Origin of the sequence: Rhodoglobus vestalii (assembly GCF_006788895.1) — a bacterium.
GTDB lineage: Bacteria > Actinomycetota > Actinomycetes > Actinomycetales > Microbacteriaceae > Rhodoglobus > Rhodoglobus vestalii.
In genome coordinates this window covers 863,100-920,770 of record NZ_VFRA01000001.1, presented here as the reverse complement: position 1 = coordinate 920,770, position 57,671 = coordinate 863,100, and the positions used below count along the sequence as shown (strand labels likewise).

The following is a 57,671-nucleotide window of genomic DNA, read 5'->3' as shown; positions in this document are numbered from 1 at the left end:
GTGCCAACGTGGCCTTCAAGCGCAGGCTTGGAGAACCCGGGGACGTCAGCGGCAGCAAGGGTCGCCGTGGTTTCTCCGATGATATCGGCGGCCTTGCCCCAGCCGCTGCCCAGAGTGAGAGCGATGTCGTGCTTCTCAACTCCCGTGAGGTCTGTGATCGTTGCAGCGGCTAATTGCGCAATCGCGAATGGGTCTGCGGTGGGGTCGTCGAGAGGATTTGTGGTGGGCAACTGTGACATGGCATCCACTCTAAACGGTGGGGAGTGCGACACGCCTCTGTGTTCGACGCGAATCTGAGCGGTGCACAATTTTTCGCGCGCGGTTTGTCGCTGGGGCAGAAGCGCGAGAGAATTGACCTATGGCCTATGAGTTCGAGCGCACGCAACGTATCGCAATACTCGGCGGTGGCCCCGGCGGCTACGAAGCAGCCCTTGCGGGAGCGCAATTGGGGGCCGAGGTGACGTTGGTCGAACGTGCCGGTGTCGGTGGGGCCGCGGTACTCACGGATGTCGTTCCGTCAAAGACTCTGATCGCGACCGCTGAGGCGACGAATGCTATTCGAGGTGCCGCCGATTTGGGCGTGCAGTTTTATTCTCGTGGCGACTCTGGCCGCATCGTTCGGCCCGAAATCACGGTCAACTTGGCTGCCGTCAACGCGCGGCTCATGCGGTTGGCTCAGCAGCAGTCCGACGATATGAAGTCTCAACTCATCAAAGCTGGCGTGCGCGTGATCGAAGGCGAGGGCCGTCTTGATGGCCCCCAGCGACTGGTCGTTTCTACGGGTAAGGGCGTTGCCGGTACTGATTTCGACGAGATCGACGCCGATACGGTGATTGTTTCGGTCGGCGCGCGCCCGCGGTTGCTTGACTCCGCGATGCCTGACGGCAAGCGCATCCTCACCTGGACTCAGCTCTACACACTCGACCAAACTCCGGAGCACCTCATCGTGGTTGGTTCGGGCGTCACCGGCGCCGAATTTGCCTCCGCGTATACGGCTCTTGGCGCCAAAGTCACCCTGATCTCGTCGCGCGACCGAGTGCTGCCGGGAGAAGATGAAGACGCCGCTCGCGTTATTGAAGATGTCTTCAAGCGCAACGGTATGACGGTGCTCTCCAAGTCGCGCGCTCAATCAGTGAAGACCACAAAAGACGGAGTCGTCGCTACCCTGCAAGACGGAACCACAGTTGACGGCAGCCACTGCCTGATGGCGGTTGGTTCACTGCCGAACACCGAAAATCTGGGGCTCGAAGAAGCGGGTGTGCAGCTGACGGAGTCTGGCCACATCCGTGTCAATCGGGTTGCTCGCACCTCAATGCCGTCAATTTACGCGGCCGGTGACTGTTCCGACTTTTTCCCACTGGCGTCGGTGGCATCGATGCAGGGCCGCACCGCGGTCTTCCATGCCATGGGTGATGGTGTCACGCCGATTGAATTGCGCAACGTAGCCTCCAATATTTTCACCCAGCCAGAGATTGCCACCGTGGGGTGGACGCAAAAGCAGATCGAAGATGGGCTGGTCCAGGGAACGATCTATAAGCTGCCGCTGGCGTCAAACCCACGCGCCAAGATGATGGGCATCAAAGACGGCTTCGTGAAGCTTTTTGCCCGCACCGGCTCGGGCACTGTCATCGGCGGTGTTATCGTGGCGCCCAATGCCTCCGAGCTGATTATTTCGGTCGCGCTCGCGGTGGAGCACCGCCTAACAGTCGACCAGATTGCTCGCGCATTCTCCGTCTACCCGTCACTGACGGGCAGCATTACGGATGCGGCGCGCGCCATGCACATCGTTCACTAATTGGCTACTTGCAAGGCACTTTCCGCCTCAGGAACAGGGTCATCTTTCAGTGCCAGCACATATTCGATCAGCTTTGTGGCGGTCTGTTCATCAACTACCAAGTCAGTGATGACCCCGGCGCGCAGTGCCGCCAGCAGGGGTACAACCTTGTTATCGCCGGCGACCCCGCAAATGCGGCGGGGGATCGAGCGCAGTTCAGCCGGTGTTGGTCCCGTTGCACGTGCGTTCATCGAGAGGTCTTCGTAGGTGCCATCTTTGCGCAAGAAGATGGTGCACACGTCACCGACAATCCCTTCGCTATCGAGCGTCTGGATGTCGGCGGCTTCGAGGTAACCAGCCGAGTAAACGTGGCTGGGAACTTCACCCGCGATAGCGCCGATTGAGAACAGGGCGATGTCAGCTCGACGCTGATATTCGAGCACTCGCACAATCGACCGTTCTGACCACATCGCGTTGCGAGTTTCGGCGTAATCGAAGAATGCCGGAACGGGGAATAGGTGCACCTGAGCGTCGAACGCTTCGCCGAATCCGGCGATCAGACTGCCCGCGTATTCGACTCCTGAGGTGCGCACATTGGCCGCCCCGTTGAGCTGCACTATGGCACTTCCTCGTGTCGGTTTCTTACCCAGATGCCGCGCAATTGCCGCCAGGGTGGTTCCCCAGGCGACGCCCATAATCATGTCGGAATCGAACCACCCGGTCACGATTCGAGCGGTGGTTCTGGCGACCTGATCGAGGCGTTCGGGCTCATCAGCAAGATCGGCAACCGGCACAACGTGGGCCTCAACCCCAAAACATGTCGCGATCTTTTTGGCGAGCCCAGGTCCGCGCGTGGGGGTCGGCCGGAGCGAAATCTCTACCAGTCCACTCTCGCGTGCGTCACGGAGCAAACGAGACACACTCGAGCGGGACATGTGCAGGCGACTCGCGATGGTCTCCATCTTGATGTCCTGAAGGTAGTACATCGATGATGCGGCCAGCATTGCCTCTTCACGTTCCATAGGTTCCATCCTTGCACGTTCGTGCAGATGTGCTGCCTGGTTTGCCATTTGGCCCTCACGACGTAATACGCTGCTCTTCAGTGGGTTATCTCAGAAAATTCGCAGGCTCGCCGTCGACAACCGCCACCAGAAAGAAACCTAGCTTTCATGAATGATCAGTCCCTCACACGAGAAACCCGTGACAGCGCCATCCAGCGCCTCGTCGACAGCACGCAGCCGGGTCGTGAGCTTGACGTATTGGTCATTGGAGGCGGAATCACCGGTGCTGGCATTGCTTTGGATGCCGCGGCGCGTGGCCTAGAAACCGCCGTTGTTGAGGCGCAGGACTGGGCGGCGGGCTCATCCAGCCGGGCAAGCAAACTGATCCACGGCGGACTGCGCTACCTGCAGATGTTGGACTTCAAGCTCGTTCACGAGGCACTCACCGAGCGGGACCTTCTGCTGAACAATGTGGCCCCGCACCTCGTTCGCCCGCTTCCGTTTCTTTACCCGCTGCGTCACCGGGTGTGGGAGCGTGCCTTCGTTGGCGCAGGAATTGCGCTCTACGACTTTCTTGCCACCGTCAGCACGGGCAAAGCGAAGGGCAAGCGCAGCGTGCCCTGGCACCGCCACCTTTCGCGAAAGCAGCTCGCGGCTCGCTTTCCGGGGCTGGCCCATGATGCGGCCGTCGGTGCGATCGAGTATTGGGACGCCAACGTCGACGACGCCCGGTATGTCGTTAATGTGATTCGTACCGCGCACACTCACGGCGCGTATGCCGCTAGCCGCACACAGGTAGTCGAGATCACCAAGAACGGCGATGGCGTCGTCAATGGCGCGGTACTCGTCGATCTTGAGACCGGAACCACGTTCCCCGTGCGGGCCACCGCAGTGATCAACTCCACCGGTGTGTGGACGGGCGAAACTCAGGCGCTGGCACACCAGAGTGGTGGACTGAAAGTGCTAGCGTCCAAGGGCATCCACATTGTTGTTCCTCGCGAACGCATCTCGGGTGAAGCTGGCCTGATTCTGCAAACCTCCACGAGCGTCCTGTTCGTGATTCCGTGGTCGCGGTACTGGGTTATTGGCACCACCGACACCCCGTGGAAAGAGAATCTACTCAACCCCGCCGCCACCGCGGATGACATTGACTACGTCATTGCCGAAGCGAACGCCGTGCTTGCCGACCCCATCGATCGCTCCGACGTGATCGGCACCTGGGCTGGACTTCGCCCGCTGCTGCAGCCCGGCACGATGGAGGGCACCAACTCTGCGAAGGTTTCGCGAGAGCACACCGTTGCCTCGCCCATTCCAGGCCTCACGGTGATCGCTGGCGGAAAGTTCACCACCTATCGCGTGATGGCGAAAGACGCGGTCGACTTTGCGCTCGGAAAAGTCGCCGCGAAAGCGAACCCGTCGACCACCGCATCCATCGCCCTGCTGGGTGCTGAAGGCCTCGACGACGCACGCGACAACACGCGAGAATTGAGTGAGCGCTTCGGGTGGAACGACCAGATGATCGACCACCTGCTGCACCGCTACGGTGCCAATATCGCTGAGATCGCCGCTATCGCTGATGCCGAACCGACCATGTCACAACCCCTTGCCCACGCATCCGCATACCTCCGCGTCGAGATTGTCTATGCGATCACCCACGAGGGCGCACTCCACCTCGAAGACCTCATGGTTCGCCGCACGCGGATGAACTACGAATACCTCAACGAAGGGATCGCGGCAGTGCCCGAGGTCGCCGAGATCGCCGCCCCCCTCCTCGGCTGGAGTGAGCAGACCACCGCGCACGAGGTCGCCGTCTACCACCAGATGGTGGATGCTGTAGCAGCCGCATCGCTGAAGCGCGACGACGAGAGCGCGTCTGAAGTTCGCGAGGCCGCGCCGCAGATTGTGCCACTTGCCACACCAACCGAAGACGCAACTGAAGCTGAAGCCGAACAGTCGTAACACTCGCACTCCGAGCACCACAACGCACCCAGACGATCAATGGAGACATGCCGAAAAAGACCCAGTACATTTTGTGAATTGACCAAGGAACGACGAGTTCGCGCTCGATCATCTTTGATCATGAGGCGCGTATTGTCTCGAGCGGTCAGCTCGAACATGAGGAGATTTTCCCGCGAGCCGGATGGGTTGAACATGACCCGATCGAAATTTGGTACAACGTCCGTGAAACGGTGAGCCTTTCCCTGGCTCGCACCAACCTGACCTATCAAGACATCGCCGCAGTAGACATCGCGAACCAGCGCGAAACCACGGTCGTCCGGAACAAACTCACCGCCACACCCGTGACCAACGCAATTGTGTGGCAAGACACCAGCACCCAGCACATCGTGAACGAACTGGCCGGCGTGGAGGGTCTTGAGAAATACAAGGCCATCACAGGGCTGCCGTTGGACCCCTACTTTGCCTGCCCCAAGGTCACCTGGATTCTCCGGTACATCGATGGCGCTCAAGAGGCAGCCGACCGCGGCGACCTGCTGTTCGGAACCATCGACACCTGGCTGCTCTGGAACCTCACCGGCGGTATCGACGGAGGAGTGCGCGCGACCGATGTCACCAACGCTTCCCGCACCATGCTGATGGATCTCGACACCCTGCAGTGGCGCGATGATATCGCCGCAGACATGGGCATCCCGATGTCGATGCTGCCCGAGATTCGTTCCTCAAGCGAATTGTTCGGCCACTGCCGTGACCACGGTTCGCTGCGCGGGGTTCCCATTGCGGGCATCCTTGGCGACCAGCAGGCTGCCACGTTTGGGCAAGTCTGTTTCAGCGAGGGCATGGCCAAGAACACCTACGGCACCGGCAACTTCTTGCTGCTGAACACGGGAACCAAGCGCGTGCACAGCAATAACGGGCTCATCACCACCGTCTGCTACAAAATCGGTGATGCCGCTCCGGTGTATGCGCTCGAAGGTTCCATCGCTGTTACCGGATCGCTCATCCAGTGGCTTCGCGACAACCTGGGCATGTTCTCTGACGCCCCCGATGTTGAGCGCCTCGCCCTCGAAGTCGAAGACAATGGCGGCGATCATCATCATGACGATCTCTTACCTGATCTTTGGCCGCAAGAATGGCCTCAACCTTCGTGCATCCGGAGTATTGCCGGGGTGGAGGAAGTTCTTCCACGGCATCGGGCTCGGTGTTGTCGTGGTCATTTCGGCGTACGGGCTCGTATTCGTTCTCGACTACTTCTTCAAGACCGACTTCCGCTGGTGGGTTATCGCGGTCAAGGCGTTCACGCCTGACAAGATCGGAATCGCGCTGATGCTCCGGCCGCTGTTTGGTATCTACTTCCTCGCGAACTCCGTGGCTATCAACGCGTTCAACCGTTTCTCCATTCGCGGCAAGGAGTGGATCAACACGGCACTGCTCGCGTTCTTCAATGCCCTGGGTCCGCTTGTGCTCGTGGTTGCTCAGTACACGACGTTCTTCGTCACGGGCGACACAATCGATGGCGTCCCCGGCATCTTCAGCATCTGGCTGTTCCCCGTGGTCGTCATCCTGGCGGCGACGGCAGTTCTCACACGCAAGATTTACCGTGAGACGAACAACCCTTATATTGCTGGCTTCATCAACGCAGCCATCGTTACCCTCATCGCGGCGACGAACACGCTCACCGCAGCGTAAGAACAGGAAACCGATCACGTAGAAGCAGCCACAGAAGTGCCCCGGTCACCACGACCGGGGCACTGCTGCATGCGGCGTATCTCCGCCAGAGGGCCTTTCCGCCGTGTGATGGTATTAGTGTCGCCATCGTGGAATAACGGATGCGCGACTTCGGTTTTGGCTAACGACGCGTACTGCGTCACAGCGAAAGGAAGCTCGTGAATCAGCAGGTTCAGTTTGGCCTCGGCACATTTGGCGACGTTACGGTAGGCGAAAGTGGCACGCTGTTGAGTCAAGCCCAGGTCATCCGCAATGTTGTTGCTGAGGGTGTCTTGGCCGACAAGCTCGGCATCGACTACTTCGGGGTGGGAGAGCACCATCGCGATGATTTCGCAATCTCCGCTCCGGAAACGGTGCTGGCAGCTCTCGCGATGGCGACCACCAAGATCCAGCTGGGTTCGGCCGTGACGGTACTCAGCTCAGACGATCCGGTGCGGGTTTACGAACGATTTGCCACTGTTGATGCACTCTCGAACGGCCGTGCAGAGATCATCCTCGGCCGTGGGTCGTTCACCGAATCGTTCCCACTCTTCGGCTACAACCTGGGTGATTACGAGACGCTGTTTTCAGAGAAGCTTGACCTGTTCTCTGAGCTCATCAAGGAAGAGCCGGTGACATGGAAGGGAACGCTGCGGGCGGACCTCAACAATCAGGAAGTCTTTCCGCGCACCGAGTCGGGCAAGCTCAACACCTGGATTGGTGTGGGCGGAAGCCCCGAATCTGTGGTGCGCGCCGCCCGCTATGGGATGCCACTGGTGCTTGCCATTATCGGTGGCCAACCCGAACGTTTCGCGCCCTACACCGAACTCTTCCACCGCGCACTTGCCGAGCTTGGCAAGCCCGACCTGCCGATCGCGGTGCACTCGCCCGGCTACATCACCGAGTCAGATGACGATGTTGTCGAAGAACTGTGGCCGCACTACCGGGTGATGCGTGACCGCATCGGCCGCGAGCGGGGGTGGCCGGCATCCACTGAAGAAGAATTCATCGGTGAAGTGCAGCACGGTTCGATGTACGCCGGATCGCCGGAAACCGTAGCCCAGAAGATGGCCAAGACTTTCTTGGCTCTCGGCATCCAACGATTCGACATGAAGTACAGTGCGGGCACCCTGCCTCACGAAAAGATGATGCGCAGCATTGAGTTGTACGGCACCCAAGTGATTCCGCGCGTGCGCGAACTCCTAGCAGACGCCTCCTAGTCGGCAGCTGGAGCTTGTGATGGCTCCGGGATTTCAGCGGGGGTGAGGGGTGTCGCTGCGGCGCTGCGCCGGGCTCTGCGCTTTGATCGCACAATGAGCACAACGATCCCGGCGATGATTGCGGCGAGGATCAGCCACGGCACAAGCACCCCGAGGGTGATGAGCAGACCGGCGAAGAAGGCGATAAAGCTGTTCCACCCGGCGATCAAGCCTGCGAAGAAATTGTCAGGCTCGACGGTGGGCGCGTCAGCGACGGAGACGAGGCTCAGCGTGAGGGTCGACATGGCGACCTGATCGTCAAAATAACGCTTCTGCGACTTGAGACTTTCGAGTTCACCCTGACGGTCGGAGATTGCGGTCTCCAACTTTATGAGCGTGTCGGTATCTTCGGCTGTGCTGAGCAGAGCAAGCAAGCGTTCGACGGAGGCGTCGAGAGCTGTAATGCGGGCCTCAAGGTCGCGAGATTCCATCGTGACGTCGACGGAGTTGATCGAGACTTCTTGCAGCGTTCCCAGTTCTTTAAACTTGTCTAGAGTGGCGGTGAGCTCGGAGGAGGGGATCCTCAATGTCAGCGTTGCGCTCCCGCGATCGCCCTCATTTGGTGCATATTCGCTGCGTCCGTCTACGCGGCCACCCACCGACTCAGTGATGCGAATCGCGTCGCTGCTCGCCTCATCCGGACTCGTCACTGTCACCGACATGTAGCCGGTGGTGATGACCTCCCGAGCGGTGTCGGCTAGAGCATCGTTTAACGCGATTCCGCCCTCGGCCAGGCTCTCCGCCGAACCAGAATCCCCGTCCGCTGACTCTTGGACAAGGTACTCTTGCGACTCGGCCGGGGCCAGATCGCTGCTTGCTGCCGAGCACCCGGAAAGTGTGAATGCTGACACGGCAAGTGCGGTTGTGATTAGTAGTGTGCGCCTCATGCTCTCACCGTAGGACCGCGAGACCAGTAAAAACTACCCAACGTTTCGCACCATTCGTGCGTCACCCCCACAGCGGTACCGTTCAGGTGTGCCTACCATTGGGCACCGCACGACGCGGATAACCAACTATTAGGAGGAATCATGGGTCTCATCGATAACGCAAAAGATGCCGGCGAAGCAACCGCCAAGAAGGTTGGTGAGTTCGTTGATGACACGAAAGAACGCGTAAGCGACGCCGCGGACCAGGCCGAGGCCGACGGTGAAGTATCGAAGGCTCAGGCCGATCTTGAGCGCGCGGAAGCTGAGCGCGAAGCCACGAAGGCGAAGAATGAATATAAGGAAGACTTGCGCTAATTAGTCTTCCACGACCGGTGTCTTGGCCGCTGTGGCTGGGATACTAGGCGCATGGGCATCTGGCGCAGCATTCGACGGAGAGTGTTTCCGTTGTTGTCGCCGAAGCTCAATATCGCGGCCGACGAAGGCGAAGGGCCAGTAATCATTTTCCTTCATGGCATCGCCTCCTCCGCGGCAACCTTTGCGGGAGTCATTCCGCAACTGACGGATCGATACCGCTGCATTTCTCTTGATCTTCTTGGGTTTGGCGGCTCCCCGAGCCCCCCAGAATCAAACTTCACCATCGAAGACCACGTCGCGGCAATCAATTCGACCATTCATTCGTTGAAGCTGGATGCTCCGTTCATTCTCGTAGGCCATTCCCTAGGCAGCCTGCTTGCGGCGCGATTTGCGGCAATGTACCCGAGCAGAGTGAGCCGACTCGTTATGGTGAGCCCACCGATCTATGTTCCCCCTGAGCAGATCGGTGACCCCCTCGTCCGGGCGCGCGTGGGCGCTTACCTGCGTGCCTACGAGTTTTTGCGCACCAACAAAGAGTTCACGATGGCGACCGTGGATAGGCTGCGGCGACTCTTTCAGCTCGACGACATCCTTGATGTTTCAGAGGGCAACTGGCGTGCATTCGTTTTGAGTCTGCAGAATTGCATCGAATCTCAGACGACGGTGAGCGATATTGCTTCGGTCAGGGTTCCCATCGATGTCGTTTATGGTTCACTCGATCAGTTCATTGCCCCCGGTACGATGCGCATCATCGAACAAATGCGTCACGTAACAATGCACCGGGTTGAGGCGAACGATCATCTTGTTCGCCGACGATTGGCGAAGCGGTTAGTCGAGGTTGTTGCCACGGGCCGAAAAGGCGTTGAGAAAGAAGCCTGAGTCGGAATAACCCGCTCGCCGCGCGCCACCCCATTGTTGTCGCCGTTCCGCGTTCCCGTTCCGTGCTTCCGCCTCGCAAAGCAGGGGCTTGCTCATTCGGAAATTCAGGAAAATGATCGAGGAGGCGGTGTGCTGCGCTGTGGTTCGGGGTGCTGCGACTGACAAAGCGGATGTCTGACGTCGAGCGGATATTAGGGGCAGTTCTCCGCTTGCGGCTGCCCCCAGCCCTGGTTGTTTCGAGCGGGGGCTTCCTGTCGGGAAGGGCACTTTTCCTGAGTTTCCGAAAGGCGGCATCGAAGTGCATCATCGGTTTGGTGTTTCGAGCACCGTGGTAACCGCCCACACCACGCTCGCGCCGATGAGGGCAGCGAAGAGCAGTAACCAGACAACCGAGGGGACGCCGGTGCGCTTAAAAAGTAGGTATGCATCTGAGGTGCTCAGCTGGTCGCGCCGGCGGGTGTGCACACCGATCACCGTGGCGAGGCCGCGGACGCTGCCCACCAGCAGTGCGATCGCGATAACGAGCAGCACATAACTTTGCACCGCATCGCTGGCCCAAACCCAGAGTGCTGCACTGGCTGCGGACGATACAACGACGACCAGGAATCCGAATGCATTGCGAATCACGAGCAGAGTGAGAACGAGAATGATGCCCCCGACGAAGAGTGCCAGCGCTGTATAGCCCTGCACAACGCACCACAGCTGAATGGCTCCGACGATGGCGGGGGCCGGGTAGCCGAGGGATCCACTGATCGCCGACCCGAGAGCACCTCGCCCGCTACTGACTGCCTCGCCCGAATGATTCATGCGAATCTTCATTCCGTGCACGAAGCGGCCGGTCAGGATTGCGCCGACGGCGTGCCCCAACTCGTGCACCAGCGTCGTGAAAAGCCCGAACCACTTCCAGATTGGCCGCGGAATGCTCAACACGGCTGCTGCGGCCACGATGACGATCAGCAGAGTTGGAGAGATCTCGACGGGCGCGGTGCGGGCAAGAGAGCCGAGAAAATCATCCATAGGAGCATCCTCTCACCTGCTCTCCGCAAGACCCTGCTCTCCGCGTCCACCCTGTAGCTGTCTCTGGCCTAGCCGCGAGGGCGTAGCGTTGACCTATGGACTTTCGCACTTTCGGCCGTACGGGCCGCACTGTTTCGGCAATCGGTCTCGGCACCTGGCAGCTTGGCGCTGACTGGGGGGAAGTGAGCGAGGCGGATGCCCGCGGAGTGCTTGATGCCGCTGTCGATGGAGGAGTCACGTTCTTCGACACCGCTGACGTGTACGGTGATGGCCGAAGTGAGTCTCTCATCGGTCGTTATCTCGGCGACCGGCCCGAACTCGACATCACGGTTGCGACCAAGATGGGGCGCCGCGAGGCACAAGACCCCGCCAACTTCACCCGTGAAAATTTTCGTGAGTGGACCGACCGTTCGCGTCGCAATCTCGGTGTTGACACTCTCGACCTCGTGCAACTGCACTGCCCGCCGACTGTCGTGCTCAGCATGGATGCCGTCTTTGATGACCTTGACGCTCTCGTCGCTGCGGGTGCCGTTGCCTCCTACGGAGTAAGTGTCGAGACTGCGGATGAGGCGCTCGCCGCAATAGCGCGACCGAACGTTGCCAGCGTGCAGATCATCCTCAACGCGTTCCGCCTCAAGCCCTTGGACGCTGTGCTTCCGGCAGCGCTCGATGCGGGTGTCGGGATCATTGCGCGTGTGCCTCTCGCTTCAGGTCTGCTCAGTGGCAAGTACACCGTCGACACCACGTTTGCCGAGAACGACCACCGCACATTCAACCGGGGAGGCGATGCATTCGATGTGGGGGAGACCTTCTCGGGCGTTGACTTCGAGATGGGAGTCGCGGCGGCTCAGGAGTTCGCGGCTCTGCTCGCGGGCGAGCCCGACGCGGCCGGATTCGCTACGCCACAAATTGCTCTGGCGTGGGTGGCGCAGCAACCAGGAGTGAGTTCGGTGATTCCGGGGGCGCGCAATATCGCGCAGGCTCAATCGAATGCTGGAGCTGGCGACGTACCGACGCTGAGCGCGGGCTTCACCGAGGGAGTCCGTGACATCTACGATCGCCATTTTCGGGCGGCCGTGCATCCACGCTGGTAGGTATTGTTTCGGCGGTAACGCGGCCGCTAGTCGTAAACGCGACCGCTATTGGCTGAGCGTGCTGATCGGCCCGGTATCGGGGATGGGGCTGGGGTCTTTGCCGCGCAGGTCGGGATGCCAACTGCGCAACACGGTGGGTACGAGAACGCCGAGGGCGGCGATGACGGCGGCGGCCCAGAATCCACCGCTCGGTCCGTTGGCGTCGATCAGGAAGCCGGCGACGGCGGAGCCGAGGGCGGCGCCGATGAGTTGACCGGTGCCGACCCAGCCGTAGGCTTCAGCGGTTTCGCTGAACTTGACGCTGGCAGAAACGATGGCAAAGATCACTGCGAAGGCGGGTGCGATTCCGATTCCGGCAACAAGCAGCATGATTGCGAGCCACCAGAAGTCGAGGTAGACCATGGCGAGCGCCATGCCCACGAAGACGATGAGCATGCGCCGGGCCAGTGCCCAGGGGCCGATCGGTAGGTGGCCGAAGGACAGCCCGCCGACCAGCGAGCCGATCGCCCAGATGCCGAGCACAATTCCGGCTTGTGGCCCGCCGTGACCGAATACGGCAACGACGGATACCTCTACCGCGGATGCCGAACCGACCAGAAGGAATCCGGTGATGGTGGCGAGCACGACGGGGCGGTGGCGGAGCACAGCCCCGAAGGAGCGTTTGCTGCGGGGGATTCGTACTTGGCCGACTTCGGGGCTTGAGATGAACCACGCCCCACCAAGGATGAGAAAGCTGCCAGCAACAACGATGGCGAGCGTGGTTGAGATTTGAACCGCAATAAAGGTGGCGGCTACGGGGCCTGCGACCCAGATGATTTCTTGGGCGGAGGCATCCAGGGAGAACAGTGGTGTCAGTTGTTTGGAGTTGACCATTTTGGGGTAGATGGTGCGCACCGCTGGCTGAACGGGTGGTGTGCTGAGCCCGGAGATGAGGCCGACGATCATGAAGAGGCCGACGCTCAGTGGTGCAAGCGCGATGGTGAAGATGGCGGATGCGGAGATCACCAGGGTGAGAATCAGCACCTTTCGCATACCCCAGACGCCCATCCAGCGGCTCGTCAGCGGGCCCGCAACGGCTTGGCCGACGCTGGTGGCGGCGAGTACGAGCCCGGCGGCGGCGTAGGAATTATGGATCTGTTCGACGTGAAGAAGGATCGCCAGTGACAGCATGCCGCTGGGGAGGCGCGCGGTGAGTTGTGCGCTGATGATTCTGGCAATACCTGGAGTTTTCAGCAGGTCGATGTAGGCGTTCACAGTCTCTCCAGCTTAGTGGCGGAAAGGGTCCCGATTGCCGCGGTTTTTCGAGTGTCAGAGGTTATCCATAGGCTGTGGACAAGTCCGCGAAGTTATCCACACCTGTGGAGGACACGCCCACTACATCTAGGGTTGGTTGCAACGGCCACCCACGATATATAGTGGTAGAGCCGCTTGACCGGGGGTCGCGGGGAGAACACGTTTTAGCTATTTTGAGGGAGTTTTTGTGTCAATCACAGTCGTCAAGCGCAACGGCACGCGGGAGCCGTACGATGCGAACAAGATCAACCTCGCAATTGAAGATGCCAGCGTTGGTCTCGACGAGAACATCACGTGGGTTACCCAGATCGCGTCCGAGCTTGAACTGACGCTGTTTGATGGCATCACGACCCAGCAGCTCGACGAGGCAGTCATTCAGGTTGCCCTCCAAAACGTCAAAGATGACCCCGCGTTCGACACCGTCGCTGCACGACTGCTGCTGAAGACCATCTACAAGCGCGTGCTCGGTGACTACACCGATGCTGCCGATCTCAAGAAGCTGCACAAAGAGCACTTTGGCCCCAATGTCATACGCGGCGTTGAAGAGGGACTGCTTGACCCCCGCCTCGTTGAGATGTTCGACCTTGAAGCTCTTTCCGAGCACCTTGAGCCTGCGCACGACGAACTTCTCAAGTACATCGGTGTTGTTACCCTCAACAACCGCTATGGCATCAAGGGTCGCAACGGCGACGCTCTTGAGGTTCCCCAGTACTTCTGGATGCGCATCGCGATGGGCCTCTCGCTCAACGAAGCGAACCCCAACGAGGCGGCGCTCAAGTTCTACCAAAAGATGTCCAGCCTCGAATACTTGGCTGCCGGATCCACCCTTGTTAATGCGGGAACCATCTACCCGCAGCTTGCCAACTGCTTCGTCATGGAAATGCAAGACGACATGGAGCACATCGCTAAGACCACTCGCGATGTCATGTGGCTTACCAAGGGCACCGGCGGAATTGGCCTCTCGGTCACCAAGCTGCGTGCGCAGGGTTCGCCGATCCGCTCCAACAACACCACCTCCACCGGCCCCATCCCGTTCATGCACACAATCGACTCGATCCTGCGTGCGGTTAGTCGGGGTGGCAAGAAGTTCGGTGCCCTCTGCTTCTACATGGAGAACTGGCACATGGACTTCCCCGAGTTCCTTGAACTTCGCAGCAACTCGGGTGACCCCTACCGCCGCACCCGCACCGCCAACACGGCGGTGTGGATCAGCGATGAGTTCATGAAGCGCGTGCAAAACGATGACTCGTGGTACCTCTTCGACCCGCTTGAGGTCACTGACCTCAACGAGCTCTACGGCAAGGCGTTCTCTGCGCGCTACAACGAATATGTCGCCATGGCCGAAGCCGGCGAAATGCACATGTTCAAGAAAATCGGTGCGCGCGAGCAGTTCAAGTCAATCCTCATCTCGCTGCAGACCTCCAGCCACCCTTGGCTGACCTGGAAAGACACGATCAACAACCGTGCCCTCAACAACAACACGGGAACAATCCACCTCTCCAACCTGTGCACCGAGATCACGCTCCCGCAAGACGAAGACAACGTCTCCGTCTGCAACCTCGCATCGATCAACCTGTCACGCCACCTCCTGCCCGAAGGTGGAGTCGACTTCGCAAAGATCGCCGAGAGCGCCCGACTGGCCGTACGTCAACTCGACAACCTCATCGACATCACCCGCTCCAGCGTGAAAGAAGCAGACTTCTCCAACGAGCAGAACCGTGCGGTTGGCCTCGGAGTAATGGGCTTCACCGACATCATCGAGAAGCTCGGCTACAGCTACGAGAGCGAAGAGGCGTACGACCTCATCGACGAAATTATGGAACATGTCTCCTACGCCGCCATCGACGCCAGCACTGAGCTCGCCAAAGAGCGCGGTGCCTACACCAACTTCGAAGGCAGCGGCTGGTCGAAGGGCCTCGTGCCGCTCGACTCCATTGCGCTCACCGAAGAAGATCGTGGCATGGAAATCAAAGTCAACCGTAAGACGCGGCTCGACTGGGATGCCATGCGCGAGAAGGTCAAGGGGGGAATGCGAAACGCGACGCTCATGGCGATTGCGCCCACCGCATCCATTGGTCTGGTTGCCGGCACCACGCCCGGTCTTGACCCACAGTTCTCGCAGATCTTTAGCCGCTCAACCTCCAACGGTAAATTTCTTGAAGTGAACCGCAACCTCGTTGAGACACTTCAGGAGCATGACCTGTGGGAGAAGAACCGTGAAGTGATCCTGCGCAGCCAGGGCGACATCCAACACATCGACGGCATCCCCGACGACATCAAAGCTGTATTCAAGACAAGTTTCCAGCTGTCGCCGTACTCCTTCCTTGAGGTTGCGGCTCGTGCCCAGAAGTGGATCGATCAGGCCATCAGCCGCAACATGTACCTCGAGACTCGTGACCTGGGCGACATGATGGACATCTACTTCGATGCCTGGTCGCGTGGAGTCAAGACCACCTACTACCTGCACATGAAGCCTCGCCACCAAGCGGAGCAATCCACCGTGAAGGTCAACAAGTCCGAAGAAATTTCTTCAACCAAGTCTGCGGCAGCGGGCGCTGGATCGTCGTCGGCGGGAAGCGCTCCTGCTCGCAAGGGCTTCGGCGGATTCTCCAAGAAAGCAGACTCGTAATGAATCGCGAGAACGCCATCGACGACTACTTCGTTCCGTCTGACCCGATGAACGACCTGCAGTGCGACAGCTGCCAGTAAAAATAGTTACCCCACAATTCATCCCGCACCAATCAAGAGAGAAGTGACCAACAGAATGGGAATTTTAGGAACAGGCCTGCAAGATGGCCTTCTGCTGAAGCCGATCAAGTACCAGTGGGCAATGGACCTCTACGACCAGGCCGTCGCTAACACCTGGTTCCCGAACGAGATTCAGCTGGGCGAAGACATCGCCGATTTCAAGAAGATGACTGATGAGGAACGTCACGCGGTGACCTTCCTCATGAGCTACTTCAACCCCAACGAGTTGCTCGTCAACAAGGCACTCGCCTTTGGTGTGTACCCCTACGTCTCTGCGGCAGAGTGTTCGCTGTATCTCGCCAAGCAGATGTGGGAAGAAGCAAACCACTGCATGAGCTTCGAGTATGTACTCGAAACCTTCCCCATCGATCGTGAAGCGGCCTACAACTCTCACGTTGATGTGCCGTCGATGGCTCGCAAAGAGGAGTTCGAGTTGAAGTACATCCGGCGCATGACGGAGCAGACTCTCGACATCGACACGATTCAGGGAAAGCAAGACTTCATCCGTAACCTTGTTGCCTACAACGTGATTCTTGAGGGCATTTGGTTCTACTCAGGGTTCATGGTCGCTTTGTCGTTCCGCCAGCGCAACCTGCTGCGCAACTTCGGTTCGCTCATGGACTGGGTTGTTCGTGATGAGAGCCTGCACCTCAAATTCGGCATCAACCTGATTCTCACCGTGCTCGAAGAGAACCCTGAGATCCAGACGGAAGAGTTCGCTGACGAAATTCGCCAGATGATTTTGGATGCTGTCGAAATGGAAGAGGCCTACAACCACGACCTGCTCCCCGGCGGCATCCTCGGACTCAACGCCAACTACATCAACCAGTACGTCAAGTACCTGGCTGACCGCCGCCTAGAGGAGCTCGGATTTGAGGCCCACTACAAGGTCACGAACCCAGCCAAGTGGATGGCGACCGCCAACGACACTCTTGAGCTGGTGAACTTCTTCGAATCAACCAACACCTCGTACGAGGCGAACGCGTCAGCAACCACCAAGGTCAAGGTTTAGTGAGCCTGACCGTCGAGTGGGTTGGATGGCTAGATCCACGGGCGGTCCAGCAGCGTGAACTGATGGAGGTCGAGACGACCGCAATGTATGCAGATCGTCAGGCCGAACTCGATGAGGCGGGCCGCAACGCAGTCAGTGCTGCGTTGACGGTCTCGCCCTCCGATGTCAGCCACACGGTGTTGGTGCTCGATGCCGATGTGGTGATCGGGCATGCGGCTCTTCGGCCCTTTGGCGCGTCATTCGAGGTCAAGAAGGTGTTCGTCGATTCGCGTCACCGGGGCAAGGGCGCCGCGCGCCTCCTCATGAACGAGCTTGAGGGTGTTGCCCGCGAGGCTGAGGCACACTCTTTGGTACTTCAAACCGGCCATGTGCAGGTGCCCGCAATGGCGCTCTATGAGAGTCTTGGCTACCGGCGAATTGATGCGTTCGGCCACTACGCTGCGATCCCTTTCGGGGTGTGTTTTGAGAAGACGTTGTAGTTCGTTCAGGTTGCCCGCCTATGCTTCACTGCACGGGGGATACCGTTCATCAATCTAAACCGGAACAATTGCACTGTGAGACTTTTTCGGCGGCGCCCGCGCCTCAATCTGGGCAAATTTAGGGCGCCAGAACCTGTCGAGGCGGCACCCATTGATCGTGTGGTCGACGAGGGTGTGCTCATCGCCCGCAACGCTGTGCGTATGGCAGTCAAGAACCGAATAATTGTGGATGCCGCCCGCGACCACCTCGACTACGACGACGGAGCGCTGGCCGGTATGGTGCACGTCGAGTTCGACCAACTCGCTGAACAGGCGGAACGCCTGCTTCGGGTAACGCACACCGCACGCAACCGCGCGGTGCAAGAGGGGCTCGCTGAGGGACTGCGCCAAGCATCCATGGATGGCGAACTGATCTCACACATTATTGATGAGGCGCGCGAGCTCGCGTGGAGTGAGATTGGCACCGCCATCATCGCCAAACTTCGTGTCGCCTACCTGCCGATGGAAGACCCACTGTATGAGGCGCAAAAAAAGCGCCGACTACGCGAACTGCACACCATCAACTTTGCCGAACTTGAGGCCGCAGCCCAGGGCGAGTACTAGACCGACCCGGTTTCGGCACAAGCGGGCAGCAATATTCTCCGCTCCACATCACATATTCGGCACATTGCTCAGAGTCTGGCAGCCACACGGCGCACCGGGGCGGAAAATTGCGCCCGCCCGGGGGTAGGCTGCCAACGTTGGCGTTTCAACGACGTGCGCCCCTCGGGATTCACGTCATGGAACCAACAAGAGCTTTCAATGGGAAAAGGGAAAGGTTGGACCATGAGAATCAATTTCGCGATACCAGCATTGGTCATCGTCACGGCCTTGGCACTGTCAGGCTGTGTTGACAACAGCACAGTGACAGAGACCGGCGGTGGTGGAACCGTAGATGTGGGGATTGACTCAGCCGCAGTAGCCCTGCTGCCCGACGACGTGAAAGCGTCCGGCATTCTGGTGATTGGCATCGACCCGACGTATGCCCCGAACGAGTACAAAGACGATGCCGGCAACCCGATCGGCTGGGAAGTCGACCTCGGAAACGCCATGGCGGCAAAGCTTGGGCTTGAGACGAAGTATGAGACCTCTAGCTTCGACAAGATCATCCCGAGTGTTACCGGTGGCAGCTACGACATCGGATTGTCGTCGTTCACCGACAACGAAGAGCGCCAGAAGAGTGTCGACTTCGTCAACTACTACGAGGCCGGCATTCAGTGGGCTCAGCAGATCGGCAAAGACGTCGACCCGGCTAATGCCTGTGGCATGATCGTTGCCGTGCAGACCACGACCTACGAAGAGACCGATGAGCTTCCGGCAAAGTCGAAGGAATGTACCGACGCTGGTAAAGAGCCGATCAACATCCTGAAGTTTGACAAGCAAGATGAGGCCACCAATGCTCTCGCGCTCGGTCGCGCCGACGCCATGAGCGCTGACTCGCCGATCACCCAGTACGCGGTGAGCAAGGTCAGCGACAAGATCGAGTTGGCTGGTGAGTCATTCGACACCGCACCGTACGGCATTGCTGTCCAGAAGGATTCACCGCTGGCGGCAGCTCTTCAGGCTGCGTTGCAGTCCATGATGGATGACGGCAGCTACAAGACAATCCTCGAAGAGTGGGGCGTTTTCAGCGGCGCTATCTCGGAGATCACCATCAACGCGGCGACCGCCGGCTAGGGGGGATGGCTTTGTCAGAATCTGGCCGTTCGGCGACACCCACGAGCGTGCCGCCGAACGGCACTCAACAAGCAGAAGCGATCACAGCGATCCGCCTTCGCCACCCGTGGCGCAACGTGATTGCTGTCATTCTTGTTGCAATCCTCGTGCTGTTCGTGGTTGATGCTTCTCAGCGGGAAGCATATAGCTGGGACAACTTCGCCAAGTTCATCTTCGATCAACGCATCTCTCAGGCTGCCGGATACACTCTGCTGCTGACGGTCTACTCGATGATCATTGCGATCCTACTTGGCGTCACCCTTGCGGTCATGCGCCTCTCTGATAACCCTGTAGTCAAAGGAATCGCTTGGCTGTATCTCTGGGTGTTCCGCGGAACGCCCGTGTATGTGCAGCTTGTGTTCTGGGGGTTGTTCGCAACGATCTATTCGACGATCGATATCGGAATCCCCTTTACCGAGCCGTGGCTTTCACTAAATACCGCCAACTTCCTCGATGTCTTCTGGCTCGCGGTCATCGGGCTCGCGCTCAACGAATCCGCCTACATGGCAGAGATTGTGCGCGCCGGCATCCTGTCAGTTGACAAGGGACAGGATGAAGCCGCGACGGCCCTCGGTATGTCATGGCTGCAAACGATGACGCGCGTTGTCATTCCGCAGGCGATGCGCATCATCATCCCGCCAACGGGAAACGAAGTTATTTCGATGCTCAAGACCACTTCGCTGGTGGCCGCGGTACCGTTCAGCTTTGATCTCTATGGCCGATCACGCGATATCTCCGCGGTCATCTTTGACCCGATCCCACTGCTGCTTGTCGCGTCGGCGTGGTATTTGCTCTTCACCTCAATCCTGATGGTGGGGCAGTACTTCTTGGAGAAGCGTTTCTCGCGTGGAGTGGGGCAAGCGCGACCGGAGAAGAACGGTACTGGGACGGGGACCATTCCGTTGACGACCGGAATCATTACAACCCCCGGATCCGCAGCAGCTTCCGACCGCGGGAACGACAGCGACGCGCCAGATAAGGGGCACCGATGACTACGACAGCCACAAGCGAAACGCCCATGGTGTTTGCTGACCGTGTGTCGAAGAGTTTTGGATCGAACGAGGTTCTGAAGGGCATCTCACTCACGGTTCCGCGTGGGGAAGTAATGTGTTTAGTCGGGCCCAGCGGGTCCGGCAAGTCGACCTTCCTGCGCTGCATCAACCATCTGGAGCGTGTGGATGCGGGACGACTCAGCGTCGACGGCGTGCTGGTTGGTTACGAGGAGCGCGGAGACAAGCTCTACGAACTGAAACCGCGCGAGGCTGCACGTCAGCGGCGCGACATTGGAATGGTGTTCCAGCGCTTCAACCTCTTCTCGCATATGACAGCGCTGGAGAACATCATCGAAGCACCCATGCGTGTTAACAAGTTAACGAAGGATGATGCGGTTGCGCGGGGCAGAGAACTGCTCGCACGTGTTGGCCTTGACGAAAAGGAAGACGCCTACCCTGCGCACCTCTCCGGAGGTCAGCAACAGCGGGTAGCAATCGCTCGGGCACTCGCCATGGAGCCGAAGCTCATGCTGTTTGATGAGCCGACATCCGCGCTCGACCCTGAACTGGTTGGTGAAGTACTCGATGTTATGAAGGGCCTAGCAAAATCGGGCATGACCATGATTGTCGTCACTCACGAGATGGGCTTTGCACGAGAAGTCGCTGACCAGCTCGTGTTTATGGATGGCGGCGTTGTCGTTGAGGCTGGCAATCCAGACGAAGTACTGGGTAACCCCCAGCATCAGCGCACGAAAGCCTTCCTCTCGAAGGTGTTGTAGCCAAGTGTTGGTCCGGATGCTCAAGCTAGCGCGGCTGCATCCGGATCGCACCGTCCAGGCGGATAACTTCGCCATTGAGCATGGGGTTTTCGATGATGTGCTGCACTAGGGCAGCATATTCGTCGGGGCGACCCAGGCGAGACGGATGCGGCACTTGGGCTCCGAGGGAATCCTGCGCTTCTTGGGGTAGGCCGGCCATCATCGGCGTCTCGAAGATGCCGGGGGCGATCGTCATCACGCGCACCAATGATGCGGCGAATTCCCGGGCGAGGGGGAGTGTCATCCCGGCGACGCCCGCTTTCGATGCGGCATAGGCGGGTTGCCCGATCTGGCCGTCGAATGCTGCGACGGATGCCGTATTGACGATAACGCCACGCTCACCGTCACTGGGGTCAGTTTCGACCATCGCTGCCGCAGCGAGACGGATCACATTGAAGGTGCCCGTGAGGTTGATCCCGATCACGGTTTCGAAGGTTTCCAGTGCCAGGACACCCGTGCGACCAAGGGTCTTGCCCGGGGTGGCAACGCCGGCGCAGTTCACAACAATGCGCAGCGGTCCGACCGAGCTGGCGAGGGCGACGGCAGCCTGAACGTCAGCCTCCGAGCGAACATCGGTGGGTGCGAACCGGAAGCCATGTTCTTTGGCGATTTCGGCTCCACGAGAGCTGGGGAGGTCGGCGATGGTGACCTTCGCACCCTGTGCGGCGAGGGCGCGAGCGGTGGCCAGGCCGAGTCCGCTGGCACCACCGGTGATCAGTGCTGCGGCATCCTGAATTTTCATGCAAGCCTTTCAATGAGTGTTGCGTTTGCCATGCCGCCGCCCTCGCACATGACCTGGAGTCCGTAGCGGCCGCCGGTGGTCTCGAGCTGATTGACGAGGGTTGTGAGCAGGCGTGTGCCCGACGAGCCGAGGGCGTGGCCGAGTGCAATCGCACCGCCGCGCGGGTTCACAATGGCGGGGTCGACGGGGAATTCTCGTAACCACGCCAGAGCAACCGACGCGAAGGCTTCATTGACCTCAACGCTATCGAGCTGGTTGAGCTGGATGCCGCTGCGCTCCAACACGCGATGCGTCGCCGGAATGATGCCGGTCAGCATCTCAATGGGATCGGAACCGACCACCGCGAATGAGTGGAAGCGAGCGCGCGGTGTGAGGCCGAGGGCGGCGGCGCGTTCTTCGCTCATGATGAGCACGGCGGAGGCGCCGTCGGTGAGCGGCGACGAGTTGCCCGCCGTTACACGCCACGCGATTTCTGGGAACTGTGCCGCGATTTCTTCGTCGAAGAATGCTGGGGGGAGGCCAGAGAGGCCATCGGCGGTGGTGCCGGGGCGAATAGTTTCGTCACGGCGCAGGTCACCGATGGGCAGGATCTCACTGCTGAAGTCGGCAAGGGCGGCGCGGGCGTGGGAGACGGCGGCGAAGGCATCGAGATCGTCGCGTTCGAGACGCCAGCGTGCGGCGATCAGCTCAGCAGAGATTCCCTGATTGACGAGCCCCTCGGGGTAGCGTTCGCGAAGTAGTGGGCTCATCGTGCTTTGGCCGAGTGTTGCCTGCCCGATCGGGTGTGAACTCATCAGTTCAACACCGCCGGCGATCACAACGTCGTTCACTCCCGCCATCACCGACTGGGCAGCAAAGTGGGCTGCCTGTTGGCTTGACCCGCACTGACGGTCAATCGTGGTTGCGGGCACCGACTCGGGGAATCCCGCTGCGAGCACCGCATTCCGCGTAACGTTCACCGCCTGCTGACCCGATTGTGTAACGCAGCCGCCGATCACATCATCGATGATTGCCGGATCAAGGTCGTTCCTGCTGACCAAGCTGCGCAGCACCGTAGCGAGCAGATCTACCGGGTTCTCGCCTGAGAGGGCGCCGCCCAGTTTGCCTCGGCCCGAGGGTGTACGAATCGCGTCAACGATGACTGCCGTTGTCATCCCTCAACCCTAATCGCGCGCGCTGATGCGGGGAAGAGCGGCGGCAACCGCGCCCGGAAACCTAGGCCGGTTCGACCCCAAACGCGCGAGCAAGCTTGTCGATCTTTTGTGCGCGGCCGAGACGCGGCAGGTCGCTGCCGTCGCGGATGACGCGGCCACGAGCCTCGAAGTCCTCTAAGAATTCGCGCGCCCACGCAACATCTGAGCGGGTGGGGCTGATGACCTCGTTGATGATGGGCAACTGTTCGATGTCGAGGCACAGCTTTCCCGTCATGCCGAGCGCTACGGCCATACCGCCCTGTTCGCGCAACACCGGGTGGTTGGTGCCGACCGTTGGGCCATCGATGGGGCCGGGCAGGTTACCAACCCGGCTTGCGATTACCAGGCGCGAGCGAGGATAGGCCATCGCTAAGTCGTCAGCGCTGGTTCCGGTGTCGCGACGATAGTCACCGCTGCCGAAGGCTAGGCGGTACGCGCCGCGGGCACGAGCAATGGATGCCGCCTCTTCGATGCCGAGGGCGGACTCGACGAGGGCGATCACCGGCGTTGCACCCTTAAGGCGGTCGAAAGTTTCGGAGACATGAGCTGCTGCCTCAGCCTTGGCGAGCATGACACCGCGCAGGCCAGGGAGCCCGGCGAGCGCATCCACATCATCCGACCAGAAGTCAGAGGTGCGGTCATTGATGCGCACCCAACCGCTGCCGCCGTGGCTTAGCCATGAGACAACCGCGTCTCGAGCACTCGACTTGAGACGTGGGTCAACGGCGTCTTCGATGTCGAGAATGATTTGGTCGGCACGCGACCGTTCGGCGCGGTCAAACTCTTCGGGACGGGTTGCCGCCACCAGAAGCCAGGAGCGCGCAATTTCTGCAGAAACATCGTGGGTGGTGGGACGATCGGTGGTGCTTTCAGACACGCGATAGCTGCTTTCTGTTATCAGAGAGGCGACCTTCTCGTGCCACTCGCAGCCTCAAGGGTATCGGTTGCTGGCTGGGTGGCGGCGAAAAGTACGGTTTAGGAGGCCAGCACTTTGCCGATGCGCTGCACGCTCACCGACTCCGCTGTTCCCAAATGTTGTGCAAAGAGACTTAAACGCAGTTCTTCGAGCATCCATCGAGCTCGGGCAATCTGCGGTTCGGGATGTGGTTGCAGCGGCAGAGTGCCGCCCGCGTCTCGGTAGCGACGGGTCGCTAGTTCGACCTCGGACATCCAGCCGCGGTCTTTGCCCGGGTTTTCGGTGAGTTTCGTTACGCGGTGTTCGACGCCCTTGAGGTAGACGGGAACGCGGCGCAACTGGGCGAGCCCTATTGCGGAGACGAACCCCGGATATACGAGCGCGTCGAGCTGTTCGCGAGCATCGCCGAGGGGCGCAAGCAGGTGCATACTTGTGGCGGCACGTATCGCTTTGTCTGCCGCGCGAGCGCCAGAAACAATGGATGCCACGAGCGAGACGGTGTCAAAGAGTGATTCAACCAGCCCTGCCGAGATCTCGTTGCGCAGCACTTCGAACTCGCTCTGGGCATAGATCTCGCGGTCGCCCATCACGGAGTCAACGCACGCGCGGAGACAGTCGTCAAAGAGGGCGTTTGTTGAGCGGTACGGACTTTGGGCGAGGACGAGTTTTTCGTTGCCGGTGAGGTGTTCGTTGATGTAGCCGAGCGGCGACGGAATCGCCAACAGCAGCAGGCGACGAACCCCGCTCTGGTGCGCGGTGGCCTGGTCGTGCGGTGTTGACATCAGGCGAAGCGAGACTGAATCGCCGTCGTCGACGAGCGCAGGGTAGGCACGAATGGTGTTGCCGCCGTGTTTGGTATCGCGTGAGCGGTCGAGTTCGCCAAAGTCCCAGCTGGTGATGCCGGAGCGTTCGAGAGTCGCTGTCGGGCGTTCGACAGCGCCCTCGACGGCGCGCGCAACACTCTCGCGGGCGACAGGCTTGAGGCTGGCCTGCAGGCTGCGCAACGACTTGTTTGCGCCGACTTTCTTGCCTCGCTCATCGATGACGGCGAAGGTCACTCGCAGGTGTGCGGGTACACGCTCGAGGTCGAAGTCGGATGCCGAAATGGTCGCGTACGTCAGTCGCGCGATCTCTTTCGCGAGGAATTGGGTCAGCGAGACACCGTCGTCGAGGGCTGCGGTCGACGGATCGGCGGGGGCAGCTTCGAGCAGACGGCGGGCCCAGTCGGCGGCCGGAACAACGTTGCGCCGAATGGGTTTCGGCAGCGACTTGATCAGCGCTGTCACGAGCTCGTCGCGCAGTCCGGGTACCTGCCAGTCGAAGCCCTCGGGGCGCAACCCGGCGAGCAGCGGCAGCGGTACGGCGACGGTCACACCATCATCGTCGGTGCCCGGCTCGAAACGGTAGCTGAGGGCGAGGGTTTGGTCGCCGCGCATCCACGTGGTGGGGAATTTGGTGTGGTCGACTTCGGCGTCATCCGCGTTCTCGAGCAGATCGTTGATGGTGAGGGTCAGTAGGTCGGGGGAGTCGTGGCGGGCTTTCTTCCACCAGCCCTCGAAGTCGCGCACCGATGCGACGTGAGCGGGCACACGACGGTCGTAGAATTCGAAAATCGTTTCGTCGTCGTGCAAAATGTCGCGGCGGCGGCTGCGTTCTTCGAGCTGTTCGAGGTCGCGGCGCAGTGCACGGTTGCTCGCGTCGAATCCCCACACACGTTTGTCGCGCTTGGTGAGATCGTCTTCGCCCTCAACGAGGGCGTGCCGAATGAAAAGTTCGCGGGCCGCAGGTAGATCGACGCGGGAGAATTGGATGCGCCGGCGGGCGGCGAGCGTGACGCCGTAGAGCGTCACCCTCTCGAAGGCGACAGCGGCGCCCTGTTTCTTCTCCCAGTGGGGTTCGGAGTAGCTGCGTTTCACGAGATCACCGGCAAGCTTTTCGGCCCACACGGGATCAATCGACGCATTCATACGCGCAAAGAGTCGGCTCGTTTCGACGAGTTCGGCGCTCATGATCGCGTTGGGTTGTTTCTTTGCAAGAGCTGAGCCGGGAAAGATGACGAACCGGGTTTGACGGGCGCCAATGTAGTCGCGCTTGGCGGCATCCTTCAGCCCAATGTGGCTGAGCAGGCCGGCGAGCAGCGATCGATGGATGCCGTCAGGGTTCGAGTGGGCATCGCCAATAACGAGGCCGAGGGGCTTGGCTAGGCGGCTCAGCTGGCGGTAGACGTCATGCCATTCGCGGACCCGCAAATAGTTGAGATATTCGTTTTTGCACAGACGCCTGAACTGGTTGCCCGAGAGCTCTTTTTGTTTCTCTTCGAGATAGTTCCAGAGGTTGAGGAGGGTGAGGAAGTCGCTCGTCGGGTCGATGAAACGGGCGTGCTGCTGGTCTGCCTGCGGGCGTTTATCGAGGGGGCGTTCGCGGGGGTCTTGGATGCTGAGGCCCGCCACGATGGCCATGACTTCGCGGGTGGTGCCGTGCTGCTTCGATTCGAGCACCATGCGGGCGAGCCGTGGGTCGATGGGCAGTTGGCTGAGTTGCTTACCGATTTGGGTGATGCGGGGGGCCGCCTCTTTCGCATCCTTGACAGGTTTCGCATTCTCGACGGCCCCGAGTTCGGTGAGCAGGTCAAGGCCATCTTTGATGCCGCGCGAGTCTGGTGGCTGCAGGAACGGAAAGTCGGCGATGTTGCCGAGGCCGAGCGAGATCATCTGCAGGATGACCGCGGCAAGGTTGGTGCGCAGAATCTCGGGTTCCATGAACTCGGGGCGCGCAGTGAAGTCTTCTTCGGAGTAGAGGCGGATTGCAATTCCGTCACTCGTTCGCCCTGAACGGCCGGAACGCTGGTTGGCGCTCGCCTGGCTAATCGCTTCAATGGGCAGGCGCTGAATTTTGGCGCGGGTGCTGTACCGGCTGATGCGTGCGGTTCCGGCATCGATGACGTAGCGGATGCCGGGCACGGTCAGGCTGGTTTCGGCAACGTTGGTGGCGAGCACGATACGGCGTCGCGTGCCGGGGGTGCGGCGTGACTCGAAGACGCGGTGCTGTTCGGCGGAACTCAGGCGCCCATAGAGGGGGAGTACTTCGGTGCCGGCGTGCATCCCGCCGGAGTTGATGCGGCCGCGGATGGCTTCTTCGGCATCCCGAATCTCGGTCTCACCGGAGAGAAAGACGAGCACGTCGCCGTCGCTTTCGCGGGCAAGTTCGTCGAGAGCGTCGTTGATCCCTTCGAGGTAGTCGCGGTCGGCACGGTTCGCCGCCGCCTCTTCGGCATCCTCAGCCTCCAGCTCGCCGCTGGCACCATCTTCGGCGACCAGTGGTCGGTAGCGAATCTCGACGGGGTAGGTGCGGCCCGACACCTCGATAATTGGGGCGCCCTCGAAGTGCTTCGAGAAGCTTTCGGGGTCGATAGTGGCACTGGTAATGATGATGCTGAGGTCGGGGCGACGCGCGCGAAGCTGCTTCAGGTAGCCGAGCAGAAAGTCGACGGTGAGGCTGCGTTCGTGGGCCTCATCGATGATGATGGCGTCGTATTTTTTGAGGTCGCGGTCGCGGTGGATTTCATTCAGCAGGATGCCGTCGGTCATCAACTTCACGCGCGTATTTTTGCCCACGCGGTCGGTGAATCGAACCTGATACCCGACGAGATCGCCCAGTTCGCTGCCGAGCTCTTCGGCGATGCGCTCCGCAACGGTGCGGGCGGCGATTCTTCGAGGTTGGGTGTGCCCAATGGATGTTTTGCCCAGTTCCAGCAGAATCTTCGGCAGCTGAGTGGTCTTTCCACTGCCGGTGGCGCCCGCAATGATGACAACCTGGTTGTCGCGGATGGCCTTGGCGATGTCATCTTTGCGCTGGCTGACGGGCAGCTCGGGCGGGTAGGTCACAACCAGCTCGGCACTCCGCGGTGCCGCATTGCTGGCGGTGCTGGCGGAGTGAACCTCGGAGGCGGACATAGCCCTTCAGCTTACGCGCTGTTGTTGCTTGGGAGTCTGCTAGCGCGAGGGAGTCAACCAGCGCCGCAACGTTCGAGTGACCAGCGGCAGCAGCGCGTAAACCATCACCGGGGTGAGGCACACCGTGGTGAGCAGCACGCGCACCACGAGCGGCAGCAGATCCCAGCCGGGCACGAGCATCGTGACAAGGTACGTGAAGAGAAGGTTGAGGGGAAAGAAGCCAAGCCAGATCGTGACGGCTTGCTTCCAGCGCGGTGGTACGTCGTCGACGCCACCGGTATGCTCAACCGTGACCTCGGTGGGTTCGTCGAACCAACCTTCGATGCCGGTGCGGCGTTCACTGCGTTTTTCACGAGCGAACCCGCTGCCGCTCTGGAGCCACCAAGCGCGCTCGGGAGACTGTTCCCAGTGCGACAGTGCTGCGGCGTCGGTGAATCGGTAGAGCATGTGCCACGTTGTGGTGTTCGGACCGGCCCGCACCCAGCCAGAGCCTAGGAAGCCAGGGTAGCCGGTGGCGAGGTTGATGCCGGTCTGCATCCAGGCGGTTGCTTCGGCGATGCGAGCCGGGTCGACGGTGCGTTCAATAGAGACGGTGATGGGGGTGTTATCCATGTGGTCTCAGCGCACTCCGTCTCTGCTGCCTGCGGCAAGATTACCAGCCCAGCAGGACAGCGGTTTCTCCGCAACCCAACGGGATCCCTAGCCCCAAGAAATTGGCGCCGCCATTCCTCAGCCCGAACGTGAGGAATGACGGCGACCTCGTCAGTAACGCTTACGGCTGGGCTTAGCCTTGGGCCTCAGCAGTGGCAAGATTAGACTCTTCGCCCGTCGCGCCACCGGTCGCCAGTGCGGCGATCTCTTCTGTCGTTAGCGGAATCCACGGTGTGCCGTCGGGGTCCGAAGAGAAGGCAGCGGGGCTGTCGCCCTGGTTCCACCACTTTGCTTCATAGGGAACACCGCTGAAGAGCACGCGGTCGCCCTCTTCATAGATGCTCGCGCCATCCCAGCCGGGGTAAGTGCCGGCGGGCAGGGTGGGCATCGTGATGGGAGTTTCTCCCTCAAGCACGGGCCCTACAAGGGTCCACGGGGTTTCCCAGGAGTTCAGGACCGGGTTATCGGGGAGGTCGCCGCGGGTCCACCATTTTGCCTGGTAGACATTGCGATGCCACACGGTCTTCGTTCCGGCAAGGTAGCTGGCGTCTTCTTGCCAGACCGCGTAGGGGCTGGTTGCGGGGTCATCCACGAGGTCTGAAGGGTCAGTTGGTTCCTCGGTCGTAATGGTCTTTGCCGAGCTGGCAACCTTACCGTCGAAGCCCTCAGCGAGAACATCTGCGAAGAACAGATCCCCCTGGGCGACACCGCTGCACGCGTCTGAGACGCGCGTCACGTCGGCATAGTTGGGCCCGCAGGTGATGTCGCGGTTGAGCGACCACATCGACATCCGGCCGATGCCCTCCTCAAGCGCGAACTCGTTGAGGGCTACCGCGTCTTTCACGGTGAAGACTTCGTCTTCGATGTCGTTTTGGCCGATCATGGGTGTTGCACCGAGCTTGGTCCAGATCGTGCCATCCGTCAGTTCAATGCCGGCGAGGTCGTACAGCACACCCAGCTGGCGGTGGGTTTCCTGAAGTGACCGAATGGATGCTGCGCCGCTCGTTTCACCGTCAGCCAGGCTCTGGCCGAAGTTCATCGTCATGATGTTGACGCCGGCGAGGTCGACCCCCGCGTCGAGCATCTGTGTGACGGCGGTGGTGCCTTCCTCGGTGAGACCGAAGGTGGCGGCGGGCAGGGTGAGCCAGACGGCAAGGTCGTCTCCAGCGGAGCGTCGCGCCTGCTGCAAAGTGGCCATCGCCGCAGCGCGACGCTCACCGGCAGCGGTGTCGCTCAGGTTTCGGCCCTCTATGTCGAGGTCGATTGTGGTTGACGCGTAGCGGTCCAGTACTGAGTCGTAGGCGTTCACGAGCTGGCTGCTGTCGGTGCAGGTAGTAGAGAGCTCGTTATTCAATAGTCCGCCAAACGAAACCGCCACATCGCCACCCTGCTGTTGCAGGCGCGCGATGCGTCGGTCGAGGTCGAGTGACACGGCCGCTTCATCCATTGTGTATGCGGTGCCCCAGGTAGGCGTGCAGCCATCATTTTTTGCGGCAACGATGAACGACAACATGACTTCCTTGCCGCTCTCTTTAGTCGCGGCTTCGAACTCATAGCTGGGGGTCGCGGTGACATCCACGTAGGCGGCAAACCACGGGTCAGGGGCGGGGTCAGCCTGGTTGGATGCCCATGCCTGGTAGGCGAAGAGTCCGCCGCCGGTGACGGCCAGAGCAACAACTAGTGCCATGGCTAGTCGACGAAATGAGATTCGGTGCGTTGCGGAACTCATGATCGAACCTCGCTTCCGGTCTCGGTGGTGGGCAGCATTTCGGCAAAGACGATGGAGTCGCGCACTTTCGTGTGCGATCCACTGTCGTCTCCGTAGTAAAGGATTGAGCGCCAGTCAAGTTCGGTGGGTACTGGTGCGGCCGTTTCTTTCTTCTCCTTAGGCTTGCGCTCGATGAAGAGTGAACGGGTGACACCCAACCAAATATCGACGACGGTGTTCCAGAGCCCGATATATGAGATGACCGCGAGGCCGGCCAGAATCATGTTGAACGCGGCGAAGGCTGCGTTTCCCCAATTGCCGGCGTTCAGGTCGCGCCAGAATGTGAATCCAGAGAACGTGATGATCACGAGCGGTGCGAGCACGTATAGCAGCGGGGTAGAGGTGCGGTTTCGCACTTTTGGGGTTCGGGCGAAGGGAATCTTCTTGCTGGTGATGGCCTGTTCAATCGATTTGAACACTCCCGCGAGGTTGACGGGAAGCAAAATCAGGTTGAAGCCATAGATGCGGAAGATATCGGTGAACTTGTAACCGCTGTAGCGGAGGTCGCTTCCCATGGCCCAGAAGTATGGCACGGCAGCCAGAAGCACTACCGGGCTGAGCAACCGACTGTCGTACGGGTACGCCAGCAGGAACACGAGCCCGAAGCTTGCCCACGTGATCGAGGTCATGTAGTTCACCCGAAGGAAGAACTCGGTCCACGGCACTGTCTCACCGCGAGCCTTGCGCTCACGCATCTGGCGCATCAGCTTGGGCATGATCAGTAGACCACCGTTTGCCCAGCGGCGACGCTGCACAACGAGCGAGCCAAAGTCGGGAGGGGTAGCACTGTAACTGAGGCGCTCCGGATAGTTCATGAGTGTCCAGCCGTGTGCGCCCAGGTCGATGCTCGACTCGGTGTCTTCAATCACCGTGCGGTCCTGAACGTAGCGCTTTACCGTGAAACCACCTTCGGTTTCCGTCTCCACGATGTCCTCAAGAGCCGCCTTACGAATGACCGCATTGGCGCCGACCCAGAATGTTGCGCCGTAGTAGGACTTGCCCTGGTGGAGGATGTGCTGCAGGTCGGTAGTCGCACCGGCCAGTCGTTCAATACGTGTGTTGGCCCCACGGAACGACGAATATGGCGTTTGAGTGACCGCAACCCGTGAGTTGTCGGCCTGCTCGAGGAGATAAACGAGACGCAGGCAGTAGTCACGCAAGAGCAGGGAGTCAGCGTCGAGCGTCAGTAGGTACTGCGAATCCGGAATCGATAGGTCTCCAGCTTCTGCCTGCGTGATGGGGCGAAGAACCGTGCCGGTCGGGGTTTCTTCGGGGCGATAGTTGCCGCCCATGAGCCCAATGTAGGCGTTCAGGTTCATGGCCTTGTTCGCTTCGTGTGACACCGAGGCGTACAGCTTGCGTTCGAAGGTGGAGAGGTCGGCGGTGAAGGTCCACGCGAGTCGACGGTACAGTTCATGCATCCGAGCGGTCGGGGGAACCATGCGCTCGGCGTGAGCGGCGCCGAGAGCGTTGGACGTGAGTTGAAGCTCACCAGCAAGCCCCTGAATCACCTGGGTGACAAAGAACTCATCGACGTGGTCAATCCGTTGCTCGGTGGCGGCCTTGTTCTCTAACCACTGTGCTGCCCACTCGTAGTGCTCGTTAAGTTCTTCCAGATCGAGCAGCCCCACGGTGCGACCGAGCTCCAGTCGCCGTTCAAACGTAGCGAGAGCGTCGGTGAAACGCTTGCGAGGAGCCGCAAGTTCAGCCTGGATTGATTCTGCGAGCGAGCGCGATTCGGCCAACTGTGCCGCAGCATCCGGATTCGTCGGAAATGGTGGATCGTCGAGGAGGAGCACGACACGCAACGTGGGGTACTCCTGAAGGCATGCTGACCACAGGGTGGCGCGCACAACGTCTGGCTCTTCGCTGTAGCTGGGCACGAGCACGGTGATCGAGCCTTGGTGCTCAGTAAAGTGTCGATCGAGTTCGGCACGCGGAACGCGGGTGTGCGAACGGAAGCGCTGGAAGGCGCCGTGGCGAGCGATCAGGTACATGAGCGCCGAGAAGGTGAGGAAGGTGACAACGATCACATACGAAATAGCTTCGGTGGTAAAGCGAAAGCTCTCTGTGCCGTTGTTGATGAACTGGCGCACAATCGTGTAAATCACGTAGGTCAGCCAGAAGACGACCGTGGCAACAATCGCCAGGCGCGCGAGGGCGATCTTACGGTCGCTGGGTGCTGCGTGCACCGTGGTGAGTGGCTCGAGGCGGGTTTCTGCGCCCCACTGTCGACGCCGTGATGGCGCGTCTAAATGATTTTTCGGCATGCTCGTTAGATTCCCCGATGCAAGATCGGCATCTTTCGGGTAGAGGCCGGCGGGTATCTTGCATCGTTCAGTCGTCGAGACTGAAATTCTGTTGGCGTAGATAGCATAGCCGTCGACAGCTCTGTCTGCCCCCACAATTCGTCAAGTAAGCTGAACAAACGCCGTGAATATCGTCGTTCACCGAGAAAGGAACGTATGCCGGTCACGATCGCCATTATCGGGGCTGGGCCGTCGGGGCTAGCCGCCGCCCGAGCTATCGATAAGGCGGGCGTACGCTTTGTTGGTACGAGTCAACAACCGAACACTATGACGGGGTGATTCTGGCAAATGGCACGCTAGCCGATGCCAGCATGCCGAAGTTTGATGATGAATTTACCGGCGAGATCATTCATTCGAGCCAGTACAAGAAGGCCACAATGTTTGCGGGCAAGCGAGTGTTGGTTGTTGGTGCTGGTAACAGCGGATGTGACATTGCAGTGGATGCCGTGCACCGTGCCGACAGCGTCGACCTGAGTGTGCGCCGCGGCTACTACTTTGTTCTGCGCTATCTGTCCGGTAAGCCGGCGGATACCCTCAACCAGGGACGCCCGCTGCCGGCACGTATTAAACAGTTCATTGATACCCGGGTGCTGAAGGTATTCACTGGCGGCCCAATGAAGTTTGGTTTTCCGCGACCTGACTATCGCATCTATGAGTCGCACCCGATCGTCAATACCCTTGTGCTGGGGCATCTGGGCCAGGGCGATTTGCGCATTGTTCCGGCGCCCACTCGCCTCGATGGCAGCACTGTGCATTTCACCGATGGAACCCGAGCTCTACCTGAATATTTTTCCGCCCAGTTTCGATGGTCTGTATGTGATGGGGATGATCGAGGCCAGCGGCATTGGTGGCATGGCTTGCGCTGGCCACGTGGTGGGGCGTCGAAAGGTTCGGGGTGTCGATGACGGTTCGGGGCAAAACTCCGGCGTGCCCGTGAGCGGTGCGGAGGCACGCGGATGAGTCGGGTACTAGTGACCGGTGGCAGCGGATTCTTGGGCTCTTCTGTCGTGGCCGGGTTGGCTGCATCCGAGAACGTTGAATTTGTTATCGGTGCCGATATTCGACGGCCAAGTCCTTGGGTGCGAGTGCCCGGGGTGCTCTACGGTCGGCTCGATGTGACGGATGCCCCGGAGCTGCCGGAACTCTTGCGCAGTTACGCCATCGACACGGTCGTGCATCTCGCCTCGATCGTCAACCCGGGTAAGCACACAACTGTCGCGCAAGAGTTCGCAGTAGATGTCGAGGGTTCGCGCACGGTTTTTGACGCCTGTGTTGAGGTGGGGGTCAAGCGTGTCGTGGTGTCGTCGAGTGGGGCAGCGTATGGCTATCACCGCGACAGCCCCGAGTGGTTGACCGAAACTGATCCTCTGCGCGGCAGTGACGACTTTCCTTACAGTCGCCATAAGTGCATGGTGGAGGAGATGCTTGCGGAGTTGCGTGAAACGGCGCCCCAGCTCACGCAGATTCTATTTCGCATCGGCACGATTCTGGGGCCGGGCGTCAACAACCAGATCACAGCTTTGTGGGATGCACGTCGGGTACTGACGATTGTGGGCTCGGAAAGCCCGTTCGTTTTTGTGCGCGTGGATGATGTGGTGGGGCGCACGTTGCGACTTACACCGCACGGGCCCGCCCAGGTGAAGTTTTTGCGCTACCGGTCCGTGCTGGACAACACGGCGCTCAAAGACGTTTTTGGCTTCACCCCCCACCGAACCAGCCGTGAAGCCTTCGAAGGGTATATCGAGGCTCGTCCGCAGCGCTAGGGCTCACTGTATACAGTTGGTCAGATATTCGGCTTGTTTTCTTCTGATTTGGGCATAGGCTGGAGTTCTTGTATACACAGTGGCGCGGGGACTCCGCGCAGGCGACGGGGGAGGTGCGCATGGCAACACCCTTGAGAGCTAGCGAGCGAGCCTACCAGGCGCTCCGCGACGACATTGTTGAGTGGCGCATCGCGCCGGGCATCATTCTGGGCGAAGTCGAGCAGGCAGCACGACTCGGGGTGTCCCGCACGCCGCTGCGAGAAGCCCTCTCTCGGCTCATGGCTGATGGGCTGGTGGCAAGCCAATCCGGTCGCGGACTGGTCGTTACCGATGTTTCTGTTGACAACATCCGCGAACTGTTCGACGTTCGCAAGGCGCTCGAAGTGAAGGCCGTGAGACTGGCCGCAGCGCACCACACCGGCACGACCTTTACCGATCTTGAACGAGAGTTTGCGGCCGTGCCCGATCTGCTGGCGCGCGATGACAGCGACCGCAGAGCCTACTTCGATCTTGTGCGCCGCTTCGATGATGCCGTCGATGACGCGGTCGACAATGACTACCTCATTGGTGCGCTCAACTCGTTGCGCACCCACCTTGTGCGCGTGCGCCGGCTTGCCAAAGACAACCCGGAACGCCTTGCCGCGGCCGCCCGAGAACACTTACTCATTGTGCAGGCGATCGTGGCGAGCGACCCCGAACTTGCCGCCCACGCCACCCACGTTCATCTCCACCACGCGCTCACCAGCGCACTAGCCATGGCCGCAGAATCCCCCCTGCGCGCCGCCAAGTGAAAGGCACTACCGTGAAAAACCACTCCCTGCGTGTTTACCGCAGCGACGAAAATCTGGCCCGCGAAGGCCAGCTTGCGCACAAGATTGCCGAGATTGCCTCCGAGCAGCTTGAACCGACGGATGCCGTGACGGACATGGTGATCAACCGTGTGATCGATAACGCTGCTGTTGCTACCGCTTCCCTCACCCGCGCGCCGGTGGTGTCTGCGCGCGCCCAAGCCGAGCGTCACCCCGCGGAGCCGGGATCCACCGTCTTCGGTTCCGACTTGCGCGTCAGCCCCGAGTGGGCAGCCTGGGCCAACGGGGTCGCCGTGCGCGAGCTCGACTATCACGACACTTTTTTGGCGGCGGACTATTCGCACCCCGGCGACAACATCCCGCCGATCCTCGCTGTTGCCCAGCACACGGGACGCACAGGCGCTGACCTGCTGCGCGGAATTGTCACGGGCTACGAAATTCAGATTGATCTCGTAAAGGCAATCTGCCTGCACAAGCACAAGATTGATCACGTTGCCCACCTCGGCCCGAGCGCTGCCGCCGGCATCGGAACCCTCCTCGGCCTCGACACCGAAACCATCTTCCAGGCTGTCGGTCAAGCCCTCCACACGACCACCGCAACCCGCCAGTCGCGCAAGGGCGAGATCTCCACGTGGAAGGCTTACGCCCCCGCTTTCGCTGGCAAGATGGCTGTTGAAGCGGTTGACCGTGCCATGCGCGGGCAGACCAGCCCCACCCCGATCTATGAAGGTGAAGACGGCATAATTGCGTGGATGCTCGACGGTCCCGACGCTTACTATGAGGTGCCGCTTCCCGAGCTGGGGGAGCCGCGCACGGCGATCCTTGACTCCTACACGAAAGAGCATTCGGCTGAGTATCAGGCGCAGGCGTGGATCGACCTCGCCCGCAAACTAGGGCGCGAGCATCCGGAACTCACGGTCGACAACATCAACCGCATCGTGCTTCACACGAGCCACCACACGCACTATGTGATCGGCTCGGGCGCCAACGACCCGCAGAAGTATGACCCCAACGCGAGCCGCGAAACTCTCGACCACTCCATTGCCTACATCTTCACTGTGGCGCTGCAAGACCAGGAGTGGCACCACGTCAACAGCTATGCCCCCGAGCGTGCCAACCGCCCAGACACTGTCGAGCTGTGGAAGCGCGTCACCACTCAGGAAGATGCCGAATGGACGCGTCGTTACCACTCGATTGACCCCGCCGAGAAAGCTTTCGGTGGTCGCGTCGAGATTGAGATGACCGATGGAAGCCGCATCGTCGAAGAGATCGCCGTTGCTGATGCGCATCCGCTCGGCGCTCGGCCGTTTGCCCGCGAGCAGTACATCACCAAGTTCCGCACCCTCGCCGATGGTGTGCTTGCGAGCGACGAAATTGAGCGCTTCCTGGCTGCTGCCGTGCGACTGCCAGAGCTGTCGGCATCCGAACTGGGTGAGCTGACCGTGCGCGGCAACTTCCCCGCCACCACTGCCAAAGGAATCTTCTAATGCTGTACTCACAGACCGACCCCGCAACCAAGCGCGCCCAGTTTCGTGAGCGTCTGGCGAGCGGCGAACTGTTGCGCATGCCGGGTGCTTTCAACCCGCTGAGCGCGCGCCTCATCCAAGACAAAGGCTTTGACGGGGTCTACATTTCGGGCGCTGTCATCAGTGCCGACCTGGGGCTGCCCGACATTGGCCTGACGACGCTCACCGAGGTCGCTGGTCGTTCGCAGCAGATTTCGCGGATGACCGACCTGCCCACTCTCGTCGACGCCGACACCGGTTTTGGCGAACCCATGAACGTGGCTCGCACGGTGCAGTCTCTCGAGGATGCGGGGGTCTCTGGCCTCCACATTGAAGACCAGGTCAACCCGAAGCGTTGCGGGCACCTCGACGGTAAAGCCGTGGTCGATACCGACACCGCGCTCAAGCGCATCCGATCGGCGGCCGATGCGCGACGCGACCCGAACCTCCTCATCATGGCCCGCACCGACATCCGCGCCGTCGACGGTTTGGATGCGGCGATGGACCGCGCGAAACAGCTTGTGGATGCCGGCGCTGACGCCATTTTCCCCGAGGCTATGAGGGATCTCAGCGAGTTCGAGGCGATGCGCGAGGCCGTGGAGGTGCCGATCTTGGCGAACATGACCGAGTTCGGTAAGAGCGAACTCTTCACGACCACGCAATTGAGCAATATCGGTGTAAACATTGTTATTTATCCCGTTACCCTGTTGCGTAGTGCAATGGGGGCTGCAGAACGCACCCTCGATGCGATCAACGCCGACGGCACCCAGCAGTCGGTTGTGGCCGAGATGCAGACGCGGGCACGCCTGTATGAACTGCTCGACTATGAGGGGTACAACGCTTTCGATTCGTCCGTTTTCAACTTCACGCTCGACAGCCACCACTAACTTCAGACCCCACTCGAACTTTGACTCGATACCACCACCGAGGAGCACAATGACTGATCTAACAGGCACCCCAGAGACCGAAATCCGCAAGGGTTTGGCCGGAGTAGTGGCAGACACCACTGCCATCTCAAAGGTGAACCCGGAGACAAACTCTCTAATGTATCGCGGGTACCCCGTGCAAGAGCTTGCCGAGAAGTGCACCTTTGAGGAGGTCGCCTACCTGTTGTGGCACGGTGAACTGCCGACTGGTGAGCAGCTGGAAGCATTTCAGAACTTTGAGCGTTCGCAGCGCCACCTCGACGCGGGCACCAGGCGTGTGATCGATGAATTGCCGCTTTCTGCTCATCCGATGGATGTCGTACGCACCGCCGTCAGCGTGATTGGTGCTGTGGATGAGACCCTCACCGACTCTGCCAGCATGATTGATGCTGACCTGAACATGCAGCGTTCGCTGACGTTGATGGCTAAGTTGCCGGCGATCGTCGCGTACGACCAGCGTCGTCGCCGCGATCTGGAACTCGTGGAACCGCGCGATGACTTGAGCTATTCAGCAAACTTCTTGCACATGACTTTTGGCGAGGTTCCTGACCTCGTTGTGGTGAGTGCTTTCGATGTGTCGATGATTTTGTATGCCGAGCACTCGTTCAATGCGTCGACCTTCACCGCTCGGGTAATCACGAGCACCCTCAGCGACCTTTATAGCGCGGTCACCGGGGCAATCGGTGCGCTCAAGGGCCCACTGCATGGTGGAGCCAATGAGGCGGTAATGCACGTCCTTGAGGAGGTCGGTACCGCAGATAGGGCTGAAGCGTGGCTGGAGACTGCTCTGGCTGAGAAGCGCAAGATTATGGGCTTCGGTCACCGCGTCTACAAGAACGGTGACTCACGAGTTCCCACCATGAAGGCAGCGCTCGAAACGCTCGTTGCCAAGTTTGATCGCCCCGACATGATGGAGCTGTATGACGCTCTGGAGATGGCAATGACGAGCCGTAAGAACATCAAGCCGAACCTCGACTATCCGAGTGGCCCTGCCTACAACCTCATCGGGTTCGACACCGACATGTTCACGCCGCTGTTCGTTGCGAGCCGTGTCACCGGCTGGACTGCTCACATCATGGAGCAGGCTGCCGCGAACGCTCTCATTCGCCCGCTCGCAGCCTACTCGGGGGTTGAGGAACGGCACATTAGCTAGGAGTAGAAGGTCAGGTCGGGCTGGCAGAATGGTCGTATGACTGTTCCCCAGATTAAACTCAACGACGGCAATTCCATTCCCCAGCTCGGGTTCGGTGTTTTCAAGGTTGACCCCGATGAGACCGAGCGGATCGTCACCGACGCGCTTGAGGTTGGCTACCGCCACCTCGATACGGCAATGATTTACGGCAACGAAACCGGTGTCGGCAACGCAATAAAAGCGTCCGGTATCCCTCGCGACGAGCTGTTCATCACAACGAAGCTGTGGAACAGCGACCAGGGCACTGACTCCGTGCGCGACGCCATGGATTTGAGTCTTGAGAAGTTGGGCCTCGAATCTGTGGATCTCTACCTCATCCATTGGCCTCGCCCCGACCTCGACCGCTACCTCGACACGTGGCTGACTATGGAGCAACTGAAGGCAGACGGCAAAGCACGCTCGATTGGTGTCAGCAACTTCCACCGCCCGCATCTCGAGAAAATCCTTGCGGGGAGCGAGACGGTTCCGGCTGTCAACCAGATTGAGTTGCACCCCGCCTTTGCGCAGCGCGACCTGCGTGCTTTTGGTGCCGAAATCGGGATGCACACCGAGGCGTGGGGTCCGCTCGGCCAGGGCAAGTACGACCTGTTCGGCGAGCCTGCAGTGCAGGCTGCGGCTGAAGCGCACGGTGTTTCGCCGGCCCAGGTTGCCATCCGCTGGCACCTGCAGAGCGGCATTATTGTGTTCCCCAAGTCGAATTCGCGCGAGCGCATGGCCGAGAATTTTGATGTCTTTGGCTTCGAGCTTTCTGGCGAGCAGATGGCATCCATTGACGCTATCGACCGCGACCAGCGTGTCGGTGCAAACCCCGACGAAGCGACCTTCTAGAGAGCTGTCAGCGTTGGGCGCTACCCGGAAATCGGGGAGTGCTCAATGCTGACCGCAACACCGGGCGGAGTATCAACGAGTAACCCAGTCCCATCGAAGGCTGCCTCAAGGTCGGCAAGGGTCTCGGTGAAGTGTTCCCACCCTTCGGTGTGGAGGCCAACCACGCGGTGAACGTCCAAGATTCGGGCGGCCTCTGCAGCATCCGCTGAGGTCAAAGTGAGCGGACCGTTGACGGCAGAGATGCGGGCAGCGCCGGCGAAAAGCACCGCAATATCGATGTCGGGAAAGCGGCCCGCGATCTGCTGCACGAGCGGCAGAGAGGCATTGTCGCCGCTGACGTAAATGGTCGGTTCGCCCTCGGCCTGCAACACAAAACCGGTGACTGGCCCCACGAGCGCTTCAGCACCGGGAGGGCCGTGCAACGCGGGTACCGCGGTGATGGTGACAGCGCCGACTTCACAGGATTCCCACGAGTCGAGACCGACAACGCCACCACCGAACAGGTCAGAGCTGGCCTTCATCGTGCTGATCGTCAGCACCCCCGTCGCGAGCAGTTCTAGACCCTCATAGTCGAGGTTGTCTTCGTGCTCATGGTGCGACAGCAACACCAGATCGACAGCGCCAACCTCGGCACGGCTCAGAGCTGGCCCCTGCGTCTTGGTCAACGGCACGCCGCCCTCGTCGGGGTAAAGGCGCGGCTCATCAAATGTGGGATCGGTCACGATGCGCAATCCCGCATATTCGAGCAACGCGGTGGGGCCGCCAATGTAGGTAACGGTCAACTTCGACATACGCTGAGACTATGCCCAATCGTTTGGAAACTGCTGCGAGTCCATACCTCAGATCTCACGCCACAAATCCGGTCGACTGGTGGGAGTGGTCTGCTGAAGCTTTTGCTGAAGCTGAACGCCGCGATGTGCCCGTGCTGGTCTCCATTGGCTACTCCACCTGCCACTGGTGTCATGTCATGGCGCGCGAATCATTCAGCGACCCCGTGCTGGCCACCTACCTCAACGAAAACTTTGTGGCGATCAAAGTAGACCGCGAAGAGCATGCCGAAGTGGACTCCACGTATTTGGCGGCGGCATCCGCCTTCACCCCCAATCTGGGCTGGCCGCTGAACGTATTCGTCACGCCCGCGGGGCGAGCCTTCTTTGCTGGCACGTACTGGCCACCGACCGCGGTGGGGCAACATCCGGCCTTCCGGCAAGTGCTGGAGTCAGTGACGGATGCGTGGGGCACACGCCGCGAGCAGGTCGAGACGAGCGGTGCCGCCATTGCGCAGGCGCTCGCCCAGAGTCGCGGTGTGGAGAGTGACCTCGTTGCAGACTTTGCGCCCGTGATCGATGCGCTCGCCGCCGCCGAAGATCTCGAACACGGCGGATTCGGCGACGCCCCCAAATTCCCCGTCACCCCGGTGCTGCGGTTCCTCCTCGACCGCGGCGCCCGCAACGCCGAACATTCGCTCGAGGCAGCCGGCCTCGCGGACCGCACCCTCGAGGCAATCGCGGGCTCCGCGCTGCGCGACCCCGTTGATGGCGGGTTCTTCCGCTACTCCACCCAGGCCGACTGGACAGACCCACACTACGAACGCATGCTCTACGACAACGCCCAACTGCTCGCGTCCTATGCGCTCGCCGACCGTACCGAAACCGCCACAGGTGTGGCCGAGTTTTTGCGCGACAAACTGCGACTGCCCTCCGGAGCGTTCGCCTCGGGCCTCGACTCGGAGAGCACCGTCGACGGCAAACGTGTTGAGGGCTTCTACTATTCGCTGGATGCCGCAAGCCGCGCCCGTGTCGAAGCCCCGCCCCGCGACAACAAGATCCTCACCGGGTGGAACGGTCTCGCCATCGAAGCTCTCGCTCTCGCCGGCGCCCGTCACGGCAACGCCGAGTGGATCGCGCTCGCTCGCGGTGCCGCCGACTTCCTGCTCGCCGAGCATGTGCTTGGTGCACGAATGGCCGACGCGAGCGAGGTTGCTGTCCGCGTGCCAGCCGAGCACTCAGGGGAGCGGCTCGTGCGCACCTCCATCGACGGCATCCTCTCCGATGCGGCAGCGACCCTCGAAGACAGCGGGATGCTGGCTCAGGGCCTGCTCGAACTGTCGATCGCCGCCGGCGAAGTTCGGTACGCCATCGCGGCCTGCGACCTCGTCGATGGGGCGCTCGCGGCAGGTGCTGCCGGTTCGGGAAGCTCGCCCTTCGGTCTCCCCGGCGGCACGGACTCGGTGCTCGCAGCCCAGGGCCTCTCCACCGAGGCTGACATCAGCGACGGTGCCCACCCGAGCGGGCTCAGCGCCATGGCCTCGGCCGCCTTCACCCTCTTCGCCCTCACCGGCGATGCTCGGTACCGGGATGCCGCCGAAGCGTCCATGAAACTGGTCGGCCAACTCGCTTTCCAGCAACCAATCTCGTTCGGAACCGCCCTCACCCTCATGTCGGAGCTGGGTGTACCGTTACGGCAGCTCGTCGTCGTGACGCCCGATGCAGCGGATGCCGCGGATGCCGCGGATGCGGAATCGAGTGACGAACTCACGAGCCTTGCCCGAAAGCTGCACCGCGCGGGAGGCATTGGCGCGGTCGTGTCTCAGGCTCAAGCCGAAGCCTTCGCGGCATCCGGTTTCGAACTGTTTGCGGCGCGCACGGCGATCGAAGGCAAGCCCACCGCCTACCTCTGCGAGGAATTCGTGTGCCGCCTGCCGCTTACTGACGGTGCGGCAGTTGCCGCGTTGCTGATCTCGAGCTAGCGCTCATAAATGTCGCGTCGATGGCCCAGCGTCACGACAACCACGAGCAGCACGTCATCCTGAATCGTGTAGACGATGCGGTAGTCGCCGACGCGCACGCGGAACCCGGGCCGCCCCTGCAGCGCCTTCGCGCCCGGAGGTCGGGGGTTTTCACTCAGGAGGGCGATCGCACCGCGGATTCGGTCACGATGGTGATGATCGACTCGTTTGAGTGCGCGCGCCGCAGTGCGCGTCACTTCGATCCGGTGGGCCACTACCAGCCCAAATCTGCCTTGACCTGATCCCAGGGAATATTTGGGCCCTCTTGGGCCATCGCCTCGTCAAAAGCAGCAACGTCTTCGGCATCTTCGAGTGCGTCCATCATGCGCTCATACTGCTCTGGACTAACGACAACGGCCGCACGCTGTCCGCGACGCTCGATAAAAACAGCTTCGCGCTCGGAGGTGGCGATCACCTCGGAGAAGTTCTTGCGGGCATTCGCGATGCTTGTGGTCGACATGGATAAATTGTACATTTCACAATCTGAAATGTACATAGTTGGGTTGCTGTGTTCGTCCCAAGAAGCCCTAGTTCCTAGAGAAACAGGACGCCACGCTAAACCCAGCTCGGCAACCACCACCGCAACCGCAGCAGATCGTAGTCGAGGGTTTGACCGGTCCAGAGTGGCCAAAAGAAGACACTGACCGCAATGGCGAAAGTCACGAAGACAGCCACAACGCCGATGCCGCTGAGCCGACGGTCGCGATCATCATCGGCTCTGCCAAGAATCACGCCGAGCGCGGCAACAAGCGCCAAAATCAGGTACGGCTCGAACACGATTGTGTAGAACTGAAAAACGGTGCGGTTCAGATACAGCAACCACGGCAGATAACCGGCGGCGACACCCATCAGAATGAAGCCGGTCTGCCACTGCCGGTAGCGCACCAGCCGGTACACGAGATACACGAGAGCCGCGGTTGCCGCCCACCAAATAATGGGGTTGGCTACTCCCGAAATGGAGGCGCCACAGGCATCCGCCACACAACCACCATCGCCCTGGGCAATGTTTTCGTAAAACATGCTGGTCGGGCGGATGAGCAGCAGCCACGTCAGCGGATTCGCCTGATAGGGGTGGGGTCGGCTCTCACCCACGTGGTAGCTGTACACGCTCGACTGAAAGTGCCACAGGCTCTGGATGTCAAGGGGCACCCAACTGAGCACACCAGACCACGCGTTTCCGTCGCTCTCAGCCCACTGTCGGTCGTAGCCGCCATCGCCAGCAAACCACCCCGCCCACGAACTCAAATACACAAACAGCGCAATCGGCACCGTCAACAAGAAACTGACGGGGGCCTGCCTGAAGAGAGTGCCGGAGCCCCAGAACGTGATGCCAGCTCGACGACGAGCCAGGGCATCCACCACCAGGCTGTAGACGGCGAAGGCGGCCAAAAAGTAGAGGCCGTTCCATTTGACGGCGGCAGCAGCACCGAACGCAACAGCGGCCAGCATGAGCCACGGTCGCCACGACAGTGCCGGGCCCCACTCGGTTGCTGTACCCCGCAGCCCGCGCCGGCTGATCCACAGCGCCAACCGGGTCGCGGAATGTTCCCGATCGAGCAGCATTGCTCCCACCCCCAGCAGCGCGAAGATCATCACGAAGTTGTCGAGCAGGGCGACCCGGCTCATCACGATGGCATTGCCGTCAATCGCCATCAGCAACCCGGCGAGAGTCGCGAGCAAGGTCGAGCCGAAAAGCTTTTTGGCAACCAGCATCAGCACGATCACCGCAAGAATGCCCACGAGAGCGGTGGCAATTCGCCAACCGAACGGGTCTTCGCCTCCGGAGGGCAGCATTCCTAAGCCGATGAGCCACTTGCCGAGCGGCGGATGCACCACGAAGGCGGGGTCGCTGAGAAAAATATTGACCTGGCCGCCGATAAACAGCGCATCCGCTTCGGCCGGCCATTGCGCCTCATACCCACGATTGACCAGCGTCCACGAGTCCTTCACATAGAAGGTCTCATCAAAGACGAGCGTCGCTGGATGCCCCAGGCCCACCAGTCGCGTGAAAGCCGCGACCAGCACCACAATCGCCGGCCCAGCCCATCCGAGCCATCGCCGCGTGAACGCGCTACGTGTTGCCCACCACCGGTCGAGGCGCGTGCCCTCCGCGCCCGCCCGCGCCGTCACCTGGTGCGCCGAGGGTTCGGAGCTCGACAGGAGGTCGTCGAAATCACGATCGGATGTCTGGCTCACCCCGCAATGTTACTGAGGTTAGAGCGCTCTGCAGTAGGCAACGCCCGGCGCCGCGGTTAGAACGGAACTAGGCGGTGTCTTCTGGCTCGCCCCAGCGCCCGCTCGGAGTGCCAAAAGACTGCCAGATCCAGGCCACTGCGGTCTCGGCCGGGGGGCGAGGAACCATCCCGAGCCACTCCACGATGATGCCGTAGGTGGAACCGGTGATGCTGGCGGTGGCGATTTCTACGGGCAGCCCCTCAAAGGGGTGGTTGCCGATGCTGAGAATGCCGTTCCGCACAATCAGATTGAGGCGGGCGTGGAGGCGCGAGGAGACCAAAGCGGAGCCCCGGGGGCCCAGCGCGCTGGCATAGACGGCGGCGTTGGCATTGATGTGGCGGAGGTAACTGGTGATGGCCGGCGGCGGTTCGGTGCTCTGGGGGTCGAGATTCACTAGTTCGACTCCGGCGTCGTCTGCTGCGGATTCGATCGCGAAGGCCAGCAGGGTCTCTTTGTCGGCAAAGTGCTGGTAGAAGCTGCTGCGGTTGACCCCGGCGCGTTCGACGATATCTCCGACGGTCACTTCGTCGAGCGGCCGTTCTTGTGTGAGCGCGAAGAGTGCCTGTTGCAGACTCCGGCGAGTTCGTTCGACTCGTTCATCCATTCGTTGATTGTGACAGATGTGGGCGAGAAAACCGTGAGTTTTCCGACAACTGTTGGAAAAGTAGTTTTCACCGAATACCATGGGCACGGGCCCGACGGAGTGCTCTTTTTCTGTCTTCTATGAGAGGTTTCTTCGGCATGGCTGAACTCCTGTACCGCCTGGGTCGTCTATCGGCTCGGCGCGCCTGGCTTGTCATCGTGAGCTGGCTCGCCGTACTTGGCTTAGCGGTCGGCGGCTTTGCCGTCTTTGGCGGGGCGCTATCCTCCACGTTTTCGATTCCGGGCACCGAAACCGAGCGCGTATCTGCAGAACTCAGCGACCGGCTGAGTGACGTAAGCGGAGCATCCGCTACCGTCGTTTTCTCCTCCGATGACGGCACAGCGTTCTCAGCGGGCCAGGAGAGCGAGATCACCGATGCGCTTTCCGCTCTCACCCCCGTCGACAGCGTCAGCGGCGTTATTGACCCCTTCGAGACAGACGCTCAACGTGCCGAGCAGGCTCAAGAAATCTCTGACGGCCGTGACCAAATCGAAGCAGGCCGACAGCAACTGACTGACGGTAAAGCGCAGTTGGATGCCGCGAAGCAAGAACTTGCGGCCGGTCAAGCACAGTTGGATGCGGCCATCGAGCAGGCGAAAGCGGCAGGCTTCTATGAGGCTTCCGTGGCCCAGTTCGAGGCGCAGCAGGCTCAGCTTGATGCCGGAGCTGCCGAGCTTGACACTCAGCAGGCAACGCTCGACGAGAATGCGACCCTGCTCGATGAGCAGCAGCAACAACTCGAATACGGCGAGGTCCTCATCGATGCCGCGGCAGGAATCAGCACTGTCTCCGACGATGGGGCGACCGCGCTGGGACTCATCACCTTCGACAACGATCTTTTCGATCTCTCCGAGGAAGTAAAGAGCACCCTCGCCTCCCAGCTTGACGCCGTCGATATTGCGGGGGTGAGCGTCAACTATTCCGCCGCCATTGCGACCTCGGTTGATGGTCTTTTGGGCGTTGGTGAAATCATCGGTGTACTTTTGGCCGGCATTGTCTTGCTGGTGCTATTCCGGGCGTTCTTGCCGGCCGTTCTTCCGATCGTCTCGTCGATCATCGGTGTGGGCGTCGGCGTTGCCGGTTCTCTTGCGTTCTCCGATGTCGTAGATATGACGTCGGTGACTCCCATCCTTGGTGTAATGCTTGGCCTTGCCGTGGGGATCGACTACACGCTGTTCATTGTGCAGCGCCACCGCCGGCAACTCTCCGAGGGCATGGACCTGCAAGAGTCCATTGGCCTCGCCAACGGAACCTCCGGTAACGCTGTGGTGTTTGCGGGCTCAACGGTGTTGGTCGCACTGATTGCCCTCAACGTGAGTGGTGTTCCTTTCCTCGGTGTCATGGGAACTGTTGGTGCGGTGTGCGTGTTTATCGCTGTGCTCATCGCTATTAGCCTCACTCCGGCGCTGTTGTCTTTGCTCGGCACTCGAGTTCTTTCGCGTCGTGCGCGAAACAAGGTTAGCCACCAAGCGCAACACCTGGCACCCGTGAAGCCGATGCGCACGGGGCGCGCAGTGGCCACCCTCGCATTGACCACCATCGGGTTACTGATCATTGCCATTCCGGCACTCTCGATGCGTTTGGGACTACCAGACGGATCCTCTGAGCCTGCGGACTCTACCCAGTACCGCACCTACAACACCGTGGCACAAGAGTTTGGTGCCGGTCAAAATGGCGCCCTGCTGGTCACGGCAAGGCTGTCGGATGCTGTCTCGGACGATCAGATCGTGAAGACTCAGGCAGAACTCGCCGAACAGCTGATGGACTTTGACGGCGTCGTCGCGGTTGCTCCCGTCGGTGTCTCCGATGAGTCCGATTATTTCGCCTTCCAGGTGATTCCGATTGATGGCCCTTCGAGTGAGTCAACCGAGATCCTCGTGACTGAACTGCGCGCCAGCTCTCCGCTCGACGGCGACATCACACTTGGCGTTGCCGGTTCAGCCAGTGGAAATATTGACATCTCCGAGAAGCTTGCTTCTGTGCTGCCGCTCTACCTGGGCGTGGTCGTTGGCCTCTCGTTGCTCATCCTGATTCTGGTGTTCCGTTCGCTACTGGTGCCGATCATCGCCACCGCCGGCTATGTACTGTCGCTGTTGGCAGCGTTCGGTGCGATGGTCGCGGTCTACCAGTGGGGATGGTTGGGAGCACTCTTCGGGGTGACCGACCCTGGGCCACTCCTAAACTTTGCACCGATCATCATCATGGGTGTGCTGTTCGGTCTCGCAATGGACTATCAGCTGTTCCTCGTGTCGGGAATGCGGGAAGCCTATGTGCACGGTGTGCCCGCACGAACCGCGGTTATCAGTGGATTACGCAGTGGACGAGCCGTTGTAACCGCGGCCGCGATCATCATGATTGCCGTCTTCGGCGGGTTCATCTTCTCCCACCTTGCGATCGTGCGACCGCTCGGCTTCGGGCTTGCCATCGGTGTGCTCTTCGATGCCTTCGTGGTGCGGATGCTGCTGATCCCGGCGCTGATGCACCTCTTAGGCACGTCGGTGTGGTGGCTACCGCGGTGGCTCGACCGCATCCTGCCGAGTGTTGATGTTGAGGGTGCCGCGCTTGAGCGCAGCCACCCCGTGCATCCGGGAGCTTCGGATGCCACCCCCAGCGAGGCGGCACCGGTCAGGACCGCCCGCTAACGGCTCCAGCGCTCAGAGCCCAGCGCTCCAGCACGCAACCATTGCCCGGAGAGGCTGCCGCCTACAGCGGTGTTTCTCCGGACAGTAGTGCGTTGGGCCCCGCTCCCGGCTCGCCGGGCACCCGGGATGCCGCCCGCACCGCCCCAATGGATGCCGCAATCACCAGTGCAATTCCGAAGCCCTGCAGGAGGGTGATGCTCTGCCCGAGCACAAAGAATCCGGCCCCGGTAGCAATGGCAGGCGCCAGTGCCATGAGCACCGAAAAGGCGGCGGCAGAGATGCGGCGCAGCGCGATCAGTTCGAGTGCGTAGGGAATCGCCGAGGAGCAGATGGCTACGCCGAGCCCGCGCACCAGAATTGAGGGTTCAAGCAGTGTGCTTCCCGCCTGGGCGATACCGAAGGGCAGGCTGATGATCGCACCGATTGCCATGGCGATGGCCAGACCATCCAATCCGGCAAAGACTTGCCCGGTCTTGCGTGACGCCAAAATGTAGCCCGCCCACGACACTGCTGCGGCAAGCGCAAAGGCGACACCGACGGGGTCGAGCGCACCAACACTGCCGAGACTGAGAAAGGCGACCCCAATAAACGCAAGAACCGCCCACAACCAGGCGCTTGCGCGTCGAGCGACGATTACCGAGAGCACAAGGGGCCCGAGCACTTCGATTGTGACCGTTGCGCCGAGATCGATACGCGAAAGTGCCTGATAGAACAGGAGATTCATGCCGCCAAGCGAGATTCCGAAAATCAGGGCCATCAGCCAGGCGCGCGGCGTGATGGCGCGCAGGTTCGGACGGGCGATGGCAAGCAGAATAGCGGCCGAGAACACGAGGCGGAGGGAGACCATTCCGGCTGGCCCCACCTCGGGAAAAAGCAGCACTGCGACCGATGCGCCGACATCCTGAAAGGTGAGCCCCAACACCACGAGCATCACGGCGCCCCGTGGCGTCCCCTTGAGGGGTGGGGGAGTCGACATAGTGCAACCCTACGACGTCGATCGAGGTGCCGAGTGCACCTGTGCTGCGGGTGCGACAATGAGCGGGTGATCATTCTTGCTGCGACCCCCATCGGCAATCTTGGTGATGCCTCTCGGCGCCTCGTTGAGGCACTCACGAACGCGGAGGTGATCGCCAGCGAAGACACCCGAACGACCATCCATTTGATGCGTGCCCTCGGTATTGACAATCGACCGCGGTTGATTCCACTGCACGAACACAACGAGTCCGAGAAAGCAGCCCAGATCGTCGAACTCGCGCGCGACACCGACGTGCTTGTTCTGAGCGACGCGGGGATGCCCGCCATCAGCGACCCCGGATTTCCCCTCGTCGCCGCCGCCGCCGCCGCCGGGGTCACCGTCACCGCTCTGCCCGGACCAAGCGCCGTGCTCACCGCGCTCGCCGTTTCGGGCCTCCCCACCGACCGCTTCAGCTTCGAAGGTTTCCTGCCGCGCAAAGGCCGGGTTGCCTACTTTCGGGCACTCGCCCGCGAAGAACGCACAATGGTGTTCTTCGAAAGCCCCAACCGGTTGCCCGCGGCGCTCACCGACCTCGCCACCGCACTCGGTGATGATCGCCGTGCAGTGGTGTGCCGCGAACTCACCAAGATGTATGAAGAAATTGTGCGCGGCACCGCCGCCGAGCTCGCCGCCAAGTTTAAGGATGGTGCTCGGGGCGAGATCTGTCTCGTCGTCGAGGGTGCCGCACCCGCAACATCCGATCTCCCCACCGCGGTGGCCTATGTTCTCTCTCTCGTCGCCGACGGTGCCCGACTCAAAGAGGCCGCAACCGAGGTCGCCGAGCAGACCGGATTGAGTAAGCGCGAACTGTATGAGGCGGCACTGCGCTCCAAGTAGGCGTGTGACCCGGGCGATGGCGCCTACCAGCGGTGGAGGCTTAGGCTGCGACCGAAACCTTCGCGGTTTCGGGGACAGCGGTGCGGTTGTCGCGAACGGTGAACCGTTTGAGGGCAACCACAATCAGGGCTGTGACGACCATGCCCGCAAGGATCGCGACCACGAACATCAGGAACGGGTTGATCGCAAAGAACACGAAGAATCCGCCATGAGGTGCCTGTGAGGTAACACCGGCAGCCATAATGATTCCGCCGGTTACCGCGCTGCCGATTGCGCTGGCCGGGATCACCCGCAGCGGGTCAGCAGCAGCGAAGGGGATAGCACCCTCAGAAATAAACGATGCGCCCAGCAACCACGCTGCCTTGCCATTTTCTTTTTCCACGGGGGAGAAGAGGCGGCGAGCCAGAACGGTCGAAGCGAGAGCCATCGCCAGCGGGGCAACCATTCCGGATGCCATCACAGCAGCCATGATCATCCACGGCCCCTGGTTGTCGATTGCACCAGCACCGAGGCCAGCTACCGCGAACGAGTACGCGACCTTGTTGACGGGGCCACCGAGGTCGAAGCCCATCATTGCGCCCAAGATGAGCCCAAGAACGACAGCGGATGCACCACTCAAGCCGTTGAGGAAGTTGTTCAGTGCAACGGTGAGCGAAGCGATCGGTCCACCGAGGATCAGCACCATCAGGCCGGAGGCAAAGATCGACGCCAGCAGCGGGATAACAACAACAGGCATGAGGCCGCGGAACCAGGCTGCGGTCTTGCGCTGGGCGAGCCAGTGAGCGGCAACACCGGCGAGCAGTCCACCGACGATACCGCCGAGGAAGCCTGCACCCATGAGGCCAGCGACGGCACCGGCGGTGAATCCGGGGGCGATACCGGGGCGGTCAGCAATCGCGTAGGCAATGTAGCCGGCAAGGGCAGGAACGAGGAAGCCCATCGAGGCTGCACCGATCTGGAAAGCGGCAGCGCCCAAGTAGGTGGCGAGACCACCCTCGGGCAGATTCCAGAGACTGTTGCCGACGACAATGTCGCCCGCGGTTTCAGTGATGAGGTATCCACCCAGTAAGAAGCCGAGCGCGATCAGCAGACCGCCACCAGCAACGAACGGGATCATGTAGCTCACACCCGTGAGTAGTGCGCGCTTCACGGTCTGCCCGAAGTGCTCGTCCTTGGTACTGGGGGTGCTCTCGCTGGCAGCTCCGCCACCGGCGACGCGGGCCGCGTTGGGGTCGCTTGCGGCGGCAATAGCTTCGGCGATCATCTCGTCTGGGGCATCAATTCCGCGCTTCACCGGCGACTGAATCAGTGGCTTGCCGGCGAAACGACCCTTGTCGCGAACATCCACATCAACAGCAAAGATGACCGCGGATGCCGCAGCAATGATCGCAGGATCAATCGGTGTTGCCCCGGACGAACCTTGAGTCTCGACGTGAAGTTCGACGCCAGCGCGTTTCGCGGCGGCGGCGAGGGAATCGGCGGCCATATAGGTGTGGGCTATGCCCGTGGGGCACGCGGTGACGGCGACAATGACGGGGCGAGCAGCGTCGCCTGACGCGGATGTCGATTGCTGTCCCTCACCGGCACCGGCACTGGCACTGGCACTGGCACTGACACCGGCTGCCGGTGCTGCCTTCTCTTCTGGTGCGGTCGCCTGCTCGACGAGAGCAACAATCTCTTCTCGGCTGCCGGCAGAGCGGAGACTGTCGACGAATTCGGGGTTCACTAGCGAACGCGCGAGGGCGGAAAGCAGGGTCAGGTGTTCCTTATCGGCGCCGTTGGGAGCGGCGATGAGGAAGATGAGGTCGGCAGGAGCATCCGGCGACCCGAAGTCGACGGCGGGCTTAAGGCGAGCCATCACGAGAGTGGCTTCGGTTACCGCCTCCGAACGGCAATGAGGAATAGCGATACCGCCAGGAACACCGGTATCGGTCAGCTGTTCGCGTGCCCACGCGTCGTCGAAAAGCGATTCCGCGTTGGTTGCACGGCCCTGATCGGCGACGAGTTTGGTCATCGCGCGGATGACGCCGGCGCGGTCGGTGCCGAGATCGGCATCTAACAGCACGAGGTCGGTGGTGATGAGTTGCGACATTGCTTTCTCCTTGTCGACAGCAGCGGTGGTGCTGAGATTTAGTGGTTGTCCGGTCGGCTGAGCAAGTGCACCTCAGCAGAGTCGGGGTGGGTAAGTTCTGGGGTCGGCATGGTGCTGCCGGGTAGGGATGCTGCGGCTGTGCCGTGAGCGACAGCCTGAGCAAGGCGACGTTCGGGTGCTGCGCCGCGCTGGTCGCCCAAGAGGTAGCCGGCCAGGGAGGCATCGCCGGCACCGACGGTACTTTTTGCGACGACGGGCGGCATTGTTGCGCGCCACGTTTCGTCGGCGGTCACGAGGAGTGCCCCGCGTGACCCGAGAGTGGCGAGCACGGTACGACAGCCGCGGTTCACGAGAGTGAGCGCCGCAGCGGCGGCCGCATCCGTATCTTCTTCGAAGGTGTCGGGCAGACCCGTGAGCTCTGCGAGCTCTTCCGCGTTGGGTTTGATGAGGTCAACGCCAACACCCGACTCGATCAGTGCCTGCATGGGGGCGCCCGAAGAGTCAACGGCGACCCGTGGTGGGGTGCCATCGGCAGCGTGGCGAATTGCGTTGATTACTCGCACATAGAAGTCGGCACTGAGCCCCGGAGGCAGCGAACCGGCAAGCACAACCCATTCCGCCCGGCGAGCATGGGACACCACCAGATCGATAAGTGCTGCATCGTCGGCGGCGGTGAGCTGTGGCCCCGGTTCATTGATCTTTGTGGTCGTGCCATCAGGTTCAGTGATCGTGACATTCGAACGCACGCGGCCGGAAATCGGCAGCCCTGCAGTGGGGGTGTGCTCGGCACGCAACGCCACCAACATCGGATCGGATGCTTCGCCCGGCAGAATAGCGATCGTATCCAGCCCTGACGCAATCAGTGCACGAGACACATTCACGCCCTTGCCACCCGGCTGCTCACTGCTTGAGAGGGAACGCTGAACTTCGCCGCGGTCGAGAGCGGCGTCGAGCTCGATGGTGCGATCGAGGCTCGGGTTGGCGGTAACGGTGACGATCATGCGATCACCGTTTCGACATCCGCACGCTCAAGAGCGAGGGTAAGTTCGGCATCGGGTGAGCGGTCGGTGATGATGGTGTCGACATCAGTCAGCGAGGCGAAACTCATGAGAGTCTCGGTGCCCAGTTTCGAGGCGTCAACGAGTGCGATGGCGCGGCGTGAACCGCGGGTGAGCGCACTCTTCACGGCAGCTTCATCGGGGTCGGGGGTGCTGAAGCCGAAATCGGCGTGCACACCGTTGGCACCCAAAAATGAGATGTCTGGGCGGATGCCGGACAGCTGGTCGAGGGTCGTTGCCCCTACTGCGGCGCCGGTGAGCCCGCGCAGGCGACCGCCGATAATCTGAACGGCGATGTGGGGGTTCTCGCTCACGATTGAGGCGATCGAAATGGAATGGGTGATCACGGTCAGCGAGCCGGTCGATTTTTCGGGGTTCCAGTTGACCAGGTGCTGAGCCAGGCGGCTTGTGGTAGTGCCAGAGTCGATGCTGATCGCCCCGACAAAGTTAGACGGAATGAGGGCCATCGCGGCCCGAGCGATGCGCTCTTTGGCATCGGAGTTGCGGCCGGTGCGCTGGGCGACACTCTCTTCACTGCGGCTAATCCGTGCGGCAGAGACTGCGCCGCCATGAACGCGGCGCGCCACCCCCCGGGCCTCGAGCTGGTCGAGGTCTCGGCGCACGGTTTCGCTTGACACAGCGAAGGTGCGAGCGAGTTCGATTACGGCGACGCGGCCGGCTTCAGCGAGTTGTCTCTCGATCTGCTGTTGCCGTTCTTCTGCGTACATTCCGCAATCTCCTGTGATTATCGCCGCGCACGATTTCTGCGTATCTGTGAGAGTACGCCGGTGATCGGCAGAATGCAACATAAATAAAGATAAACCCACACATTCTCACACGGAGCGGGGCGGCATCCTGTGCAGCGTCCGGATTCGTATTCGCTGTCATATCCGTCCGGCGTAATGGATCGACACGGGCGAATACACTAAAGGCATGTCTGCCGGCGACTCCTTCTATATTGCGACGCCCATTTTCTATGTGAACGACGTTCCTCATATCGGGCACGCGTACACCGAGGTGGCCGCCGACGTTCTTGCACGCTGGCACCGCCAACGAGGTGAAGACGCCTGGCTGCTCACCGGCACCGACGAACACGGCCAAAAGATTCTGCGCACCGCCGTCGCCAACAACACGACGCCGCAAGAGTGGGCCGACCGTCTTGTTGCTGATTCGTGGCAACCGCTGCTTGACACCATTGATATCGCCAATGACGATTTCATTCGCACAACCGATGAGCGCCACGAGAAAGCAGTGGCGACTTTCCTTCAGCGCCTCTACGACGATGGCCACATCTACGCCGGCGAATACGAGGGCTACTACTGTGTCGGCTGCGAAGAGTACAAACAGCTTGACGACCTTGTTACCGCACCCGACGGCGACTACAAGGGCCAACTGGTGTGCGCTATCCACTCGCGCCCGGTTGAAGTTCTCAAAGAGAAGAACTACTTCTTTCGCATGAGCGACTTTGGGCAGAAACTGCTCGACCTTTATGAAAGCCAGCCCGACTTTGTGCAGCCCGCGAGCGTGCGCAACGAGATTGTGCAGTTCGTCAAGCAGGGACTCGACGACCTCTCCATTTCGCGTTCCAGTTTTGACTGGGGTGTGAAGGTTCCGTGGGATGAAACCCACGTTGTGTACGTGTGGTTCGATGCCCTGCTCAACTACGTGAGTGCTATCGGCTACGGCGTTGACGATGACCAGTTCGCCAAGCGCTGGCCCGCCGTGCAACTCGTCGGCAAAGACATCGCCCGTTTTCACGCCGTTATTTGGCCCGCCATGCTCCTGGCCGCAGGGCTTCCCGTTCCGCGCGCCGTCTTCGGCCACGGCTGGCTACTCGTCGGTGGCGAAAAAATGTCCAAGTCGAAGCTCACCGGAATCGCCCCGAGCCAAATTACCGACACGTTCGGTTCGGATGCCTTCCGCTACTACTTCATGAGCGCCATCACCTTTGGTCAAGACGGATCGTTCAGTTGGGAAGACCTGAGTGCGCGCTACCAAGCAGAGCTGGCCAACGGTTTCGGCAACCTTGCTTCGCGGGTGATCGCGATGGTCAATAAGTACTTCGATGGTGATATTCCGGCTCTCGGCGCGCTCACGGCATCCGATGAAGCGATTGTGGCGACCCAGAAGCGTGCAACCGAGAAATCGAACGCTGCCATTGACTCCTTCGCCATCAACGAGGCGCTGGCTGAGGTCTGGCAACTCGTCGATGAGCTCAACGGGTACATCACCGAGCAAGAGCCGTGGGCGCTGTCGAAAAACCCCGCTAACCGCGAACGCCTCGGCACCGTGCTCGCGACTACCGTCAACGGTCTCGGCACGCTCGCGATTCTGTTGTCGCCCGTGCTGCCCAAGGCAACCGAGCGACTCTGGCAGGCCATCGGCGGCGTCGGTGAACTGCGTGGGCAGCGAATCGACGACGCCCAGCACTGGGCAACCAGCGGTCGTGTGACTGCCCTCGAAACCTCCCTATTCCCCCGCATCGAAGTGGATGCCGAAAGCGGCACGGCGTGACTGAACCGTTCATCCGGCAGCGCCACCGCAGCACCGACGAGGTAGCTTCTGAGAAGCTGCAGTACCCGCCGCTGCCCGAACCGCTCGCGGTTGCGGTGTATGACAATCACACCCACCTCGAGATTGCTGATGGCGGGCCCGGCAACCAGTTGCGCTTTCGCGAGCAGTTGGAGCGAGCATCCGCGGTCGGTGTGCGGGGCGTGGTGCAGGTCGGAACGGATGTCGATACCAGCCGCTGGTCGGCGCAGCTTGCGGCCACCGAATCACAGGTGCTTGCGGCGGTTGCAATCCACCCGAATGAGGCCCCCGAGCTCGAGGCTGCGGGGGAGCTTGATGCCGCACTGGCCGTAATCGATGAACTCGCTGCTCGCCCCCGCGTTCGCGCGGTGGGCGAGACGGGCCTCGACTTTTTCCGCACCGATGATGCGGGTCGGCCCGCACAGTTCCGGTCCTTCGAAGCGCACATTGCGATTGCCAAGCGGCACGGGCTTGCCCTGCAGATTCACGATCGCGACGCCCACGATGAGGTGATTGAAACGCTGCTGCGGGTGGGTGCTCCCGAGCGCACCGTCTTCCACTGCTTCTCGGGCGATGCGGCGATGGCGCGGTTGGCCGCGGATAACGGATGGTATTTGTCGTTCGCCGGCACTGTCACGTTCAAGAATGCGGCGAATCTGCGCGAAGCGCTGTCGGTTGTCGCGCAGGATCGCATTCTGGTGGAAACGGATGCCCCCTACCTCACACCCCACCCGCTGCGGGGCCGCCCCAATGCTCCCTACCTGATGCCGCACACGGTGCGTGCAATGGCGGCACATCTGGGCGAGGACGAAGCAACGTTTGCCACTCAGCTCGCCACAAACACCGAGGCCGTGTATGGCTTGTGGGAGACCGAACTGGCTGCCGCATCCGAGCCAGCCGCCGCGTCCGAAGCAGACCCCCGATGAGCGCACTGCTTGGCCCCGCCGAGATCCGCGATCTCGCCGACCTGCTCGGCATCCAGCCGACGAAGAAGCTGGGCCAAAACTTTGTGATCGACCCCAACACGGTTCGCCGAATTGTGAAGGCAGCGCACGTCGTCTCAGGTGAAACTGTGGTTGAGGTCGGCCCGGGGCTGGGATCGTTGACGCTGGGGTTGCTCGAGACCGGGGCATCCGTCGTCGCCGTCGAAATCGATAAACGCCTTGCCGCCCAGTTGCCCATCACGGTCAGCCAGCTGCAACCGGATGCGCGTCTCACCGTCATCACCGGTGACGCGCTGCGCGTCACCGAGTTGCCCAACGACCCTCGCGTGTTCGTTGCGAACCTGCCGTATAACGTGTCGGTGCCGGTGTTGCTGCACTTCTTGGAGGACTTTGACTCCCTCGACCGCGGTCTCGTGATGGTGCAGGCGGAGGTGGGTAATCGGGTTGCCGCCGGCCCCGGCAGCAAGGTGTACGGCTCGCCGAGCATCAAAGCGGCCTGGTACGGCGAGTTCTCTACCGCCGGTCTGGTCAGTCGTCAGGTGTTCTGGCCCGTGCCGAATGTCGACTCGGTACTGGTGCGCTTCGAGCGCCGCGAGCAACCCGGAACCGTCGAGGAACGTAAGGCCACCTTCGCCCTTGTGGATGCCGCGTTCCAGCAGCGACGCAAAATGTTGCGTCAGTCTCTGTCGAGTGTGTTGGGCAACTCAACGGCAGCATCCGATCGGCTGATTGCGGCGGGTGTCGCACCGACCGCCCGCGGCGAGGAGCTCACGGTGCACGATTTTCTTGCGATTGCCCGCGCTCGGTAACCAAATCATCAGGTGAAGGGTGTGACGCTCCGCCATTCCGTTCGGCAACGAACGACGGTAGGTTGGCTTCATGTCGGCGAACAGCAACACCAGCATTCCCAGTGACCGCGATGTGCTTGAGGGCACGGGGCGGCATCCCGATGAATGGTTTGCGTTCCTCGACATTGCGGGGGCGACGACATGGCAGCGTCCACAGATCGCGGGATGGTTCGTTACCAATGCCGACCACTTAAGCAGCGAGTGGGCAGAATCAATCGCGGCCCGGTATGCGGCAGCACGCGGGTTGGCTCAGGCGGAATAAGCCAATACAGGGGCTGATAGAGCCGGATCGTAGCGGATGCCGCGAGGCCAGTGTTATCCCCAGGGGGTGCACGGAGAGGTCCACTTCACACGGTAAGTTTGGTGGATGACTACCGTCTTGGCAGCCTCCACAATGGTTCACACTCGTGCCCCTGGCAAGATCAATGTCTTCCTCAAAGTGGGTTCGCTTCTTGAT

Annotated in this window: 50 protein-coding genes and 1 pseudogene (2 of these 51 cut by a window edge); 30 read left to right on the top strand and 21 right to left on the bottom strand. The window is 60.9% G+C overall.

The features are described from left to right. A protein-coding gene (locus FB472_RS04395; RefSeq protein ID WP_141989810.1) for a purine-nucleoside phosphorylase crosses the window boundary here: on the bottom strand, positions 1–239 show its start. Its footprint begins 598 nt before the window's first position; only the first 239 of its 837 coding nucleotides appear in the window; it begins with the start codon at positions 237–239; the stop codon falls past the left edge of the window. Positions 240–358: 119 nt separating this feature from the next. Between FB472_RS04395 and FB472_RS04390 the strand changes: the two genes are divergently transcribed. Continuing rightward, entirely contained in the window at positions 359–1,795 is a 1,437-nt protein-coding gene (locus tag FB472_RS04390) for an NAD(P)H-quinone dehydrogenase (RefSeq protein WP_141989809.1), read from the top strand. On the opposite strand, the gene FB472_RS04385 is transcribed toward FB472_RS04390, so the two are convergent. Next, the gene (locus FB472_RS04385) at positions 1,792–2,796 is read right to left on the bottom strand and encodes a sugar-binding transcriptional regulator (protein WP_141989808.1); all 1,005 of its coding nucleotides are present in this window, start codon (positions 2,794–2,796) and stop codon (positions 1,792–1,794) included. The genes FB472_RS04390 and FB472_RS04385 overlap by 4 nt on opposite strands. A 147-nt stretch (positions 2,797–2,943) precedes the next feature. On the opposite strand from FB472_RS04385, the gene FB472_RS04380 reads away from it, so the two are divergent. The 4 genes and pseudogenes from FB472_RS04380 to FB472_RS04365 all read left to right on the top strand — a co-directional run bounded on the left by FB472_RS04380 (position 2,944) and on the right by FB472_RS04365 (position 7,658). After that, on the top strand, positions 2,944–4,734 hold the full coding sequence (locus FB472_RS04380; RefSeq protein WP_141989807.1) for a glycerol-3-phosphate dehydrogenase/oxidase: 1,791 nt from the start codon (positions 2,944–2,946) through the stop codon (positions 4,732–4,734). Between the two features lie 77 nt (positions 4,735–4,811). Further along, positions 4,812–5,819, top strand: a pseudogene (locus FB472_RS04375) (FGGY family carbohydrate kinase); the annotation flags it as partial. Positions 5,820–5,940: 121 nt separating this feature from the next. Next, the gene (locus tag FB472_RS04370; protein ID WP_215730380.1) at positions 5,941–6,420 is read left to right on the top strand and encodes a hypothetical protein; all 480 of its coding nucleotides are present in this window, start codon (positions 5,941–5,943) and stop codon (positions 6,418–6,420) included. Positions 6,421–6,617: 197 nt separating this feature from the next. Continuing rightward, complete coding sequence (locus FB472_RS04365) at positions 6,618–7,658, top strand: LLM class flavin-dependent oxidoreductase (RefSeq protein WP_141989806.1); 1,041 nt, start codon at positions 6,618–6,620, stop codon at positions 7,656–7,658. Here the strand turns inward: FB472_RS04365 and FB472_RS04360 are convergent. Beyond that, on the bottom strand, positions 7,655–8,584 hold the full coding sequence (locus FB472_RS04360; protein ID WP_141989805.1) for a DUF4349 domain-containing protein: 930 nt from the start codon (positions 8,582–8,584) through the stop codon (positions 7,655–7,657). The genes FB472_RS04365 and FB472_RS04360 overlap by 4 nt on opposite strands. Before the next feature lie 141 nt (positions 8,585–8,725). Between FB472_RS04360 and FB472_RS04355 the strand changes: the two genes are divergently transcribed. Continuing rightward, positions 8,726–8,938 (top strand): hypothetical protein, encoded by a 213-nt coding sequence (locus FB472_RS04355; protein ID WP_021810537.1) that lies wholly within the window; start codon positions 8,726–8,728, stop codon positions 8,936–8,938. A 51-nt stretch (positions 8,939–8,989) separates the two neighbouring features. After that, entirely contained in the window at positions 8,990–9,817 is an 828-nt protein-coding gene (locus tag FB472_RS04350) for an alpha/beta fold hydrolase (protein ID WP_141989804.1), read from the top strand. Between the two features lie 303 nt (positions 9,818–10,120). Here the strand turns inward: FB472_RS04350 and FB472_RS04345 are convergent, their stop codons facing one another. Next, positions 10,121–10,834 carry a M50 family metallopeptidase gene (locus tag FB472_RS04345; RefSeq protein WP_141989803.1) on the bottom strand — a complete coding sequence of 238 codons (714 nt, stop codon included), beginning with the start codon at positions 10,832–10,834 and terminating at the stop codon, positions 10,121–10,123. Positions 10,835–10,929: 95 nt separating this feature from the next. Between FB472_RS04345 and FB472_RS04340 the strand changes: the two genes are divergently transcribed. Continuing rightward, positions 10,930–11,928 (top strand): aldo/keto reductase, encoded by a 999-nt coding sequence (locus tag FB472_RS04340; protein ID WP_141989802.1) that lies wholly within the window; start codon positions 10,930–10,932, stop codon positions 11,926–11,928. A 45-nt stretch (positions 11,929–11,973) separates the two neighbouring features. Here FB472_RS04340 and FB472_RS04335 read toward each other — a convergent pair whose 3' ends face one another. After that, positions 11,974–13,182 carry an MFS transporter gene (locus tag FB472_RS04335; protein WP_141989801.1) on the bottom strand — a complete coding sequence of 403 codons (1,209 nt, stop codon included), beginning with the start codon at positions 13,180–13,182 and terminating at the stop codon, positions 11,974–11,976. Positions 13,183–13,408: 226 nt separating this feature from the next. On the opposite strand from FB472_RS04335, the gene FB472_RS04330 reads away from it, so the two are divergent. The 7 genes from FB472_RS04330 (at position 13,409) to FB472_RS04295 (ending at position 20,986) form a co-directional block, all read left to right on the top strand. Further along, on the top strand, positions 13,409–15,850 hold the full coding sequence (locus tag FB472_RS04330; protein WP_141989800.1) for a ribonucleoside-diphosphate reductase subunit alpha: 2,442 nt from the start codon (positions 13,409–13,411) through the stop codon (positions 15,848–15,850). A gap of 135 nt (positions 15,851–15,985) precedes the next feature. Then, entirely contained in the window at positions 15,986–16,981 is a 996-nt protein-coding gene (locus FB472_RS04320; RefSeq protein WP_021810531.1) for a ribonucleotide-diphosphate reductase subunit beta, read from the top strand. Next, the gene (locus tag FB472_RS04315) at positions 16,981–17,460 is read left to right on the top strand and encodes a GNAT family N-acetyltransferase (protein WP_141989799.1); all 480 of its coding nucleotides are present in this window, start codon (positions 16,981–16,983) and stop codon (positions 17,458–17,460) included. Before FB472_RS04320 ends, FB472_RS04315 begins: the two co-directional genes overlap by 1 nt. Positions 17,461–17,535: 75 nt before the next feature. After that, the gene (locus FB472_RS04310; RefSeq protein WP_246078076.1) at positions 17,536–18,063 is read left to right on the top strand and encodes a hypothetical protein; all 528 of its coding nucleotides are present in this window, start codon (positions 17,536–17,538) and stop codon (positions 18,061–18,063) included. A gap of 222 nt (positions 18,064–18,285) precedes the next feature. After that, a complete protein-coding gene (locus FB472_RS04305) occupies positions 18,286–19,176 on the top strand; it encodes an ABC transporter substrate-binding protein (RefSeq protein ID WP_141989798.1) in 891 nt (296 codons plus the stop codon). A gap of 5 nt (positions 19,177–19,181) precedes the next feature. Beyond that, positions 19,182–20,207 (top strand): amino acid ABC transporter permease, encoded by a 1,026-nt coding sequence (locus FB472_RS04300; protein ID WP_141989797.1) that lies wholly within the window; start codon positions 19,182–19,184, stop codon positions 20,205–20,207. Next, entirely contained in the window at positions 20,204–20,986 is a 783-nt protein-coding gene (locus FB472_RS04295; RefSeq protein WP_141989796.1) for an amino acid ABC transporter ATP-binding protein, read from the top strand. Before FB472_RS04300 ends, FB472_RS04295 begins: the two co-directional genes overlap by 4 nt. A gap of 25 nt (positions 20,987–21,011) precedes the next feature. Here FB472_RS04295 and FB472_RS04290 read toward each other — a convergent pair whose 3' ends face one another. The 7 genes from FB472_RS04290 to FB472_RS04260 all read right to left on the bottom strand — a co-directional run bounded on the left by FB472_RS04290 (position 21,012) and on the right by FB472_RS04260 (position 32,518). Next, entirely contained in the window at positions 21,012–21,767 is a 756-nt protein-coding gene (locus FB472_RS04290; RefSeq protein WP_141989795.1) for a 3-hydroxyacyl-CoA dehydrogenase, read from the bottom strand. Beyond that, complete coding sequence (locus FB472_RS04285) at positions 21,764–22,921, bottom strand: thiolase family protein (protein WP_141989794.1); 1,158 nt, start codon at positions 22,919–22,921, stop codon at positions 21,764–21,766. Before FB472_RS04285 ends, FB472_RS04290 begins: the two co-directional genes overlap by 4 nt. 61 nt (positions 22,922–22,982) lie before the next feature. After that, positions 22,983–23,837 carry an HpcH/HpaI aldolase/citrate lyase family protein gene (locus FB472_RS04280; protein ID WP_021810526.1) on the bottom strand — a complete coding sequence of 285 codons (855 nt, stop codon included), beginning with the start codon at positions 23,835–23,837 and terminating at the stop codon, positions 22,983–22,985. Positions 23,838–23,935: 98 nt separating this feature from the next. Continuing rightward, positions 23,936–27,829 carry an ATP-dependent RNA helicase HrpA gene (gene hrpA, locus FB472_RS04275; protein WP_141989793.1) on the bottom strand — a complete coding sequence of 1,298 codons (3,894 nt, stop codon included), beginning with the start codon at positions 27,827–27,829 and terminating at the stop codon, positions 23,936–23,938. A gap of 39 nt (positions 27,830–27,868) precedes the next feature. Beyond that, complete coding sequence (locus tag FB472_RS04270; protein ID WP_141989792.1) at positions 27,869–28,441, bottom strand: antibiotic biosynthesis monooxygenase; 573 nt, start codon at positions 28,439–28,441, stop codon at positions 27,869–27,871. A gap of 172 nt (positions 28,442–28,613) precedes the next feature. Then, the gene (locus tag FB472_RS04265; RefSeq protein WP_215730379.1) at positions 28,614–30,209 is read right to left on the bottom strand and encodes a chitinase; all 1,596 of its coding nucleotides are present in this window, start codon (positions 30,207–30,209) and stop codon (positions 28,614–28,616) included. Further along, positions 30,206–32,518: a glycosyltransferase family 2 protein gene (locus FB472_RS04260; protein WP_141989791.1), complete on the bottom strand. Its 2,313-nt coding sequence runs from the start codon at positions 32,516–32,518 to the stop codon at positions 30,206–30,208. Before FB472_RS04260 ends, FB472_RS04265 begins: the two co-directional genes overlap by 4 nt. 314 nt (positions 32,519–32,832) lie before the next feature. Here FB472_RS04260 and FB472_RS04255 point away from each other — a divergent pair, with 314 nt between their 5' ends. From FB472_RS04255 to FB472_RS04225, 7 genes are all read left to right on the top strand, one after another. After that, entirely contained in the window at positions 32,833–33,462 is a 630-nt protein-coding gene (locus FB472_RS04255; RefSeq protein ID WP_246078074.1) for an NAD(P)-binding domain-containing protein, read from the top strand. A gap of 51 nt (positions 33,463–33,513) precedes the next feature. After that, positions 33,514–34,320, top strand: coding sequence for an NAD-dependent epimerase/dehydratase family protein (locus FB472_RS04250; protein WP_141989790.1), 807 nt, complete (start codon positions 33,514–33,516; stop codon positions 34,318–34,320). Between the two features lie 119 nt (positions 34,321–34,439). Further along, positions 34,440–35,111 (top strand): GntR family transcriptional regulator, encoded by a 672-nt coding sequence (locus FB472_RS04245; protein ID WP_246078073.1) that lies wholly within the window; start codon positions 34,440–34,442, stop codon positions 35,109–35,111. 11 nt (positions 35,112–35,122) lie between these two features. Then, positions 35,123–36,616: an MmgE/PrpD family protein gene (locus FB472_RS04240; RefSeq protein WP_141989789.1), complete on the top strand. Its 1,494-nt coding sequence runs from the start codon at positions 35,123–35,125 to the stop codon at positions 36,614–36,616. Beyond that, on the top strand, positions 36,616–37,521 hold the full coding sequence (gene prpB / locus FB472_RS04235) for a methylisocitrate lyase (protein WP_141989788.1): 906 nt from the start codon (positions 36,616–36,618) through the stop codon (positions 37,519–37,521). The genes FB472_RS04240 and prpB overlap by 1 nt, the downstream gene beginning before the upstream one ends. A gap of 49 nt (positions 37,522–37,570) precedes the next feature. Next, positions 37,571–38,713: a bifunctional 2-methylcitrate synthase/citrate synthase gene (locus FB472_RS04230; RefSeq protein WP_141989787.1), complete on the top strand. Its 1,143-nt coding sequence runs from the start codon at positions 37,571–37,573 to the stop codon at positions 38,711–38,713. Between the two features lie 36 nt (positions 38,714–38,749). After that, complete coding sequence (locus tag FB472_RS04225) at positions 38,750–39,580, top strand: aldo/keto reductase (RefSeq protein ID WP_141989786.1); 831 nt, start codon at positions 38,750–38,752, stop codon at positions 39,578–39,580. A gap of 20 nt (positions 39,581–39,600) precedes the next feature. Here FB472_RS04225 and FB472_RS04220 read toward each other — a convergent pair whose 3' ends face one another. After that, a complete protein-coding gene (locus tag FB472_RS04220; protein ID WP_141989785.1) occupies positions 39,601–40,371 on the bottom strand; it encodes an MBL fold metallo-hydrolase in 771 nt (256 codons plus the stop codon). 11 nt (positions 40,372–40,382) lie between these two features. On the opposite strand from FB472_RS04220, the gene FB472_RS04215 reads away from it, so the two are divergent. Further along, positions 40,383–42,329 carry a thioredoxin domain-containing protein gene (locus tag FB472_RS04215; protein ID WP_141989784.1) on the top strand — a complete coding sequence of 649 codons (1,947 nt, stop codon included), beginning with the start codon at positions 40,383–40,385 and terminating at the stop codon, positions 42,327–42,329. Here the strand turns inward: FB472_RS04215 and FB472_RS04210 are convergent. The 4 genes from FB472_RS04210 to FB472_RS04195 all read right to left on the bottom strand — a co-directional run bounded on the left by FB472_RS04210 (position 42,326) and on the right by FB472_RS04195 (position 45,207). Then, positions 42,326–42,565 carry a type II toxin-antitoxin system RelE family toxin gene (locus FB472_RS04210; RefSeq protein WP_246078071.1) on the bottom strand — a complete coding sequence of 80 codons (240 nt, stop codon included), beginning with the start codon at positions 42,563–42,565 and terminating at the stop codon, positions 42,326–42,328. The two genes, FB472_RS04215 and FB472_RS04210, sit on opposite strands and share 4 nt — an antisense overlap. Positions 42,566–42,582: 17 nt before the next feature. Further along, on the bottom strand, positions 42,583–42,828 hold the full coding sequence (locus tag FB472_RS04205; protein WP_141989782.1) for a type II toxin-antitoxin system Phd/YefM family antitoxin: 246 nt from the start codon (positions 42,826–42,828) through the stop codon (positions 42,583–42,585). 95 nt (positions 42,829–42,923) lie between these two features. Beyond that, the gene (locus FB472_RS04200) at positions 42,924–44,564 is read right to left on the bottom strand and encodes a dolichyl-phosphate-mannose--protein mannosyltransferase (protein WP_141989781.1); all 1,641 of its coding nucleotides are present in this window, start codon (positions 44,562–44,564) and stop codon (positions 42,924–42,926) included. Positions 44,565–44,631: 67 nt separating this feature from the next. Beyond that, the gene (locus tag FB472_RS04195; RefSeq protein WP_141989780.1) at positions 44,632–45,207 is read right to left on the bottom strand and encodes a TetR/AcrR family transcriptional regulator; all 576 of its coding nucleotides are present in this window, start codon (positions 45,205–45,207) and stop codon (positions 44,632–44,634) included. Positions 45,208–45,344: 137 nt separating this feature from the next. On the opposite strand from FB472_RS04195, the gene FB472_RS04190 reads away from it, so the two are divergent. Beyond that, the gene (locus FB472_RS04190; protein ID WP_141989779.1) at positions 45,345–47,888 is read left to right on the top strand and encodes an MMPL family transporter; all 2,544 of its coding nucleotides are present in this window, start codon (positions 45,345–45,347) and stop codon (positions 47,886–47,888) included. Positions 47,889–47,949: 61 nt separating this feature from the next. Here FB472_RS04190 and FB472_RS04185 read toward each other — a convergent pair whose 3' ends face one another. Continuing rightward, positions 47,950–48,819, bottom strand: coding sequence for an EamA family transporter (locus FB472_RS04185; RefSeq protein WP_141991455.1), 870 nt, complete (start codon positions 48,817–48,819; stop codon positions 47,950–47,952). Positions 48,820–48,930: 111 nt separating this feature from the next. Here FB472_RS04185 and rsmI point away from each other — a divergent pair, with 111 nt between their 5' ends. Further along, complete coding sequence (rsmI, locus tag FB472_RS04180; RefSeq protein WP_141989778.1) at positions 48,931–49,740, top strand: 16S rRNA (cytidine(1402)-2'-O)-methyltransferase; 810 nt, start codon at positions 48,931–48,933, stop codon at positions 49,738–49,740. 40 nt (positions 49,741–49,780) lie between these two features. On the opposite strand, the gene FB472_RS04175 is transcribed toward rsmI, so the two are convergent. Genes FB472_RS04175 through FB472_RS04165 form a run of 3 tightly spaced genes read right to left on the bottom strand, consistent with a single transcriptional unit; the run spans position 49,781 to position 53,618 of the window. Beyond that, the gene (locus FB472_RS04175) at positions 49,781–51,832 is read right to left on the bottom strand and encodes a PTS fructose transporter subunit IIABC (RefSeq protein WP_141989777.1); all 2,052 of its coding nucleotides are present in this window, start codon (positions 51,830–51,832) and stop codon (positions 49,781–49,783) included. A gap of 38 nt (positions 51,833–51,870) precedes the next feature. Beyond that, positions 51,871–52,833: a 1-phosphofructokinase family hexose kinase gene (locus FB472_RS04170; RefSeq protein ID WP_141989776.1), complete on the bottom strand. Its 963-nt coding sequence runs from the start codon at positions 52,831–52,833 to the stop codon at positions 51,871–51,873. Beyond that, positions 52,830–53,618, bottom strand: a complete 789-nt coding sequence (locus FB472_RS04165) for a DeoR/GlpR family DNA-binding transcription regulator (RefSeq protein WP_141989775.1) — start codon at positions 53,616–53,618, stop codon at positions 52,830–52,832. The genes FB472_RS04170 and FB472_RS04165 overlap by 4 nt, the downstream gene beginning before the upstream one ends. Positions 53,619–53,823: 205 nt before the next feature. Between FB472_RS04165 and metG the strand changes: the two genes are divergently transcribed. The 5 genes from metG to FB472_RS04140 all read left to right on the top strand — a co-directional run. Beyond that, the gene (metG, locus tag FB472_RS04160; RefSeq protein ID WP_021810500.1) at positions 53,824–55,404 is read left to right on the top strand and encodes a methionine--tRNA ligase; all 1,581 of its coding nucleotides are present in this window, start codon (positions 53,824–53,826) and stop codon (positions 55,402–55,404) included. Further along, positions 55,401–56,348 carry a TatD family hydrolase gene (locus FB472_RS04155; RefSeq protein WP_141989774.1) on the top strand — a complete coding sequence of 316 codons (948 nt, stop codon included), beginning with the start codon at positions 55,401–55,403 and terminating at the stop codon, positions 56,346–56,348. The genes metG and FB472_RS04155 overlap by 4 nt, the downstream gene beginning before the upstream one ends. After that, the gene (gene rsmA, locus FB472_RS04150; protein ID WP_141989773.1) at positions 56,345–57,175 is read left to right on the top strand and encodes a 16S rRNA (adenine(1518)-N(6)/adenine(1519)-N(6))-dimethyltransferase RsmA; all 831 of its coding nucleotides are present in this window, start codon (positions 56,345–56,347) and stop codon (positions 57,173–57,175) included. The genes FB472_RS04155 and rsmA overlap by 4 nt, the downstream gene beginning before the upstream one ends. 70 nt (positions 57,176–57,245) lie before the next feature. Further along, a complete protein-coding gene (locus FB472_RS04145) occupies positions 57,246–57,476 on the top strand; it encodes a 4-diphosphocytidyl-2C-methyl-D-erythritol kinase (RefSeq protein ID WP_141989772.1) in 231 nt (76 codons plus the stop codon). Positions 57,477–57,581: 105 nt separating this feature from the next. After that, positions 57,582–57,671, top strand: partial view of a 4-(cytidine 5'-diphospho)-2-C-methyl-D-erythritol kinase gene (locus FB472_RS04140; RefSeq protein WP_141989771.1) — the start only. The gene runs 849 nt beyond the window's last position; the window shows 90 of its 939 coding nt (coding positions 1–90); it begins with the start codon at positions 57,582–57,584; its stop codon lies beyond the right edge, outside the window.

Bases quoted from the DNA above. Each gene is read 5' to 3' on its own strand.
- FB472_RS04175 (WP_141989777.1), bottom strand. From the start codon at position 51,832: ATGTCGCAACTCATCACCACCGACCTCGTGCTGTTAGATGCCGATCTC.
- FB472_RS04360 (WP_141989805.1), bottom strand. From the start codon at position 8,584: ATGAGGCGCACACTACTAATCACAACCGCACTTGCCGTGTCAGCATTC.
- FB472_RS04250 (WP_141989790.1), top strand. From the start codon at position 33,514: ATGAGTCGGGTACTAGTGACCGGTGGCAGCGGATTCTTGGGCTCTTCT.
- hrpA (WP_141989793.1), bottom strand. From the start codon at position 27,829: ATGTCCGCCTCCGAGGTTCACTCCGCCAGCACCGCCAGCAATGCGGCA.
- FB472_RS04260 (WP_141989791.1), bottom strand. From the start codon at position 32,518: ATGCCGAAAAATCATTTAGACGCGCCATCACGGCGTCGACAGTGGGGC.
- FB472_RS04220 (WP_141989785.1), bottom strand. From the start codon at position 40,371: ATGTCGAAGTTGACCGTTACCTACATTGGCGGCCCCACCGCGTTGCTC.
- FB472_RS04190 (WP_141989779.1), top strand. From the start codon at position 45,345: ATGGCTGAACTCCTGTACCGCCTGGGTCGTCTATCGGCTCGGCGCGCC.
- FB472_RS04270 (WP_141989792.1), bottom strand. From the start codon at position 28,441: ATGGATAACACCCCCATCACCGTCTCTATTGAACGCACCGTCGACCCG.
- FB472_RS04165 (WP_141989775.1), bottom strand. From the start codon at position 53,618: ATGTACGCAGAAGAACGGCAACAGCAGATCGAGAGACAACTCGCTGAA.
- FB472_RS04295 (WP_141989796.1), top strand. From the start codon at position 20,204: ATGACTACGACAGCCACAAGCGAAACGCCCATGGTGTTTGCTGACCGT.
- FB472_RS04185 (WP_141991455.1), bottom strand. From the start codon at position 48,819: ATGCTCGTGGTGTTGGGGCTCACCTTTCAGGATGTCGGCGCATCGGTC.
- FB472_RS04265 (WP_215730379.1), bottom strand. From the start codon at position 30,209: ATGAGTTCCGCAACGCACCGAATCTCATTTCGTCGACTAGCCATGGCA.
- rsmA (WP_141989773.1), top strand. From the start codon at position 56,345: ATGAGCGCACTGCTTGGCCCCGCCGAGATCCGCGATCTCGCCGACCTG.
- FB472_RS04215 (WP_141989784.1), top strand. From the start codon at position 40,383: ATGCCCAATCGTTTGGAAACTGCTGCGAGTCCATACCTCAGATCTCAC.
- FB472_RS04305 (WP_141989798.1), top strand. From the start codon at position 18,286: ATGAGAATCAATTTCGCGATACCAGCATTGGTCATCGTCACGGCCTTG.
- FB472_RS04355 (WP_021810537.1), top strand. From the start codon at position 8,726: ATGGGTCTCATCGATAACGCAAAAGATGCCGGCGAAGCAACCGCCAAG.
- FB472_RS04245 (WP_246078073.1), top strand. From the start codon at position 34,440: ATGGCAACACCCTTGAGAGCTAGCGAGCGAGCCTACCAGGCGCTCCGC.
- FB472_RS04385 (WP_141989808.1), bottom strand. From the start codon at position 2,796: ATGGAACGTGAAGAGGCAATGCTGGCCGCATCATCGATGTACTACCTT.
- FB472_RS04285 (WP_141989794.1), bottom strand. From the start codon at position 22,921: ATGACAACGGCAGTCATCGTTGACGCGATTCGTACACCCTCGGGCCGA.
- FB472_RS04170 (WP_141989776.1), bottom strand. From the start codon at position 52,833: ATGATCGTCACCGTTACCGCCAACCCGAGCCTCGATCGCACCATCGAG.
- FB472_RS04340 (WP_141989802.1), top strand. From the start codon at position 10,930: ATGGACTTTCGCACTTTCGGCCGTACGGGCCGCACTGTTTCGGCAATC.
- FB472_RS04205 (WP_141989782.1), bottom strand. From the start codon at position 42,828: ATGTCGACCACAAGCATCGCGAATGCCCGCAAGAACTTCTCCGAGGTG.
- FB472_RS04225 (WP_141989786.1), top strand. From the start codon at position 38,750: ATGACTGTTCCCCAGATTAAACTCAACGACGGCAATTCCATTCCCCAG.
- FB472_RS04195 (WP_141989780.1), bottom strand. From the start codon at position 45,207: ATGGATGAACGAGTCGAACGAACTCGCCGGAGTCTGCAACAGGCACTC.
- metG (WP_021810500.1), top strand. From the start codon at position 53,824: ATGTCTGCCGGCGACTCCTTCTATATTGCGACGCCCATTTTCTATGTG.
- FB472_RS04320 (WP_021810531.1), top strand. From the start codon at position 15,986: ATGGGAATTTTAGGAACAGGCCTGCAAGATGGCCTTCTGCTGAAGCCG.
- FB472_RS04290 (WP_141989795.1), bottom strand. From the start codon at position 21,767: ATGAAAATTCAGGATGCCGCAGCACTGATCACCGGTGGTGCCAGCGGA.
- prpB (WP_141989788.1), top strand. From the start codon at position 36,616: ATGCTGTACTCACAGACCGACCCCGCAACCAAGCGCGCCCAGTTTCGT.
- FB472_RS04300 (WP_141989797.1), top strand. From the start codon at position 19,182: ATGGCTTTGTCAGAATCTGGCCGTTCGGCGACACCCACGAGCGTGCCG.
- FB472_RS04230 (WP_141989787.1), top strand. From the start codon at position 37,571: ATGACTGATCTAACAGGCACCCCAGAGACCGAAATCCGCAAGGGTTTG.
- FB472_RS04345 (WP_141989803.1), bottom strand. From the start codon at position 10,834: ATGGATGATTTTCTCGGCTCTCTTGCCCGCACCGCGCCCGTCGAGATC.
- FB472_RS04350 (WP_141989804.1), top strand. From the start codon at position 8,990: ATGGGCATCTGGCGCAGCATTCGACGGAGAGTGTTTCCGTTGTTGTCG.
- FB472_RS04380 (WP_141989807.1), top strand. From the start codon at position 2,944: ATGAATGATCAGTCCCTCACACGAGAAACCCGTGACAGCGCCATCCAG.
- FB472_RS04390 (WP_141989809.1), top strand. From the start codon at position 359: ATGGCCTATGAGTTCGAGCGCACGCAACGTATCGCAATACTCGGCGGT.
- FB472_RS04145 (WP_141989772.1), top strand. From the start codon at position 57,246: ATGTCGGCGAACAGCAACACCAGCATTCCCAGTGACCGCGATGTGCTT.